We start from the raw sequence: 43,180 nt of genomic DNA, 5'->3' as shown, positions 1-43,180 counted from the left end.
CTGCCGTTGCCGCCGTAGCCGTGCACGAACAGGATCGGCCCGGTGTCCGCCCGCGCGGGCGGGGTGCCGGGGATCAGCACGGCCAGACACGTCAGCAGCGCTGCTGTCAGGGCGGTCCCGGCGCGAGCTACGGCGTCCATGGGCGACCTCCTCGGGGAGTCCGACGAATGCCACCTGATTGTGCGCGACGGAGAAGTTAATGGCAACAATTAAATTGCCTTCTCCGGCGGACGCCGAATGCTTGACCGGGTCGCCGTCTGCCCTCTATGCTCCGGCCGTCTAATGGTTACCCTTAACTATTCCGCGGGGATCGCCGCGAGCGTCTCCGTCGAGGCCGGGGCGGTCAGTCCGGCGACGAGCATGTCGAGCAGATTGCCGAAGAACAGCTTCCCCGTCACCGGCGGCTCGCCGGGAGCCGACTCGTCGAGGAGCTGGGCGCGCAGGCCGAACAGGCTGATGAGCTGGGACCGCAGCATGGCGAGCCGCTCCAGCCGGAGGGGGCGGGGGAGCGGTTCGAGCGTCGCGTGCAGCCATCGCACGACCGCGAGCCCCGCCGGCGCGTCCACGATCCGGAACGGCCGCCGATAGGCGAGCGAGGGATAGCTGAGCCTGGCCACGATGCGCAGGTGGGCCCGGCCCAGCTCGGTGCCGAGGTCCTCGTCCATGGGGGCGGCGAGCGCGTGGACCAGGGCCCGCGGGTCCGCGGTCAGGTCGTCGGCGGCGACGGCGGCGACCAGCGGCGCGCGGCGCGCCTCGACGGCCTCCAGATGCCCGCGCAGGATGGCCTCCACCAGGCCGTCCTTGCCGCCGAAGTGGTAATGCAGCGCCGACTCGTTACGCGCCCCGATGGCCTCGTGCAACTGACGGGTGGTCACGTCGGCGACCCCGTGCCGGGCGAACAGCAGTGCGCCCTGCCGGAGCAGGGCGTCACGGGTACTTGATCTGGACACTTCGCCATACTATCGTCCGACAGATATTAATGAGATCCATTACTCATGGAGGAGATCGAACGCATGGCGGACGCCCTGGAGGCCTGGAGGCGGTTCGTGCGCGCGCTGGACGAGGCGGGGGAGACCGTGGCCGGCCTGGCCGGGCCGGACGCGGGCGTCGACGTCGCGGAAGGCTTCCGCTATGTGCTCCACGTCCTGGCCGACCAGGTCGACCGGGCCGGCACCCGCGACTCCGGCCGCCCGCTGTTCCTGCCGGGCGTCACTCCGGTGCGCAAGCTGTTCTTCGACAACCCCGACACCGAGTACGACATCGCGCTCATCTCCAGCCGGCGCTCGTACCGCATCCGAGGAGACCGCGGCACCGTGCCGTACCTCGCCTTCTGCGTCTACGGCGCGAACACCGGCGACGGCCGGCCGACCCGCGTGACCAACCTCAACGACGAGCGGATCGCCTTCGGCCCCGACGGCTCGTTCGAGATCACGCTCTCCCCGGAGGCGCGGCCGGGCACCTGGATCCCGCTCGCGCCGGGAGCGCACACGGTCATCGCCCGCCAGTACTTCCTCGACCGCGCCCGCGACAGGCCCGCGCGGTTCACGATCGAGGCGCTCGACGATCCGGGGCCGGATCCGGTGTTCGACGACGCCCGCTTCGTCGCCTCCACCCGGTCCGCCGCCGCGTTCGTCACGGCCGCGACGCGCGTGGCACGGCAGCGCGCCGAGCAGGCCGAGGCCACGCCCAACCGGTTCGCCGAACACCGGGGCCACGGCCTGTACGGGACACCCGACGCCGGCTATGTCATCTGCTGGTACTCCCTCGAACCGGACCAGGCCCTGGTCGTCGAGGCCCGGCCGCCGCGATGCCGCTACTGGGGCGTCCATCTCGCCAACCGGTGGGGCCAGTCGCTCGACCATCGCAGCCGCACCACCGCGCTCAACGCCCGCAGCGCCACGCTCGCGCCCGACGGGACCCTGCGCGTCGTCGTCGCCCACGCCGACCCGGGCGAGCCCAACTGGCTCGACACCGCCGGTCACCCGCGCGGCTGGGTGCTGTTCCGATGGCTGCTCACCGACGACGTGGTGATCCCCGAAGCACGGGTGGTCCCGCACCCCGCACGACGCACCGGCCCTGGAGGACCGACATGAGCTCACCCGTCCGGCACGACGACCCGGCGGATCCCCGCGTCACGGCGGCCAAGAACGCCTTCCTCGCCGGCTTCCCCCTGGTGGCCACCGCGCGCATCATGCAGGGCATGGCGCAGCGGCTGGGCGTCAACACCATGTGGGCCTCACGGCGGCTGTCGGGCCCCGGCAGCCGGGCCGTCGTCGCGCCGAACCTGGACACCGTCTACGCGCTCGCCGTCCTGGACCTGCGGGCGGGCCCTCTGACGCTGACCCTCCCCGACATCCGCGACCGCTACCACAGCGTGCAGCTCCTCGACGCCTGGATGGGCGGCTTCGGGCTGCTCGGGACGCGGACCACCGGCGGCCGGGGCGGCTCCTGGGCCATCCTTCCCCCCGGCCACTCCGGCCCGATCCCCGACGGCCTCGAACCGATACCGTGCCCCACCGGTCACGCCTTCCTCCTCTGCCGGATCCGCGCCCTCGACGCCGCCGACGCCGCCGAGGCCGGCGCCCTCGCCGCCCGGATCGAGCTGCGCGCCCTCGCCGGAACTGCCGGAGGCACGACCCTGCCGCCCCCCGCCGGCCGCGCGCACGACACCGGACGCGACGGCATCGGCTTCTTCGACGAGCTCTGCGCCGCGCTGCCTGCCAACCCGCCCGTCACCGCCGAGCAGCGCCGGGCGCTCGACGCCGTGGCGGCCCTCGGCGTCGCCGCCGGCCGGCGCCCCGGCGCCGAACTGGACGAGTCCGGCAGAGCGGTCCTCGCCGCGGCCGTCGCGGCGGGCATGCGCGAGCTGGAGCCACCCGCCATCGCCCCCCGCACCGTCAACGGCTGGACCACCAACCTCGGCCTCGGCACGCAGGACACCCGCGGCGGGCTCCGCGAACGGGCGACGGTCGCCAGATACTTCTGGGGCCCCGTCCCGGCGGAGGAGGCGATCTACCCGCGGACCTCGACCAGCGCGGACGGTCTGCCCCTGGACGGCTCCAAGCGCTACCGCATCCGCTTCCCCGGGGGCGGCCTGCCCCCGGTCGACGCCTTCTGGTCCCTGACCGCGTACGGCCCGGACATGTTCCTCGTCCCCAACGAGTCCGGCCGCTACTCCATCAGCGGCGACGACCCGGGCCTCGTCACCGGCGCGGACGGCTCGCTCGACCTGCGCCTGTGCCACGAACCGCCGGCGGGCTCCGAGAGCAACTGGCTGCCGGTCCCGGCCGGTCGGTTCAACCTGATCCTGCGTCTCTACCTGCCCCGCCGGCCGGTCCTCGACGGCGCGTACGCGTACCCGCCCGTGACCGTGCTCCCGCCCGGTAGGTGAGGCTGATCCTGGCGGGCGGCGGTCGCCGTGCGCGGCGACCGGCGGGAGCGGGACGTCCGCGCCTCCAGTGGCGAGGCCAGGCGTCAGGAAGCCGGAACCGGAACGACCACATGTCAGGCGAATGTCCTGTCGCTGCCCTCGTCCGGTCCCTTCCTGGAGGCGAAGCTGCAGTCAGTCCGCTTTCGGGCCGCCAGAAGCGGACATGAGTCCGCGCCGCGCAGTCGGAAGTAGGAGACCATCATGCGTACGAGAATCATGCGGATCGGGCAGGTAGCCATCGCCGCGGCCGCGACGGCCCTGGCCATGACCGCCCCCGCGCAAGCCCACTCGTTCCGCGTGGGCAACGACTGGGGCTTCGCGGAGATCAACTCCAACCACACGAGGCTGAACGTCTGCCGGGTGCTCGGAAGCTGGCCCGATTCGGACGTCTGGGGCACGGTGCGGTACAGCGGCGGCACTCTCATCCGTTACGACGCGCCCATCAACAGCGGCGTGTATTACCCCCACACCCTGAGGTCCAACCCCACCGACGTCAGGTTCTGCTGGCGGCCTTCGGGGACCAACAACCAGTGCACGGGGTGGCGGGCCGTCTGATCCTCCCGCTGCTCCTCGCAGGCGGAACCCCGCGTCGCCATCCTGGCCGACCTGGTCAGCCACCTCGGGCGAGCTCTTCCGGAACGGCTGCCGTCACGCCTTCTCGGCCGGCGCCGGCCGACGGCGCCTCGCTTCTGGAGGGGGCGGTGTAGGTGAGAGCAGGTTGGAACACCGCGAGGATCTCGCCGATCTGATGGTCCTGTTCGAGAGGGTGCCGCAGCGGCAGGGTGGGGTTGAGCCGGTAGCGGTTGCGGCGGCCTTCCCGGCTGGCGGTGAGGTATCCCGCGGCGGTGAGGTCGGCCAGGATGCGTTGCGCGGCGCGCTCGGTGATCTGGACGCGGGCGGCCACATCGCGGATGCGCACGCCGGGGTCGCGGGCGATGCACAACAGCACGTGGGCGTGGTTGGTCAGGAAGGTCCAGTCCGGCACGTCCACCATTCTACGAGCACGATTTCGTTGTCATGAATCGAAAGTGACGAATCGCGAGTCAGGCGGGGAGAGCGGGTCACCCCTCCCGTGCCATCCGGCCGTCGGTGGCGGCGCCGGAGGCACGGGTGGCGATCAAGCTCCAGACGATCGAGACGGCGATGGCGACGAGGATGACGCCCAGCGTCAGCGGGATCGGCAGTTTGCCGACCGGGGTCTCCGAGAGGATCAGCTTGACGCCGGCGAAGGCCAGCAGCACGGCCAGGCCGTAGTGCAGGTGGACGAACCGGCGGAGCAGCCCGGCCAGGCAGAAGTACAGGCTGCGCAGCCCGAGAATCGCGAACGCGTTGGCGGTCCAGACGATGAAGGTGCTGGTGGTGATCGCCAGGATCGCGGCGACGGAGTCGATCGCGAAGACCAGGTCGGTCGCCTCGACGGCGATGAGCACCACGAGCAGCAGCGTGGCCACCCGCCGGCCACCGGTGCGGACGAAGAAGCGGCCACCGTGGTAGCGGGGGTCGGTGGGGATCACCCGGCGCACCAGGCGCACCACCGGGTTGCGGTCGGGCGGGGTCTGCTCGCCGTGCCGGAAGGCCATCTTGTAACCGGTGTAGACGAGGAACGCCCCGAACACGTACGCGGTCCAGAAGAACGTCTCCAGCAGTTCCACGCCGACGAAGATGAACGCGAGCCGGAAGACCAGCGCTCCGATGACCCCCCAGAACAGCACCTTGTGCTGGAGCGTGGCGGGAACCGCGAAGGCGGTGAAGATCAGCGCGAAGACGAACACGTTGTCGATCGACAGCGCCTTCTCGATCAGGTAGCCGGCGAAGTAGGTGCCCGCCACCTCCCCGCCCTGCCACCACCACAGGATCGCCCCGAACAGCACGCCGGCGGCGATCCAGACGCCGGACCAGACGGCAGCCTCGCGAAAGCCGATGACGTGGTTGTCGCGGTGCAGGAACAGATCGACGGCCAGCATCGCCGCGACCACCAGCATCACCGCGACCCACGCCCACCAGGAGACAGACACAACGGACCCCCTCGACCCGGCCGCCCGCGCGGGCGGCATCGGCTGGTCGACGGTCTCCCCAGGCCGCCTCGGCGGGCGACCGCACCACCGGGTCCCGGATCCACCGGGCCCGTACTGACGGCGATGCGTCGATCGTCGGGTACTCCCCCTCGAACTACGACCCAGTATTCATGACATAAAAGACGTGTGTCAAGTGTCGTGAATCAGGAGGGTTCGGCAGCGGGCTGACGGTCGGTCGTCGCCCGGACGTACTCGTGCCGAGTCAGGCGCCGCGAGTTCTGACGGACGTCTCTACTCGATCACCGGATGGAGGGCCGCTCGATCTGCCGGGCGGCGTGCGCTCCACGGCGACGGCGACCTCCGCCGTCCGCTCGTCCACCGGCTCGTAGCGGGCCACCGCGACCCCGCGTCCCGTGGCGGGATCGAAGCCGACGAGGACGAGCCGTCGCGCGTAAGTCGACGGCGGTCAGGTGCCGCAGCAGCCGATCGGTGACAGGCGGGGGAGAGCCGAGGAAACGGCGGCGCAGCGTCGCGGCGTCCGCCGCGCGGAGCGCCTCCGCCAGGGCCGGGGCGTCGCCGGGCACGATGGGACGCAGGAAGACGGCCCGGCCGTCCTGCAGCGTCACCGTGCGCTCCAGATCCCTCGGGTAACCCGGAGGAAGAGGGCTGTCGGCCATGGGGGCTCCCCGTCTCAGGTCTCGGGCCGGAGCGCGCTCACCTGACCACGATCACATCGCCGAGCTTCAACCAGGAAGCGCTCACGATCCAGTCCATCGCGGAAAGGCTCACCCTGACGCAGCCGTGCGAGGCGGGGTAGGGCGGGACCGAGCCGTAGCCGTGCACCGCGATGCCGCCGTTGAAGTAACGCGGCCGGTACAGCGAACCGAGCGGTCCGTTGTCCCAGCCGTTGACCTGACGCCGGACCCGGAAGGTGCCGCGCGGCGTGACCGCCCGTTTGACGACGCCGCCGACGCTGTAGGTCCTGCCGCTGCCCGTGGAGGTGTTGAACACCCGCTGCACCCGGCCGTCCCGCACGAGCAGGAGCACCTGTCGGCGCAGATCGACCTCGACGACCTTCCCCGATCGGGTGCCCGCGGCCGGCCGGACCCCCGCCGTCAGGGCCGCCCAGGTGGCGGGGCCCACGACGCCGTCACGCGCCAGCCCCGCGGACTTCTGCAGCGCGTACACCGCCTGAGCGGTCAGCGGGCCGAACGAGCCGTCCGCCGTTCCCGTCCAGTAGCCGAGCCCGGTGAGCCGCCGCTGCAAGTCCAGGACCGCGGCGCCTCTGCTGCCGTGTCGCAGGATCGGCTGCCATCCGGCCTGTTGTTCGACGCCGGTCGCCGGCCTCTCGTGCCGGACCGCGGTGGCGGCGGCAGGAGCCGTCAAGCCCGAGCACACGGCCAGCGCCGCCGCTCCCGCGCATGCCCATCGAGTCCACATGTGGCCCTCCCGTGCGTGGCGCCCGGAGCCCGCATGGACATCCGAGGCGATGCGGTCCACGCGGACTCCGCGATCTATAGGAAGCGGATCGGCGAGGTGATGGCCGCTCGAAGCGGGTCGGCCCTGTCTCGTCTGTCCGGGGCGTGCCCATCGTCCCACCTGGCCCTAAGCGCCCCGTAGGGTCCAAAGGCCTTCTCTTCTGCCCCGATGTCGCGGTGGCCGGGTCTCGCGTGGGTTCGCACTCCGGCGGGGGCAGGCGGGCCTCATAGGGTGAGGTCTCTGACGGTGAGCTCCCACGCCCGGCGGATGCGGCTGATCGCTCGCCAGGCGATGCGGGAGTCCGCGACGAAGGCCGCTCGCGCCGTCGCCAGCGCGTCGAAGCCGCCCTCCCACGCCGGCGTCCTGGTGCAACGTTCCAAACGAGCGTCGTCCAGTGACGAGCCGAACATGTCACCCACTGTCTGGCAGAAGTAGACGTAGGCCGCGTAATCCACTCGCAGCCGGGTCACCTCAGGGGGTTCGTCGTCCGCCCGGAGCAGGAGCGCGTCCAGCAAACGGGACGACGAGGTCGCCGGTCCGACGTGGTACAGGATGCTCTGCAGAACCGTGCCTCCGGCCGAGCTCGCGCCGGTCAACGCGTGGGTGAACGCGAGGGCCTTCCGGGAGATCTCCTCGTGGACGATGGCGGCGGATACGTCGGCCAGCCGGACGGGAACGGTGGATGTCTCCTCCTGCGTCCTCATCACGAACCGATCGGCCTCGAGGACGTCCTCCCATGGGGGCTCCGCGGAACGCCCCTGCGAGGTGCCGATCTGCACGACCCGTCGGGCGGCTCTGATCAGATCCCTGGCCACTCCTCCGGACAACACGTGACACAGCCCGACGTACGGCTCGCTCAGTCCGATGACCCGCCGGTACAGGAGCCTGCGGCTTTCCTGGTAGGTGATCCTGCCGACTCGTACGATCTCGTCGAAGGAACTGTCGAAGGCGTCCCGCACAGGGATGCCGCGCCGTTCGAAGGCGTCCAGCGCGTCGTCCGAGACCGACACCAGGAAGTACACGTGCGGGATGCCGAACACGCCTTTGAGCTCGTTGAGGAAGCGTTCGGCCTGTCCCGCCGAGCCGATCTTGTCGAGTTCGTCCACCCCGACGAACACGCGACCGCCGTGCGCGTGCACCAGGGCGGACACCCGCCGGGCGAACCCGCGGAACTCCTCCACCACCTCCGGATGGCTGAGTGGTTGTTCGGCTCGGGTGACGCCCCCTGAAAGCTGACCCTCCGCTGCCGCGGGCAGCCGCAGAGTCCCCGACCAGCCAGTGCTGTGCGACTGCAGGTGACGGACCCGGAACAGGTTCCTCTTCGCGTCCGCCGTCACCGATCGGGCGTGATGTCGCAGGGCCCGGCCGTCGGCGCCGGCCCGCTGGACGCGCCGGCTCACCCCGTACGCGCATCGGACGAGGCAGATCGTGCCGGTCAGCACGGCGACGCCCGCCGTCCAGGGGCTCGGCGCGACGAGCAGGAGGACGGCGACCGCGAGAACAGCCGTGACCACGCGGACGGCCGCTGCGGAGACGACCGGGACGATCGCGTGGGGCACGAGCAGCCAACGCTGCCAGGGGCGTGCCCGCGCGGCCGGGGCGAAGGCGGAGACGACGCGTCTGCAGAACGCGGCGAACAGGTGCAGGACGAAATCGCGGGCGGCGTAGTCGACCGGTGCCGACACCAGGCAACGCACGTCTCCGATCGAGGCCGTCGGCAGCCGCCCGTGCAGCAGGACATCCATGGTCCTGGGCGGCCGCGGCTCGCGGGAAGGCGTCCCGCAATGGTGACGGACGATGGTTGACTTGCCCGATCCGCGTGGACCCGCGATGCCCAAGCTGATGCCCGCCACGTTCATGATCAGGTTCTCCACTTCGAGGGCGGCTCGGGTGGGCACCTCATAGAGGCTGTCGTGGATCTCGCTCAGCCCGGGGCTGCTCGTCACGTTGAACGTCCGGTCGAAGCGGTACGCGCGCAGGGTGTTGATCCTCGTCCGTACCTCGCCCAGGAGTTCGTGGCGAGCGAGCCTCTTCATGAGCGCGTCGCGCGCGTTGTCGGCTTCTTGGGCCAGTTCCGCTTGGAAGAAGCGCCGCCCGAGCCGTGGTCGCCGCAGCCACAGCATGCCGAAGGCGGCGCCGGCGGCGATGAAGGTGGTGCCGGCGGCCCAGAACAGGATCCAGCCCCACGACCACCACCAGCCCGTGGCGAGGCCGGCGACCAGCAGTGCCGCGCCCCCCGCCAGGAGCGCCCCACCGGCCCATCGCACCCCCTCGAACGGATCGAAGCCGGCGTCGTCCGCCGTCGTTCTCCGTGCGACCTCGTAGGCCGCGAACTCCTCCGGCGCGAGGGCGAGCACCTGCCGCGCGTCGGAGACCAGCATGTGACGTACCCGGTTGGCGGAGATGCCGAGCTCGTCCAGCGCGCTGCGGATCTCCTCCTTGGCCAGGACCTCCGTCAGCGCGTGCATGTACATGTCCAGCAGCAGGGTGTCGTCGTGGAGGGGGTGGCGATCGGCGCACATGGGTGTCAGGCGGGTTTCGGTCGGGGGACGTCGATGTCATGAGAATGACCACCGCGATGAACGCGTGCAAGCCTTTGTGCCGCATATCCTCGGCGTTGCCGGTTCGGCGGTCACGGCGGAGAGAGCTCCAGGCGGAGATCGCTGGACGGGGTGATGTGGTTCTGACTGAGGAAGAACGGTCGAACACGGGAAACCCTCCGGCCCGGCTATCTGGTTGTCACGCGGGCTGCCTCGGACGGGCAGGTGGGCCGTCGAAGTCCGCTCTCCCCGGGTCCGAATGATCGATCACCTTGGTCTCCGGCCGGTCACGGCATGCCCTGGGGTCAGCACTGCGGACCCTGCAGCGTCTGCTCCCACCCGGACGTACGAGCCGGCTCGGACGAGCGGTGGGCGACCGTCACATCCGTGATCATGGATCTGGACGAGCGGACCGTCTGGCTCAGCGACGGCAACCCCTGCCTGCACCCGCACCGCCCGCTCACCTTCGACGGCCTCCTCGACAAGCCGTCGCCGCTGCTCGCGCCATAGGTCCATGGAGTCGCTCAGCGGGTCACGGCGGTCTCCCGCTCCACACGCGACAGCTTCTCGGGATTACGCACGTGGTAGGCGCCGGTGACGTAGCCGTTCTCCACGCGCACCGCCACCACCCCGTCGATCTCGCCGTCGACCCGTACGAGCAGCCCGGGCCCGCCATTGATCTGCACCAGCTCGACCGACCTCTCCGCGTCGCGTTCCACTCGCTTGACGGCCTGGAGCGCGGCTCGGGTCTCGGCCGGGGAGGCGATGCCGCGGGGCCGGCGGGCCGCGACGTGCGCCCGCGCCCGGTAGGCGATCTGGCGGACCGCGTTCGGGCTCTTGCCGACGGCTTCGGCGATCTCGTCGTAGTCCAGTTCGAACACCTCGCGCAGCACGAACACCGCCCGCTCGGTCGGCTGAAGCGTCTCCAGCACCAGCAGCATCGCCATCGAGACGCTCTCGGCGAGCTCGACGTCCACCCACCGCAGCCAGCTCTCCTGCAGGACGTCCTCGGCGTCCGCGGCCGAGCCGAGCATCTCGTGGACGACGGTGAACAGCAGGTTGCGATGGGCGACGAACGCCTCGGTGGCGGAGTCCACGCGGCCGGCCCTATCGAGCGGCCCGGCCGGGTCCGCCCTTCCTTCGCGCTCGCTCATGTCCGGCTCCTGCCCGGTCGTTCTCAGCACGGCCACACGCACAAGACGTCGCTCCCCGTCGCTGCGTAACAGCCACGGCAGGTGTCCTACGTCACAGAGCCGCGCTGTTACGGGGATCAGGGCGCCGGCGTCTCGTGATCCGTACGGCACCACGACGAGAAGGGAAGTCTTCCCCATGTCCACGCCCACGACCGGCCGGCGGTCGCGCTCGCCGGGCAGACCCTCGGCAGCACGTACTTCACCACCAGAGAGACCGGCAACCTGCGCAGGATCGGGGAACCGGAGGAGCGCATCACCGCCATGGCCACCTGGCACGACGCCACCTGCTTCACCGACGCCGAACGGGTCGCTCTGGAGCTCGTGGAGGCGGTCCTCACCCCGAACCCGTCCGGTGAGCGCGTCCCCGACGAGCTGTACGCCAGGGCGTCGGCGCACTACGACGACAAGGCGATGTGGTCGCTCATCATGGCGATCGCCCACATCGGCTTCTTCACCCCCGCCGCCCTCATCGCCAAGCCGATCCCCGGCATGCCCCCCGGCCAGAACTACAGCGAGTAAGAGAGGCGCCCGGCATGAGCATCACCACGTTCGCGGTGGCAGGGGCGACCGGGCGGCTGGGCCGCCACGTCGTCGACGTCCTCACGGAACGGGGGCACCAGGTCGTGCCGATGTCCCGCGCCACCGGCGTGGACGTCATCACCGGTCAGGGCCTGGCCGAGGCGCTCACCGGGGTGGACGTCATCATCGGCGCCGACCAGGCCACCGCCGGTTTCCTCGCCGCCAAGAAGGCGCACGAGGAACTGCTGCTGTCCGGCCCGCTCCCCGTCCGCATCCTGCGGGCCGCGCAGTTCCACGAGTTCATCGGCCAGTTGCTGGACTGGCAGGAGGGCGACGTCGCCCACATCCCGGCCCTGCCCACCCAGCTCGTCGCCTGCCGCACCGTGGCCGAGGAACTGGCCGACCTGGCCACCGCCCCCGACGCCCCGGGAACACCGATCCCCGAGATCGCCGGACCCCGCAAGGAGACCATGGCGGAGGCGGCCCGGCTCCTCGGCGCCCGCCGGGGCGTCAAGGTCGTCGGCGTCGACGGGTCCGGCATGCCCGATGCCGGGCTCGCCGCCGACGGCGCCTTCCTGCCCGGCCCGCACGCCGAACTGGCCGGGCCCACCTTCCAGGAGTGGCTCGACATCCAGCCCTGAGCCGACCTCGACCTTGTGACCCGGTCCCGGCTTCCCCGGGACCGGAGGCTCAGCTCGCGGAGCGGTCGCCGGGCGGGCGGCGGCGCAGCGCGGGGTCGGTCAGGGGCGCGGGACTCCAGAGAGCGACAGGGGGATAGACGTCGGTGCCGGGCGGCACGAGCTCGTCGATCCGGTCGAGCACGGTGTCGTCGAGCACCAGCGAGGCGCCCTTCAGCAAGCCCTCCAACTGCTCCATCGTGCGCGGGCCGAGGATGACCGAGGTGACCGCCGGGTGTGACACGACGAAGGCGACGGCCAGCTCCGGCAGGGTGCGGCCGAGCTCGTCCGCCAGTTTCACCAGCTCCTCGACGACCTCCAGCTTGGCCGCGTTGACCGGGATGGACGGGTCGAACCGTTCCGGCGCGCGAGCGGCGCGGCCCTGCGACAGGTCGACCTGTCCCTTGCGGTAACGGCCGGTCAGGAACCCCCAGCCCAGCGGGCTGTAGGTGAGCACGCCCATACCGAGCCGCTGCGCCGTGGGCAGGACGTCGCCCTCGATGCCGCGGGCCAGGATGTTGTACGGCGGCTGCTCGGTGCGGAACCGGTACAGGCCGCGCTGCCGGGCCACATGGTAGGCCTCGACCGTCTCGTGCGCCGGGAAGGCCGAGCTGCCGAAGGCGCGGATCTTGCCCTGCCGTACGAGATCGGTCAGCGCGGAGAGGGTCTCCTCGATGTCGGTCCGGTGGTCGGGGCGGTGGATCTGGTACAGGTCGATCCAGTCGGTGCGCAGCCGCTTGAGACTCGCCTCGACCGCGCGCGTGATCCAGCGCCGCGAGTTGCCGCTCCGGTTGGGCCCTTCCCCCATCGGGAAGTGCACCTTGGTCGACAGCACCACGTCGTCCCGCCGGCCCTGCAGCGCCTTGCCCACGATCTCCTCGGACTCGCCCGCCGAGTACATGTCGGCGGTGTCGATGAAGTTGATCCCCTGGTCGAGGGCGGCGTGGATGATGCGGATGCTGTCATCGTGGTCCGGGTTGCCGGCCGAGCCGAACATCATGGTGCCGAGGCAGTGGGTGCTGACCTCTATGCCGGTGCCGCCGAGGATGCGATATCTCATACGTCGGAACCGTAGAAGCTAGAGCCGACTCTAGGGCAAACTGAGCCGCATGTCGGGATTGAGCATCGGCCAGGTCGCCGAACGCACCGGGCTCAGCGTGCACACCCTCCGGTTCTACGAGCGAGAAGGGCTGCTGGCCCAGCCGGTACGGCGGGGAACCGCGGGACACCGGGTCTACGACGAGGGTGACGTCGACTGGCTGGGCGTGTGCGTCCGGCTGCGGGCCTCCGGCATGCCTTTGACCGACATCCGGCGCTACACCGAGCTTGTCAGGGCGGGCCAGGGCAACGAGGCGGAACGGCTGGAGGTGCTGCGCGGACATCGGGAACGGGTGCTCGCCCAGCTCCACGAACTCGACGAGTCACTCAAGCTGATAACCCACAAGGTGGCCATCTACGAGGGCCGGCTGGGCTTGCGGGACACCGTCCCCGACTGCGTGCCCTGAGGCTCAGACCAGCGCGCCGGCCAGCAGGAAGATCCCGGTTCCGTGGGCGAGGGCGGCTGCGGTCACGCCTGACCGCAGCCGCAGGAAGGCGCAGATCAGCCCCTCGTACAGGGTGAAGGCCAGCAGCGGCCAGCCGATGTCGGTCACGGTCGAGGCCAGGAAGACGTGGCAGGCGGCGAACAGCAGGGCCGACAGCAACCAGGGTCAGCACGGCGGCGGTCAGCACCACCGTACCCACGGCGAACAGCAGCAGGATGCCCGCCTCGTCGGTGAAACGCAGCCAGGGCGCCCCTCCCGCGACGCCGGGCCGCCAGAACCCGAGCGGTGTCATCGCATCCCTGATCAGCACGAAGCCGAGGACGAGGGTCACGATGCGCAGGAGCGGGTCCCGCTCGGCGCGCGCCAGCGCGAAGCACGCGCCGATCAGCAGCAGTCCGGGCAGGATCCGTACGCCGTAGGACAGAAGGTCGGACAGCACGAAGACGTCTCCGTTTCTCAGGGGGTCGTCGGCGAAGGCCCGTGCCCGCGCCAGGGAGAGGGCCGGGTCGGTCACGCCTTTTGGGAGCGGGCGTCGGCCGGCAGCCGCGACGTCGAGGTCTTCATGGTGCTGTCCGTGCCGCAGTTCGACGGCTGGGGCGGCTTGGTGGGAGCCAAGTGGAGGAGTCCTTCCCGGGCGGTGGACGACCCGGCCGGGACCCGCGGGGAGACTCGGCCAGGCATGACTGCGTGGCCGAAGGTCTCGCCCACCGGCCGGTGACCGGTCCCCGCCGCCGGAGAACGCGAGGTTCTCAGCGTGTCGACGTGCGGGCGTCGCGGGACAATGGAGAGGCCATGCCGACCTCCACACCGGGTTCACCCGGCGCCGAGCACCCGACCCCCGCGCAGCTGAGGGCGGCGGCCGAGACGTTCGCCCTGATGGCCAGCCCGGTCCGGCTGCACCTGATGTGGCTGATCACCCACGGTTCCTACGACGTCAGCACGCTGGCCACGCACGTGGGCATCGGCATCGCCACGGTCTCCCAGCACCTGGCCAAGCTCCGCCTGGCCGGCCTCATCACCGCACGCCGGGACGGCCGCCGGACGCTGTACGCGGTGGAGGACCCCCATGTGGTCACCCTGATCCGCCAGATCTTCGATCACATCGCCCCCGACGGGAGCCTGGCGCCCGACCCTCCCCGGTAGCCGCGATCCCGGACTCCGCGGCGGTGGCAGGCGAGGCCCGCCACCGCCGCGGATTGGAGACGACTGTCGGCCGGACTCCGGAACAGTCACTTCCGGCCGAGGATTTTCGCCCCGAACCTCACCGAATGCCCGACCCCGCCGCACGCCCGGCATTTGCCGAAAGCCCCCTTGAAAGTGGTCGAATGCGACTCTTTTGAGCGATTGCAGCGCGGACACTTCATATAGGGGTGGAAGTAGCAGGACCCCAGGTAGACGACGGCCATGACGATGGCGAACCACACCAGTAGTTGCATTCCGCCAGAGTGCACAGAAAGTGATGCTCCCGTCACAGGAATCCCAAGACGGGGTCATCACTTCATGCATCCGAAAGGTGACAGTACGCTCACTTCCGGCCGTACGGATACCGCCGGTTCAGCCGCCGTCGGCTCGCGCCCGCTCCGGCTCGACGTCCTGCTCGCCGGTCACCGTCGAGGGGCGGCTCACCCGTACCGACGGCAAGGCGCTCGGGCTCAAGCCGCTCGCGGTGACCCGGCGCCTGGTCCACGGGACGAAAGAGCCGATCGCCGGCGTGACGACGCGGAAGGACGGCACGTTCACGTTCGAGGACACGCCGCCGGACCTCGGCGAGGTCACCTACTGGGCGGCCAAGGCCCTCCATCACATCATGGTCGAGTGACCTGACGGCCGGTCGGCGCGTCGGCCTTCTGACCGGGTCAGACCCTGGTGTGGCGGGGGCAGCCTCGTCTGGAGCCCCCGCCACACCCTTCGCGGAACAGGCGGGGGAATCAGCTTCCGCAGGGGTCGGCGGCGTTGGGGGTCACGACGCCGTCCTTGACGGTGGAGGTGCCGGTGGCGAGGGTGTAGTCGTTGCCGTTGTTGTTGTCCCAGGTTCCGGCGCCGTTGTTGAACGCGGCCTTGAGGCTGGTGGCGTTGGCGAGGTTGATGGTCTTCTTCTTCCAGCCCGCGCAGGCCGTTTCCATGGGCAGGCCTGGGACGGTGGTCCAGGTGCCGTTGACGCTGTAGTGGATGTTGGCCGTGGCCCAGCCCGTCCTGTAGTAGACGGTGGCTTCCTTGTCACCCGGCTGGGGGGCCGAGCCGGTGTGGACGGCGACCGCGCTCTTGCCGGGCACGGTGACCGTCGCCCTGCCGCCGGAGTCGACCGTCACCGTGCCGCCGCCCGCCACGTTCGGATACGTTCCGGCGGGCAGGCCGGTGGTGAAGGTCCGGGTGATGGAGCCGCCCTCGTTGTTGATGGCGACCCAGCCCTTGTCGCCGCGGCTGAAGGCGATCAGGTTGTTCCCGTTGTCGGTCCAGTTGGCGACGCCGGTGCCCTTGACGGCGTTGTGGAAGCCCACCATGCCGGCGACCTGCCGGTTGAAGCAGGTCCATTGGCCGTTGGAGCAGTTGACGTCGGTGGCGTGGCCGCCGTTTGCCGAGGGCGGCCCGGCCTCGCTGTTGTTCCAGGTGTACGAGGCGTACACCTGGGGAGTGCCGAACGGCCAGGCCAGCATGAAGAGGTTGGCCAGCTTGTACGTGTCGCCGTTCTTGTAGGTGAGCGTGGAGCCGCCCCGCTCGGTGTCGTGGTTGTCGACGAACACCACGGCCTTGTCTCCGGGCACCGACAGGCCCCAGCTCTCGCCGAAGGTCCGGAGGTTCTTGATCTGGCCGGTGAACTGTTCCCGCAGCTTGCGGCCGTACACGAACTCGTCGACGTCGCCGACGCCGGTGTAGTGGCTCGGCTGGACGGCCTCCTGGTCGCCTTGGATGACCTCCTGGTGGATGTAGGGCGATCCGACGAGCCTGGACTTGATCGCCGACAGGTCGCCGGGGTGGATGTGCTTGGCGGCGTCGATGCGGAAGCCGGACACGCCGAGCGACGTCAGCTTGTTCAGGTAGTCCGCGATCTTGCCCCGGACGTACTCGGACCCGGTGTTCAGATCCGACAGGCTCACCAGCTCGCAGTTCTGGACGCGCCAGGCGTCGTTGCGGTAGTCGCCCTGGTTGATCTGGCAGGTGGGCTGGTGGAAGTCCTGGGAGGAGTAGAGCCCCGGGTAGTTGTACTTGCTGAAGCCGTAGCCGCCGTAGCTGGTGGCGCCCTGGCCGGTCATGTGGTTGATGACCGCGTCCACCTGGACCTTCACGCCGGCGCCGTTGCAGGCGTCGACCATGCGCCTGAACGCGGCCTCGTCACCGAACTTGCTGGTCAGCTCGTAGCGGGCGGGCTGGTAGATGTCCCACCAGACCGTGCCGCCCTTGGTCATCGAGTCGTGGGGCGGTGAGACCTGCACCGCGCCGTACCCGGCCGGGCCGAGCACCTCCGTGCACTCCCTGGCCACCGAGTTCCAGTTCCAGCTCCACAGGTTGGCGATGACGCCGACGCCGGAGGCGGCGTGGGCGGGGGCTTGGCCCAGCACGGGCACGGCGATGCTGCTCGCCGCCGCTAATGCGGTGGCGGCGATTGCTTTGTAGAGTTTCATGCGGGGATCTCCAGAAATGTGAGGATGGGGTTCCCGTCAACGGGCTGGGTGGGCCAACACCCGGCCCGTCTTGCTTCGAGGGCTGCTTTGTGGCGGACCGAGGGGCCCGGCGGTGCTCTGGCACGCCCATGGGGGAGAGGCACCATCAGAACCTCCGCGTTCGGGTTTCCTCGGTGTTGCCTGGAAGTTACTCGGCGGCCAAGGGCCTTGCAATAGTTTGCAGACTTTTCAAGAGTGACCCACCACTACGGCGAAGTGTCTGCAAGAGCTTGCAACACATTGCTGGCGGAAGCGCCCGCAGCCCCGGTCCTGGGAGGAGACGGAGAACGGTAAATTGGCTGCCATGACCATGCGCCTCGCCGACATCGCCGCCCAAGCGGGCGTGAGTGAGGCCACCGTGAGCCGGGTGCTCAACGACAAGCCGGGCGTGGCGCCCGGCACCAGGCAAGCCGTCCTCACCGCGCTCGACGTGCTCGGCTACGAGCGCCCGGCCAAGCTCCGGCAGATCCACACCGGCCTGATCGGCCTGATCCTCCCCGAGCTCAGCAATCCGATCTTTCCGGCGTTCGCGCAGGTCATCGAGAGCGCCCTGGTGCTGTCCGGCTACACCGCCGTGCTGTGCACGCAGACGCCGGGCGGCGTCACCGAGGACGACTACACCGCTCTGCTGCTGGAGCGCGGCGTCGCGGGCATCATCTTCGTCAACGGGCTGCACGCCGACTCCCGCTCCAACGCCGCGCGTTACGTGCATCTGACCGAGCTGGGCCTGCCCATGGTGCTGATCAACGGCTACCGCCCCGACATCCAGGCTCACTTCATCTCCAACGACGACGTCGCCGCGCTCGACATGGCCGTCGCCCACCTGGTCTCCCTCGGCCACCGGCGCATCGGCCTGGCGATCGGGCAGGAGCGTTTCGTGCCCACCATGCGTAAGACGGAGGGCTACCGCCGTGCCATGGCCAACTACGCCGGCGTCACCGACGTCTCCGACCTGGTCGTCAACACGCTCTACACCGTGGAGGGCGGCCAGTCCGCGGCCCAGCAACTGCTTGAGCGCGGGTGCACGGCCATCTGCTGCGGCAGCGACATCATGGCGATCGGCGCGATCAGGGGTGCCCGCAACCTGGGCCTGAGCGTGCCGGAGGAAGTGTCGGTGGTCGGCTTCGACGACACGCCGATGACGGCCTACCTCGACCCGCCGCTCACGACGATCCGGCAGCCCGTGCGCGAGATGGCGCTGAACGCGGTGAGCAGCCTGCTCGACGAGATCGGCGGCGTGCCCGCGCCCCGCGGCGAGCTGCTGCACCGCCCCGAGCTGGTCGTCCGCCGCTCGACGGCCCCCATCCGCACGCCCGTCGTCCCCACCTCCTGACTCCCGCGGCAGACCCTCCTCCGGCAGGTGCTCGGATCAGGAGACCTGCTGTCCAGGTGTCGTCGCCCAGAGTGACGACTGGCTGCCTCCTTGCAAAGATAACGAAAAAATGATCGTTCTTTGCAAAGTCTTTCAATCAGGCTTGCAGGCGCGTAACGTCCACCTCACTTCCGAGGACCCCGGCGGGCGAGGTCTCCCGCGGCGTGTCCCCCTTCGGCTTCCTACGAGGAGACAGAGATGCGGCAAGCCCTTTCGGCCGTGACGATGGTCGCGGCGCTCGCGCTCGCGGTCGGCGCGTGCGGCGGCGGCGACAGCACATCCTCCGCCGCGCCGACCGGCTCGGCCCCCGCCGACCCGAGCCAGATCAGCGGCGAGATCACGTGGTGGGACACCGTCCGCCCCGACAGCGAGGGCCCGACATTCCAGAAGCTGATCAAGGAGTTCGAGGCCAAGTACCCCAAGATCAAGATCAAGTACGTCAACGTCCCCTCCGACCAGGCGCAGAACCAGTTCCAGACAGCGGCCCAGGCCGGCACCGGCGCCCCTGACGTGATCCGCTCCGAGGTCGCCTGGACGTCCCAGTTCGCCGAACTCGGCTACCTCCAGCCGCTCGACGGCACCCGCGCCGTCGACGACGAGGCCGACTACCTCCCCGGCCCGCTGAGCAGCACCAAGTACAACGGCAAGACGTGGGCGGTCCCGCAGGTGACCGACACGCTCGCCCTGCTGTACAACAAGCGGCTGCTGAAGGAGGCCGGCCACGACAAGCCGCCCGCGACCGTACCCGAGCTCAAGCAGGCGGCCCTGGACGTCAAGTCCAAGACCGGCGCCAACGGCCTGGCGCTCAACGTGGACGGCTACTTCCTGCTGCCCTTCATCTACGGCGAGGGCGGCGACCTCCTCGACGTGCGGAACAAGCAGGTCGTCGTCAACTCCCCGCAGAACGTCAAGGCCATGGCCACCCTGCAGGACCTCATCACCTCGGGTGCGGCGGCCAAGCCCGCGCTGCAGGACAGCTACGCCAACGCGATGACCGCGCTCAAGGACGGCAAGACCGCGATGATCTACAACGGCCCCTGGTCGCTGTCGGAGGTCTATCAGGGCAAGGAGTTCGCGGACAAGGAGAACCTCGGCATCGCCCCGGTGCCCGCAGGCTCCGCCAAGGCGGGCGCCCCCACCGGCGGCTGGAACCTCGCGATCTACGCCGGATCCAAGAACATCGAGGCGTCGTACGAGTTCCTGCGCTTCATGAGCTCGTCCTCCTCGCTCGCCACCGTCTCCGCCGAACTGGGCCTGCTGCCCGCCCGCACCTCCAGCTTCGAGGACCCGAGGGTGAAGGCCAACACCGACGTGTCGATCTTCAAGCCGATCATGGAGACCGCGGTGCCGCGCCCGTGGATCCCCGAAGGCGGCCAGCTCTTCCAGCCGCTGCTGGAGAGCTACCAGGAACTGGTCGGCGGCGCCACGCCCGAGGAGACGCTGACCAAGGCCGAGGAGAAGTTCCAGACGATCATGAAGGCCTGGAGCTGACCGTGGCCGTTTCGACTGGACGTGCGAGGAGCACGACCAGGGACAGCGCCGACCGCGGCCGCCGCCGGGCCGGCCGCGACCAGGGCCCGCTGCGGCGGGCCCTGTCCCGGCACTGGTACGCCTGGGCGATGGTCGCACCGGTGATGATCGTCGTCACCGTGCTGATCGGCTGGCCGCTGCTGCGCGGCGTCTACCTGTCCCTGACGGATGCCACGGAGGCCAACGTCGGCCGGACGATCGGCGTCAACGTCATCCCGGCCAGCTACGAGTTCGTCGGCCTGGACAACTACGTCGGCATCCTCTCCAGCGGCCTGTTCTGGGAGAAGCTCACCTGGACGGCGATCTGGACGGTGTCCTGCGTCGTCCTGCACTACGGCATCGGCCTGGGCCTGGCCATGCTGCTGCACCGCCGGCTGCGGTTCCGCTCGCTCTACCGGGTGCTGCTGATCCTGCCGTGGGCGATCCCCGGGTTCGTGGCCGCCTTCATCTGGCGCTACCTGTTCAACAGCGACTTCGGCGTGATCAACGCGATGCTCAGGGCGGCCGGGCTCGGCGCGGTCGGCTGGCTGGACGACCCGGTCACGGCCAAGCTCGCGGTGATCGCGGTCAACGTCTGGGTCGGCGTGCCGTTCATGATGGTGGCCCTGCTGGGCGGCCTGCAGTCGATCCCGTCCGAGCTGTACGAGGCCGCCGCGGTCGACGGCGCGACACCCTTCCAGCGCTTCCGTCACATCACGCTGCCCATGCTCCGGTCGGTCTCGGCGACGGTCGTGCTGCTGGGCACCATCTGGACGTTCAACATGTTCCCCGTGATCTTCCTGATAACGCGGGGCGGCCCCGGCAGCGAGACGGAGATCCTCGTCACCTACGCCTTCAGGGAGGCGTTCACCGGGGTGCGCAACTACTCCGGCTCGGCGGCCTGGGGCGTGATCATCCTGGCCCTGCTCGTCGTACTCGCCACCGTTTACCGCCGCGCGCTGCGCAGACAAGGGGAGGTCTGGTGACCGCGAACACCCGCCCGGTCGCGCCGGGCGCCGCCAGGCGCAGCCCGGCCGCGTCGGTGCTGCTGCACGTGACCCTCGTCGCGGCCTGTGCCGTCTCGCTGTTCCCCGTCGTCTGGCTGGTGCTGACGTCGCTGAAGCCCCGCGACGGATGGCTGTCCGCCGAGCTGGAGATCTTCAACCAGCCGTCGCTGACCAACTACGCGCGGGTGCTCGGCGAGACCGAGTTCCTGACGTGGCTGGTGAACTCGGTGCTGGCGGCGGGCCTCACCACCGTCCTCGGCGTCTTCCTCGCCTCGACCACCGGGTACGCGCTCAGCCGCCATGCCTTCCCCGGCCGGCGCGGGATCATGTGGATGCTGCTGATCACCCAGATGTTCCCCGTCGCCATCCTCATCGTCCCGCTGTACAACCTGATGGCCGCGCTCGGACTGCTGAACCAGATCCCCGGGCTGATCATCGCCTACATGACGATCGCGGTGCCGTTCTGCGCCTGGATGATGAAGAGCTACTTCGACTCCATCCCGCGCGAGATCGACCAGGCCGGGCTGATCGACGGGCTCACGCCCTTCGGCGCGTTCTGGCGGGTGGTGCTGCCGCTGGCCCGGCCCAGCCTGGCCGTCACCGCGTTCTACTGCTTCATGACCGCATGGGGCGAGGTCGCGTACGCCACCGTGTTCATGTCCCAGGAGGAGAAGCGCACGCTCGCCGTGGGCCTGCAGCAGTTCGTCGGCCAGCACTGGTCCGACTGGGGACTGCTCACCGCCTCCGCCGTGCTGATCGCGGTGCCCGCCGCGGCGGTCTTCCTCGTCGTCCAGCGCCATCTGGTCGCCGGGCTGACCAGCGGCGCGACGAAGTCGTGAGCCGGCGTCGCACCGGCCTTCCGACTCTGACTGATCGGGGAAACAGATGACCGAACTCGCCGAGGGCGCCGCGCAGCCGGTGGCCGCCACCCGCTGGTGGCGGGACGCGGTGATCTACCAGGTCTACGTGCGCAGCTTCGCCGACGGGAACGCCGACGGCGTCGGCGACCTGCCGGGCGTGCGCCGGCGCCTGCCCTACCTGGCGGAACTGGGCGTGGACGCCGTCTGGCTGACGCCGTTCTACCCCTCGCCGATGGCCGACTTCGGCTACGACGTCGCCGACTACCGCGACGTGGACCCGCTGTTCGGCACGCTCGCCGACGCGCGGGCGATGATCGCCGACGCGCATGCCCTCGGCCTGCGCGTCATCGTCGACGTGGTGCCCAACCACACCTCCGACCGGCACCCATGGTTCGCCCGTGCCCTCAAGGGCGGGCCGGACCGGGAGCGCTACATCTTCCGCGACGGCCGCGGCGCACACGGCGAGCTGCCGCCGAACGACTGGGAATCCATCTTCGGCGGCCCCGCCTGGACCAGAGTGGCCGACGGTCAGTGGTATCTGCACCTGTTCGCCCAGGAGCAGCCCGACCTGAACTGGGAGCACCCCGAGGTGCACGCCGAGTTCGCCGGCGTGCTGCGCTTCTGGCTCGACCTGGGCGTGGACGGGTTCCGGGTGGACGTCGCGCACGGCATGGTCAAGGCGCCGGGGCTGCCCGACGTCGGCCGGACCGGCCAGGTCCGCATGATCGGCGCCGACGTGGTGCCGTACTTCGACCAGGACGGCGTGCACGAGATCCACCGGTCGTGGCGGCGCGTCCTCGACTCGTACCCGGGGGAGCGCATCGGCGTGGCCGAGGCGTGGGCGCCCACGGCCGAACGGCTGGCCCGCTACGTCCGGTCGGACGAGCTGCACCAGGCGTTCAACTTCCACTTCCTCAACACCCCGTGGCAGGCCGGGGCGCTGCGCGAGGTCATCGACGAGTCGCTGGCCACGGCCGGCTCGGTCGGCGCGCCGTCCACCTGGGTGCTGTCCAACCATGACGTCGAGCGGCCCGTCACCCGCTACGGCAGCCTGGCCAGGGCCCGCGCCGCCGCGCTGCTGACGCTCGCCCTGCCCGGCTCCGCGTACGTCTACCAGGGCGAGGAGCTGGGCCTGCCCGAGGTGCTCGACCTGCCGGAAGAGGTCCTGCGGGACCCGCAGCGGCTGCGCGACCCCGACAGCGGCCGCGACGGCTGCCGGGTGCCCATTCCCTGGACCCGCGAGACCGGCTGGAACGACCCGTGGCTCCCGATCCCCGGCACGTGGGCGGAGCTGAGCGTGGAAGCGCAGCGGGACGACCCCGGCTCGACGCTGGAGCTGTACCGGCAGGCGCTGCGGCTGCGCCGCGCACGCCCCGAGCTCGGCGACGGCGCGCTCACCTGGCTCGACTCGCCGTACGGGACGCTCGTCCTCACCCGCGGCGACGGCTTCACCTGCGCGGTGAACCTCAATGACCACGAGGTGGAGCTGCCGGTCTCGGGCGACCTGCTGCTGGCCAGCGCGCCCCTGGCAGGCGGTACGCTCCCGCCCGACTCGGCCGCCTGGTGGGGGCGGCCCCTGTGGTAGGGATGCCCGCGAACGGGATGCCCCGGCTGACCGACATCGCCGCGCTCGCGGGGGTGAGCGAGGCGACGGTCAGCCGGGTGCTGAACGGCCGGCCGGGAGTCTCGAAGCCGACCCGGCACTCCGTGCTGACCGCGCTCGACCTCATCGGTTACGAGAGGCCACCGCGTATCAGGCAACGCAGCCGCGGCCTCGTGGGCGTGGTGACACCCGAGCTGGACAACCCGATCTTCCCCGCCTTCGGCCAGGCGATCGAGAAGGCGCTCACCCAGCACGGCTACACGCCCGTCCTGTGCACGCAGCTGCCCGGCGGCGCGCCCGAGGACGAGTTCACCGAGCTGCTGCTCGAATGCGGGGTCAGCGCCATGATCTTCGTGTCAGGGCTGCACGCGGACACCACCGCGCGGGCCGGCCGCTACATCCGGCTGGTGACGCAGAAGGTGCCGATGGTCCTGCTGAACGGGTACGCCGCGGACGTCGAAGCGCCGTTCCTGTCCACCGACGACCGCCTCGCCGCCCGGCTCGCGGTTCAGCACCTGCACGCCCTCGGGCACGAGCGGATCGGCCTGGCCGTGGGCCAGGCCAGGTTCGTCCCCGTGATCAGGAAGATCGACGGCTACCGGCAGGCCATGGCCGACCTGTGCCCCGGCGAGGACCCCGGCGCGCTGATCGCCCACTCCCTCTTCTCCGTGGAGGGCGGGCAGGCCGCGGCGGCCCAGCTCCTGGATCGCGGCTGCACCGGGATCGTCTGCGCGAGCGACCTCATGGCGATCGGCGCCATCAGGGCGTGCCGAGACAGAGGGCTGGACGTCCCCGGCGCGGTGTCCGTGGTCGGATACGACGACTCGGTGCTCATCCCCTACACCGACCCGCCCCTGACCACGGTGCGCCAGCCGGTACAGGTCATCGCCGCGGCGGCGGTCGACACGCTCCTGGAGCTGGTCGCCGGGGCGCCGTCCCGCCACCAGGAGCTGATCTTCCGGCCGGAACTCATCGTCCGCGCCTCCACCGGCTCGGGCCCGAAGATCATCCGATGACGGAGGGTGGAGGCCCCGCGCGGGCTCAGACGAGCCTGCGGCAACGACGGCGGTACTCCTCGTTGGCGCCGGCGAGATCGTCCAGATCCTCGTCTACCGTGGCCAGCCACTCGCTGAGCACCGCGCTCTGACGATGGCCGAGGTCGCGGTAGATCGCCAGCGCCGCCCGCCAGTGCGCCCGGGCGGCCGGCAGGTCCTCCAGGAGCACGGTGGAGGCCAGCAGGTCGAGTGCCGCCGCCGTGCGCAGCGGGTCGCCGAGCTCCTCGGCGTGGGTCAACTGGGTCTCGGCGTGCCGCCTGGCCGTCTCCCGGTCTCCTCTGCGTAACGCGATCTCGGTGAGGTTGTGCAGGGAGAAGCAGATCTGTTGCACGTCATCGCAAGCGATCGCGTACCCGAGCGCCCGCCGCAGCGCCCCGTCCGCCTCCGGCAGGCTGCCCATCTCGATGAGGGCACAGCCCAGGTTGACGTGTCCCGCCGCGGCGTACTGCGGTACCTGTCCGTACTCGGGCACGGCCAGCGCGATCCGCAGATGCCGCATCCCTTCCTCGGGACGGCCCTGGGTGATGTACAGCCCGCCGAGGTTGGCGTGGGCGGAGCCGACCATGCGGTTACTACCCGCCGCGGTCGCCAGGTCGATCGCCCGCCGGTAGTGCTCGACGGCCTCGGCGTAGCGCCCGGTCTGCTTGCAGACGATGCCCGACGAGTTGCTCATGTACGTCATGCCCTCCAGGTCGCCGCACCGCGTCGCGGACGCGTGGCCGATCCGCAGTGCCGCCGACCACTCCCGCCAGCGTCGCCGGATGATGAAGTACGCCAGCAGGTCGGAGGTGAGCCGCCAGGCGCGGTGATGCCGGCCGTGCCGGGCGGCGAGCTCTACGACACCCACGAAGCTCTCGCGCTCCGCGTCGTGCCAGGCCAGAGCCTCGGCCCGATCGGCGAACCGCAGCCGCTCCACCGGCGGGTGTGTCAGCTGACGCTCGCCCGGAGGCCGGCGCGGCTGCAACAGGGGATAGGCGGCGAAGACCGCGTCGGCGTAGAAGTCGACCAACCTCAGGGCCGCCTCGGCCCGCCCCTCGTCCGGTTCGTCACTGGCCAGCATCCGGATGGCATAGCTGCGCAGCAGATCATGCATCGTGTACCGGCCCGCCCGATGCTCATCGATCATGTGCGCCGTAGACAGCTCCTCCAGGGGACGCCGTGCCCCGGCGAGGGTGACGCCGAGCAGCGCCGCGGCCGCCTCCGGCGCGAAGTCCTGGCCGGGCGCCAGGCTCAACAGCCGGAACAACCGCCGCGCGACGTCCCCGAGCGCGCGATAGGACAGCTCGAACGCGGAGTCGACCGGCCCCTTCAGGCCACCTTGGATGTCGAGCACCTCCAGCGCGTCATCGGTCGCGAGGCGCCTGGTGTACTCCACGATCGTCAGATGAGGACGGCAGATGAGCTGCGCCGCGGCCAGCCGCAGGGCCAGCGGCAGATACGCGCACCGCCGCGCCAGCTCGCGGATGGCCTGCTCGTCGTCGGCCGTCGAGCTCGTGATGACCCCGCGCAGCAGCTCGTCCGCCTCGATCGCCGTGAGCGGATCGAGCCGCAGCAGCCGCGCCCCCTCGTTGGCGATCAGGCCGCGGAGCTGGTTACGGCTGGTCACCAGGACGACGCAGCTCGCCGAACCGGGTAGCAGCGGCCGGATCTGTTCGGCGTCGCGCGCGTTGTCCAGCAGGATCAGCACACGTTGCCGGGAGAGCCGCGAGCGCAGCAGCGCCGCCGCCTCGTCCACCTCGTCGGGGACCGCGTCCACTCCGACAGAGCGCAGGAACCTGTGCAGCACCTCAAGGGGTTCCAAGGGATCACGGCCGGGATCGAAGCCGCGCAGGTTCACGTAGAGCTGCCCGTCGGGAAACCGGTCGCGATGTCCGTGCGCCCAGTGCACCGCCAGCGCGCTCTTGCCCACCCCGGCCGTGCCGACCACCAGCACCGCGGGAGGCGGGTCGGCCGCGCACGCCATCGCGGTCAGCGTTTCCAGCTCCCGGGCCCTTCCCGTGAAGCGGTGGACGTCATAGGGGAGCTGGGCGGGCCGCACCCAGGTCGCCGGAGCGAGGCTCAGGGATTGGTCCGCGGTGAGGATCGCCTGCTCAAGCCGGACGAACGCCTCTCCAGGGTCGAGCCCTTCCTCCTCGGCGAGCAGACCGCGCATCCGCCTGGCGGTCTCCAGCGCCTGAGAGCGAAGCCCCGCACGGTACTGCGCCAGCATCAGCCGGCACACCATCGGCTCACGCAGCGGGTGTGCCTCGACGAGGCCGCTCAGCTTGGGGATCAGCGCGTCGTGATCGCCGAGCGCCAGCCGGGCATCCGCGAGCGACTCCAGAGCGCTCAGCCGCTGCTCATGCAGCCGGTGGCGGGCCGCGTCCGCGTACGCCGCGGTGATGTCCGCCAGCGCCTGCCCTCGCCACAGCGCGGCGGCCGCGTCCAGTTCGCGGGCCGCCTCCTCGTGCGCGCCGCGTTCGAGCAGCCTGCGGCCCGCCTTGACGCGGCCGGCGAAGACGTCGGCGTCCAGCGCACCGTACGCCAGCTCCAGGCGGTAGCCCCCGGGACAGGTGACGATGACGTCGTCCAATCCGCGCTCACGCAGCGCCTTGCGCAGTCCCGAGATCGCCACGTGGACCTGTGTCCGCGCGGACGCCGGCTCCGCGCCGCCCCAGATGGCCTCGATCACCTGATCGGGCGTCACCACCCGGTTGGCGTGCAGCAACAGATACGCGAGGAAAGCCCGGTGCCTGGGCTGGGCGGCGGATACCGGCCCGCTGTCCGTGATGATCTCAACCGGTCCAAGAATGCCGAACAGCACCTGCGGCCCCCCTGATCGCTGATGGCGAGCGTAGGCACACTGCCGAAGTGCCGCAAGCAGGTAATAGCCGCCGACAAGCGGATGGATAGCCCCTCCTGCCTACGCTGTGCCGTAGATCAACGGCGTTCCAGCCGAGTCCTGTCACGGTGATAAGACCCTGTGAGGAGTGCAATGAAAAAGGTGACGAAGACGCTGCAGGTGGCCGCGCTCGGCGCATTGCTGGCGGCCGGCACAGTGGTCGCGTCGGCGGGGGCCGCACACGCGGCCCCCTCCAACTGTTCCGACACGTACACGACGTTCACCTACGAAGTGTTCTGCGGTAAGGGGGACGGGGAGTTCCAGGCCGTGGTCAGGTGCTACAGGATCGGCTCCAGCAACTACACGACCCGGTACGGACAGTGGAGGCGCCCCAACACCGTGAGGTCCGTGGCCAAGTGCACGACCAGCGAAGAGCCGGCGAGCGGCTACTGGCGCTTCCGCTGAGGGCCGATCGCCATCCCCGATCAAGGCATCGTGGGACCGACGGGACACAGGGTGCGGTGCCGGGGCGGCTGCCAGGTCCGGCAGAGTGATCAATCCGCCGTCGGCTCCGCTAGCATCGGTGACATGTCTGGCGCTTCGTGCGCGGCCGTCTGTGCCGCGGTGACAAGGACGCTCCGCTAAGCGGCGGGGCGTTCTTCTCACCATCCGCTGAACGTCCTGTCGCTTCGTGGTCCAACCGGAGCGGCACGTTCGTGCTGCCCGGAACCTCCTCTGGGCAACGGAGCACTCGATGCTTTCAGGCATTCTCCTTTCGCTCCGGGACGGATCGTCCCCGGTGCGTGCGTGGCTGGTGCTGTGCGGCATGGCCACGCTGCAGTTCTTCATCGCGCTTGACATGACCGTGGTCAATGTCGCGCTGCCCTCGATCGGCGCCGACTTCGGCGTCGACGATCACGCGCTGACCTGGGTCGTGGTCGGCTACACCATCACCGGCGGCGGACTGCTGATGCTCGGCGGCCGGCTGGGCGACGTGCTCGGCAGGCGCCGCATCCTCCTGCTCGGCACGACGCTCTTCGGCGCCGCGTCCGTGCTGGCCGGGCTCGCGCCGTCCTTCGCCCTGCTGGTGACAGCCCGGCTGCTGCAGGGCGCCGGTGAAGCGGTCGCGCTTCCGGCATCCATGGCGGTGATCGTGCTCATGTTCCCCGAGGGACCGCGCAGGTCGCGGGCGCTGAGCGTGTGGGCGGCCGTGGCGAGCTGTGGCCTCGTCGTCGGGTTCGTGGCCTCCGGGATCATCACCGAGCTGCTCGGCTGGTGGTGGATCTTCCTGGTGTCCGTACCCTTCATCCTGGTCGTGCTCGCCACGGTGGTCCTCCTCGTGCCGGGCGGACGGGCTGCCGAGCGCGCTCCGCTGGACCTTCCCGGTGCGCTCCTGCTGGTCGCGGCTCCGCTGCTGTTCACCCTCGGGGTCGTCGAGGCAGGAGGGGCGGACGGCACGCTGCCGTGGCTGCCGCCGGTGGCGCTGGCCGGCGCGGTGGTGGCCGGGGCGCTGTTCGTCAGGGTCGAGCGCCGCGCACGGAGACCGCTCGTGCCGCCGCGGTTCTTCCGCAACCGGCCGCGCGTCCTCGCCAACCTCGCCACCGCCCTGCTGAGCGCGGCGCTGTCCACCTCGTTCCTGCTGTTCACCTACTACCTGCAGGATCGGCTGGGCGCCGGCCCGCTCCAGGCCGGCCTGACGATGCTGCCCCTGGCGGTGTCCCTGATCGCGGCCTCGCTGCTGATTCCCCGGCTGTTCGGACGGTGGGGCGCCCGCGTCTGCGTCCTGGCCGGGATCGGCTGCACCATGCTGGCGATGGCCGCCATCGCGCTGGTCTCCCGTCTCGGGGCCACCGGTCCGGCGATGATTCCGGCCATGATGCTCGTCGCCGCCGGGATAGGGTTCGGGATCGTCGGACTGCAGTACGTGGCGGTGACCGGCGTGACCGAAGACGACGCCGGCATCGCCTCCGGCGTCCAGCGAGCCGCCGACCAGCTGGGCGGTGCCACCGGGGTCACCGTGTACGTCGGCATCGGGTTCGCTCCCGCCTTGGACGGCATCGACCCGTTTCTCACCAGTAGCCTTCTGGCCCTCGCCGGGCTCGCCGCGGCCGGGTTCGTCGCCTGGCGCATCGCCACGCCGCACCCGCACGGCCTTCGGCGGGACTGGGGAAGCCCCTAGGCCGTCCCCCGGGGCGCCAGGAGTCCGGCACGGCGACGCTTGGAGCCACGCGACCTAGGAGGGGACATGCCAGTGAACAGTCCGCTCGACCTGGGCCGGCTCCAGACGGAGCTGGAACAGGCCGAGCAGCCATGGAGCATGGCGTACACGTCCATGACGGGGCTCACCGAAGAGAGCAGGGTCCTGCGCCTCGGGGTTCCGCCGACCCCGGGCGTGAGCGTCGCCGAGCTCGACGACGACCTCGACGAGCGGACCGCGGCGGCCCCACGCGGCCGGCGCGGAGTCGGTGGGGGCCCCGGCCGCCACCGACCTGCGCGACCACGGCGGTGCCGACTACACCACACCGGTCAAGGACCAGGGGGACTGCGGGTCGTGCGCCGCCTTCGCGGTGATCTCGACGATGGAGCACGTCGTCCGCTTCACCAACCGGACGCCGGGCCTCACAGTGGACCTCTCCGAGGCCCACCTGTTCTACTGCCACGGCGGCCAGGATGGAGCGAGTCGCGCGGCGGGCTGGTGGCCGGCGCAGGCCCTGCCCTACTGCCGCGACGCGGGGGTCGCGTTCGAGGACTGCTTCCCTTACGTGGCCGGGGACCAGGACTGCTCCCGGCTGAACGCCGACTGGCCCAACCGCATGGCGAAGGTCGCGCGGTTCCAGGACATCAGCGGCGACGCCGCGGCCATGAAGGAGCACATCGCCGCGTACGGCGCCGTCTCCGCGTGCCTGGACGTCTACCAGGACTTCTTCAAGATCGCCTACGGCCAGTGCCGCATCGAGACCTACCAGACCTGCTCCGTCTCCGGGGTGACGCTGCGCAGCTGGCTGCCCGACCAGCGGATCCTGGGCCTGTGGAGCAACGAGGCCGACGGCAACGTGTGGGCCTACGGCAGCGCCCGCGGCTGGTTCAAGCTCGACGGCGCCGACGCGACCACCGGCGAGGCGATGCTGCTCGAACTGGCGGCCTCCAAGGCGCTCGGCACGCCCGTCGGCCTGTACGAGGACGGCGGAACCGTCCAGCAGATCTACGCGTGGTAGGGGGAGAGATGACGACGAAGGAGCACGACGAGATCATCGTTTCCCGGCCGGTGCTCATCCCGCCGTCCGTGCGGCCGGTGGCCGCCGATGGCCAGGGCTCCGCCAAGCCGGCCGGTGACGAGATGGTCGCCCGGTTCGCGCAGTTACCGGACGGCGAGATGCGGCCGACGCTGACCGTCTCCCCGGAAGCGCCCGAGGAGACCGTCGCGGAGAATGGCGGAGCCGGTGGGTGGATCTCCGGCGCCACCGTCACCGCCACCTGGTCGATCGCCCAGACCCGCAACGCCTGGATCCTGGTGCAGGGCGTCTGGAAGAAGATCTACAACGGCGGCGACGGGGCGTTCACGGCGCTGCTGACGCTCGCCACGCAGGCCAGGCAGACCGGGTCCCCGATCACCTATCAGGAGGAGCCGGACGGCCTGGTCCACGAGATCTACCTGTGGTGACGGCGTTTCCGGAAACGGCGCGGACTTTCGGCAGGCACGGTGCCGCACTGGCTCGGGTGAGAATCATGGGGAGGAACCGCCCCACCTCGAACGCCTCCGACGCGCCTGAATCCCATCGACGCGTGTCTCAGGTCCGGGTACGTGCGCGTATTCCGGCCGCCTGGCTGACCGTGGTGCGTGCCTCTTCTCCGCGGCCCAGGCGGTCGAGGATCTCGGCGAGCGTGTCCAGCATGATCACGAGGTTGGGTTCGTGCGTGGCGGGTTCGTCGCGGGCGAGCCGCTCCAGGATCCCGGTGGCCCGTTGCGCAGGTTCCAGAGCCTCGGCCGGGCTGGACCACTGCAGGTTGGACGCCAGGAGGTGCAGGGTCGCGGCGAGGGCGAGCTGGTCCGCGCCGGGGTCGTCCCGGGCGAGGAGGTCGTAGAGGTGGGCGGCCTCTCCCGCCGCGGCGGCAGCCTCTTCGTGGCGTCCGACACGTCCCAGCCTGTGTGCGTGGCGTTTCAGCGCGAGCGCGAGATGACCTCGGTGCTCGGCGGAACCGCCGCGGGCCAGCCGGCGGCGGATCTGGACGGCCTCGTCGCCGGCGGTCAGGGACTCCCACGGTTCGTCCTTGATCCACAGTGCTTCGGCCAGCGTCTTGAGCGTGACGGCCAAACCTTGGTCGCGCTCCTGGGCGTCGCCGTGGGAACGCCGCCGGTAGGCCGCCGCTATCTCGTTCAGCATGGCGACGTTCTCGTCCCGCGACTCGCGCTCGTAGGCGCCGGCGGGCTGCTCGTCCGGCGACTGGCCCACGCTGCCCGTGGTCATCGCCGTCAGCCCTCCGTGAATGGCGTACTCCAGCTCGGCGGCGGTGCCCTCCCGCAGGAGTTCCCGGGCGATCGCGCCGATCACGTCCAGGGTCTCGTCCCATCGCCCCAGCATCGCGAGAACGGCGCCGTGGGCGGCCAGCATGCCGAGCAGATCGGTCGCGTCGTCCCAGTGCCCGAGGAAGTCGATGGCGTCGCGCTGCCCGGCCAGGACGAGGTCCCATCGTTCCAGCCGGCGCAGCAGGAGGTCGAGTGAGAGGAAGGTGTGATAGAGCGCCACCCCGTCGGCGGTGGGGTTGGCCCGCGCCTCGTGGCGGAGCACCCGCGCGGCCGTTTCCAGGCCGGTCTCCACGTCGTCCTCGGTCCCTTGCACCCACACCAGGCCGAGCGCCCCGGCGAACGTGTCCTGCCAGGCGTCGCGGCCGTCCGAATCCTTCCGCCGGTCGAGGCGGCGACGGATCCGTACGGCCTCGTCGAGCACGGCGACGGCCGGTTCGGCGCGGCCCAGCCGCAGCAGCACCGCGGTCTGGAAGGCCAGCATTCCGTAGAGGCTGTCCTCGTGGGCGGGCTCGGCGGGGTTGTCGCGGGCAAGCCGGCGCAGGATCTCCATGGCCTCGTGGGCGAGCGCCGCGGCCTGCTCCGGTTCCGAGGCCACCAGGTTGCCCGCGAGGGCCATCAGCGCCGCCGCGACGTCGTCCGAGTAGTCCTTGCCCAGGTTCTCCTGGTCGCGCGCCAGCCGGCGGACCAGGTCGACGCCCTCGCGCGCGAGGGCCAGCGACTCCTCCGGCGCTCCCAGGTACGGCCCGCAGAGTGCGGCCACACAGATCACGGCGGCCAGGCGTTCCTGGTGTTCGGCGGGATCGTCGCGGGCGAGCCGGCGGAAGATCTCGACGGCCTCGCGGAACGCCGCCAGCGCCTCGTCCGGGCGGGCCAGGGCGGGCCGCAGCGCGTCACCGCCGGCGGAGAAGTAGGCCACCGCCGCCAGGTCGTCCGGCTGAGGTATGGCGCCCCCGAGTGCCAGGTCCATGGCGAGGTAGAACGCCGCCGCGGCGAGCTTGGGCTCGAACGTCCGGGGATCGGCGGCGGCCAGCGGCCGGTACAGCCGGGTGGCCTCGGTCAGCGCGGCGGCCGCCTTCTCCTCCTGGTGGGCCTGGTAGAGCCACCGGCCCAGGACGTCGTACAGCTCCGCGCGGGCGGCAGGATCGGTGAGCGTCGGCAGCCGGTGCCCGGCGAGGCGCTCGGTGAGGTCGGCCGCCGCGACGGCGAGGTCGCCGGCCGCGTCGTCCGGGTCCTCGGGGAGGAGACGCTCCAGCGTTTCCAGCGTGGGGATCAGATGGGGCCAGCGTTCGCAGGCCGCGGTGAGGAACATGATCGTCCGCGCGGCGTACGGCGGCAGCGTCCCGTCGCCGGACGGTGAGGCGAGCAGCGTCTCGGGGGCGGTGGCCGCCCACGCCTCCGGCTGGTGCTCGGGCAGGTCGTGGCCGGGCAGGCACAGGGCCAGGAAGTCCTCGGCGAGCCGGTCGGGGTAGAGGGGTTCCAGCACCGTACGGGGATCGGCGGGCGGGTAGCAGAAGGTGTGGTCGGTGAGCACCCGGTCGGTGTCATCGCCGACGCCGACGGCGTCCAGCACCGCCATGGCGTCCCGGAAGCCCAGGGGACCGGTGAGCACGGCGGTGAACACGGCCCGTCGCATCCGGATCGGGTCGGTGCCGAACGTCGTGCGCGCGCCCGTCAGGGGGTCGGCGGTGCCGTGCAGCGTGTGCCAGTGATGGCTCTCGCGCCCCAGCAGGTAGGCGGTCAGCGCCAGCATGCTCTCGCCGGGCGCGGGCCGGGGCGTGTCGCGGACGTGGCGGTCGACGGCGACCAGCGCGGCCATGTGCACCGCCAGGGTGAGGCCGAACTCCTCACGTTCCAGCCAGTCCGGCACGCCGATCGCCGATGCCCGCGTCAGTCCGTAGCAGCGGGCGAAGCAGTCGCGGGCGGCCCTGAACATGTCGCGGCGGGCGTCCCTCGTGCTCGGCAGGGGGCCCAAGGACCGGGCAGTGCAGGCCTCGGGTGGCCAGCCGGCCTGGGTGAGGGCATGGCGCAGGGCGGGCCAGATGTGCTCGTTGCGGGCGAGGAGCAGCACTCGTACCGGTACGTCCTGGTCGAGGATCTTGTTGCTGAACAGCCACGTCAGGTGGGCCAGGGGCCAGCGGTCGGCGTAGTCGACCAGCATGAGGATCCCGCGGGCGGTCCCGAGGCGCAGGTCGTGGCTGGTCTGGTCCTCGGCGTTGACCACCTGGGCCGGCGCGTGCTCGGCGACGATCACCTTCCATCCGTCGCCGGCCGCCGCCGCGGCGAGGTGGGCGGCGAGGCGGGTCTTACCCTGGCCGCCGGGGGCGTGCAGCCAGCGGACCGCGTGGCTGTCACCGCTGTCGCGCCACGTGGTCAGCTCCTCGACTTCACCGTCGCGGCCGGTGAAGTCCACCACGGCGTGGCGGGCGTTGAGGAGCTGGCTCGGCTGGGCCGGGAGCCCGAGAGCGTCCAGCGCGACTCTCAGCTGCGCCCGTCCGCTCGTCTCCTTGAGCAGGTACAGAGGTCTGCCGTCGCCGAAGACGTGCAGATCCGCGCCGATCACCCCGTAGGCGAAGCCGCTCTCGACCCGTACCTCCTGGTGGACGGTACGCCCCAGCTGGCCGAACCTGCCGTCCATGCCGGTCACATGGGGCTGTCGGCGCCGCGGTCCGGCTGCGCGGGGGAGGCGTAGTAGTTGATGTCGCCGTCCATCACGGAGAACTGCCGGGAGTTGTCGCGGGCGATGTTGTACTGGTGCTGCACCCGCTGCGCGTCGGGCAGAGCCTCACGTACGCGCGCGACGAGCTCTCGCAGCTCGGCCTCGACCTCGGGGTGCTCCTCCAGCAACTGGGCCAGCGCCATCTCCCAGACCGGCACCAGCTTCTGCCGCGCCTGACCGGGATCACCGGCCCGCTCCACCAGGACGACGTTGCCGTCGAGCTGGGCTTCGACGGCCGCCTGACGCTCGGGCCCCTGGCGGCTGAACAGCAGGGCCACACCGCTGCGGGTCGCCTGCCAGGCATCGGTGGCCATGGCTCCCACCAGAGCCGCCCCACCGCTGGCGGCCAACGCCACCAGGGATTCGGTCAGCATCGGCTCCTCCCTTCCTCGCGTATATCCGTTGCACGCCAATCCACCGAAAGTCAGATCAATACTGACGGCGCACGGCCGGACACGCCTCACGAACGACGAAGATTCCGCGATCGTCATAATTCCCCTACCGGCCTTCGTCTGAGGCGATCAAGGTGCCACTCTGGAGCCATGTCGAATGCGGCGAGAGGGCAGAAGCGAGCGCCGGGTACGTGAGTATGGCGGGCGGTGCGGAACACCGCGATCGTGGTGCTGGTGGTCTCGATGCTGGGGTTGCGCGCGCAACTGCGAAGCCGGCCCGCCGCCGACGACGCGTCCATCTCGGGGACACCGGAGCCCGCCCACGCCCGTGGCCCGCGACCTCGTACGATCCTGCTGATCGCGGCCGTGCCGGCCGTCGTGGTGACCACCCTGATCGTCCTGGCCGTCGTATCAGAGAGGCCGGTCCGTTACGAGGCCGAGGACGGTAATTACCACAATGCCAGGCGCCTTTACAATATCGACGGCGCGTCTTCTATGGGCTATTTGAACCACCCGGACAGCTGGGTCGAAATCAAGGTTTACGCGCCCAGGGCCGACACCTATACGGTGAACGTGCGGTACAGCGCCGCCGATGGCAACGCGCGTCAGTATCTGACGGTGAATGGCTCGCGCAAGGTCGTCCTGCATTACCCGGGTAGTCCCACCTGGACGTCCTGGTCGGACGCGCCGGTCAAGCTGAAGCTGGACCACGAATGGAACACACTGCGATTCCAGCACGACGACGGACCGTTCGCGGCCGAACTGGACTACGTCGAGATCTCCTGATGTGGCCGGTTCGGCGCGTTCCGAGAGGTCGTGCGGTGCTTCCGCCGCCGCCGGCGCGGATCCCTTGATCACGGTCCCACCTGACGGGGCCGTGATCAGGGAAGCGCGCTGACGGTCAGGCGCAGGTGTAACCGGACGGCAGGGCGGTGTCGCCGTTGGGCCTGCTCGCTTGGAAGCCGAAGCTGGTGGTGCCGGCTCCCGGCGCGAGCGTGCCGTTGTGGCTGACACTTCTGACCGTGACGGTCTGGCCGCTGGTGGTGACGGTGCCGTTCCACGAGCCGGTCAGGGTGTGCCCGGCCGGCAGGGTGAAGGTGACCGTCCAGCCGGTGATCGTCGAGGTGCTGGTGTTGGTGATGGTCAGCGGCTGGATCACATACCCGTTCCCCCACTGGGACTGCACGGTCGGGGTGGCCGAGCAGGCACCGGTCGTGCCTCCCTGAGTGGTGATCTGGACGGTGTTGGAGACCGGTGAGACGTTGCCGGCGGCATCGCGCGCCCGGACCTGGTAGCGGTAGGTGGTGCCCGCGGTCAGGCCCGTGTCGGTGAATGAGGTCGTGGCCGAGGTGCCGGCCTGGGCGAACGTGCCGCCCGACGCGCCGGGAGCGCGCAGGATCTCATAGCCGGTCACACCGGTGTCGTCGGTGGAAGCCGTCCAGCTCAGGCTGGTGCCGGTCGTGGTGGTGCCCGAGGCGGTGAGCCCGGCGGGGGCGGTCGGCGGCGTGGTGTCGCCTCCGGTGGCGGCCGTGGTGAAGGTGACCGTCGCGGAGTTGCCCGACAGGTTGCCCGCGCCGTCGCGCGCCCGTACGTACACCTGGTACTGGGTGCTGGCGCTCAGCCCGGTCAGGGTGATCGAGGTGGTGGTGGACTGGCCGAGCTGCGGGTCGGTGGCGCCCTGCTCCCGGTAGACGTTGTAGCCGGCCAGGCCGGAGCCGCCCTGGTCGGTGGACGCGGTCCAGGTCAGCGTGGCGCTGGTGGCGGTCACGTTGGACGCGACCGGGGCGCCTGGCGTGGTCGGCGGCGTGGTGTCGGTCTGGCTGGTGGTCAAGCCGAAGAACTCGACGGCGTAGCGGGCCATGCCGCTCTGCGGAAGAGCGTGCCCGGCGCCCTGGATGCTGTACGACTCCACCTGCACGATGCCGGACGGATCGGCGTACCGGCTGCGGTTCCAGTTTGCCTGAGGGGTGTCGGTGCTGGTCGGGGTCTGGCTCAGCCCGAACACGTTGGTCCACTGCTCGATCGACTCCCGCAGCAGCGAGTAGGGCACGAGGGTGTCGCTGGTGCCGTGCCACAGCTGCATGCGCGGGCGGGGGCCGGAATATCCCGGGTACGCCTGGCGGACCGCGTCACCCCACTGCTGGGGGGTTCGGTCCATGCTCCCGCCGGTGCACCTGCTGCTTCCCGGCGGGTAGTCGGAGGCGCCGGCGAAGCAGTTGAAGGGCACACCCATGAAGGAGGCCCCTGCCTTGAACACGTCCGGGTAGACGGCCAGCATGTGCTGGGTCATCATGCCGCCGGACGAGCTTCCCGTGGCGTAGACCCGGTTCGGGTCTCCCTGGTGGGTCCGCTCGACATAGTCGATCATCGAGAGGATCGAGACCGGGTCGCTGCCGCCGCCGCGCCGCTTGGCCGCGTCCGACCAGGTGTCGAAGCAGTTGCCGAACCCCGCCGACTGGGTGGCGGTCGGGTAGATGACGACGAAGCCGTATCGATCCGCCAGCGAGGCGAACTCACTGCCCTGGTAGAAGCCGGGACCGGACCCGCCGCAGCCGTGCATCGCCACCACGATCGCCGGCGAGGCCGGGCGCGAGTCCGGCACATAGACGTGCATCCGCATGTTGCCCGGGTTGCTGCCGAAACTGGTCACCTCCATCAGGGTGGCGGCGACGGCCGGCGATCCGAGTACCACGGTCATGACGGCAAAGAGCGCCGCGGCGCAGGCACCAGCCAGCACCGTGGTCAAGCGTCTCATTCGCGCTCCTCCTCTCCATGTCCGCGGCGCGCCGCGGATCGGTCCGCCGCGTAATGACGTCGGTTCGCTGGAAAATAGAAGGGCCACGATCCACCGTCAATGCACGCCCGCTGGGCGTCCCCGCCGGTTCACCTGGCGCAGAGCCGTTTCCCATGCTTATCAAGTAACTTGCTATCAATGACCTTGATAACGGGGTGAGAAACTTACATCGGAGCCCGTACTGACAGGGGCGCGATATCGTCTCCTGGTGACCGATCCGGGTGTCCCCGCGGACGCGCCGCCGCCCCGTGTGAGCTACCTCGTGTTCCGGCTGGAACGCCGCATCCGCGCCTGCCTGGACGATGCGCTCGCCCGGCACGGCATGACGACCACCGGATACATGGCGCTCAGCGAGCTGCGCCTGCGCGACGCCCCGTCCTCGGCCGACCTGGCCCGCATCGCCTTCGTCACCCCGCAGGCGATGAACCTGGTCATCCGCGATCTCGAACAACGCGGCCTGATCCGCCGCGACCCGCATCCCGACGGCGGCCGCGCTCTGCGCACCCGCCTCACCCCGAAAGGCCTGAGCACCCTCCGGCGATGCGACCGCTCCCTCGACAGCATCGAAGCCGTCATGCTCGCCGAGATCGACGGCCCGGACCGCACGACACTCGCGGAAACGCTCACCCTGTGCGCCCGAGCCCTCCACTCGGACACGCGGCCGTGACCTCAGTCCTTCGCTCGCAGCCACCTGAACGCAAGGGCGTCCTGGACCAGCACAGGGAGGATCTTCACCTGGGAAGACGGCTCAGAGCTGCCGCAGCCATACAAATCAACATCCGGCGTGCCGAGCGATATCAACCGAGGATTTTTCAGAATCGTGGGTCGTGGGTTCAAGTCATGTGCCGCCGTCTGCCGCGCTGTACCGCGTACACGCGAGCAACCACCTATTCTTGAACCATCGGCGTTATGCGTCATTGGTCCTGTTCGGGGCATGTGGCTCTCGGAGGCACGATGCAAGGTGCTCCGTGCTGAAGCCCTAGCTGCACGGCGGATCGCACACGCACGAGCAGCCATCGAGCAGTACCCAGCCGACGGTGTTCGTGCCGTGGAACGCAGCGGTGGGCCAGCTGTTGGACCAGCGTCTCCGCGACGACGTCTAGGGTGGGCTCCGCGTCGCAGATCCGGAGGCGCGGCTCCGCAGGGACTGCTGTTCGTGGCCAGCGCCCGGGCGCCGTCGCACGGTCCAACAGCACAGCCATGCAGTCCGCCTCGCAAGGTTCAACACTTTGCGTCGGAACTTCGGCAGGTGGACCGTCGCCCATGCCATTCCCATCAAGCGGCACGAGAACCCAAGATTCGTTCCCTCACCTCGGGCCTGGCGGGCCTCATGAAACAAAAATCGTCAAACAGTACTCTGTATCATCTGTGGTCGGCTCTGTTTCTCACTATAACCTGACAGATATTGACGGCCTTCCCATCGTGCTGGAGCCTCAGTGGAACCGGGCAGTGGCAGCCCGACAGGCGAGGGACGGCTGCTCACCGGTCATGAGGTTCGCCAACCGCACGGAGAACCAGCCATGACGGTGTACGTAGCAATTCTGAAGGGGCGTCAACCCTATCTTCAGGCACTGGCAGAAGCGAGCGATCAAGTTAAAAGCATCATCCGGCCCCTTATTGAAGTGTTCCCCCGACGAGGGGACACGGAAGTCAAGCGCCTCATCACGCGCCTGGCAGGGCAGATAAAGGCGCAAACGTTGGCTGACGTCGACATGTGCTTCGACACCCAGCCGCTGGCCTCCTACTTCGGCCCGTCAGGGCGCAGCGAAGCTCTGCGGCGTCTCACAGACGAGCTAGGCGTACATGCTTTCCGCCCGGTCGTTCACCTCGGCGACACGGGGGAAGATCTCGAGGAATTACGCGAAGTCATCGCTGACCAGCAGATGGGGCTCTGCCTGAGAATCCCCCTCTCGTTCGCCCACAACCTCGACTATCCTCGCGATTTGTTCGACCTTCTCGGCTTGGTCGGTGAGTCACCCGAACGGACCGACGTGATTCTCGAGTGCGGCCACTGCGAGGCACCGGCAGAGACCCATCGTCAACTTACGCAGCCAATGCGACGTCTGCTTGAGTATGAGTGGCACACCCTCACGATTGCTGCTGGATCGTTCCCATCTCCGAAAGACTTCAAGCCTCCGCCGGAACCTTGCATTACTCGGTTGCCGAGGGCGGAGTCGGAACTCTGGTGCAGAGTGAGCACCGCATGGCGCACCGTGGACTATGGCGACTATGGCATCGATCATGCCTCAGCTCCGCCTGCGGATGGGGAGCAGCCTGCTCCTAATCTGCGCTACGCCAGTGGCCAACAGTGGTGCCTGTACTACTGGCCGAAGGATTCGCGCGGCAGGCACAGCACTTTTTATCCGCTCTGCCGGGCATTGATGAGGTCTCCCGAGTGGCCGCGTTCCGGCCCTGCGTTCTCATGGGGTGATGAACAAATCGCCGCGGCCGCTCAGGAGGAACGCGGCCCTGGTGGCGGCGCTCAGTGGAAGGCGTTCGCCTTATCCCACTATCTGGCCCTCGTGACGAGCACGTTGCAGCAGGATGCCAGAGAAGAGGACGGCTACGTGTCGATGCCGTAGCGGGCGTGGATCGCTTCCATCCAGCTCACAGCTTGGGCGGCCAATTGAGTGACCTCTGCGTAGATACGCCGCTCCTGGGCGGCGCGCTCGGGGGCCGGCGCCGTCTCATACGCTTCAGCAGCAAGCTTGCCGAGCTGCGCCATCATGGCCACGACTCGGCCCCGGCCCAGCTCGTAGAGGTCAGCTCCGGCTGGATGGGCGCGAAGTCGCTCGCGCTCGTGCAGGACGTCGTCGAAGGCGCTGCTCAGCCTCAGCTGGGTGGCGTGGGCCTGCACCGCTTCGACGATGAACTCGGCGACCTGTCGCGGATACGCGGTATCGGCGATCTCGAAGTACAGGCTGTACTGTTCCCCATCGCCTGCGGTCACGGCCCAAGGACCGCGTTCGTCCTTATCGGGGTTCGACTGGCTGGGGACGACGGTCCACGAGGCTAAATCGACGGTGCTGATCTGCTCGGGTGTGGGCATCGGTGCCTGCATCGCTGTCTTCCTTTGAGTTCGGGTGTTGGAAGGTGGCGTGGTCGGGCGTCGAGGGTGGTGTCCCATCGTGGAGGTACACCCTGTCTGATCGCCATGGATTGCCGGTCGTTGTGACGTACACGTAAGGCGGCCGGTCAATGATCGCCGCTCCGGCTGATCGGCTGGTGTGTTGCCGGATCAGGTGCCTCGCCGCGGCGAGGACAAGGGGTCTCTCCATGGCTACCAGGATCGACGCCGAGACGCGGCCGACGCCCGGGGCGCAGGAGCAGGTGGTAGGCGAATTCGAGGCGGTCTGGTGACGGCGGGTGTGGTCCGCGCCTGCCGGAACGGGCTCGCGCAGTCAACTATTCAGGATGGGCCGGTATGCAGGCGGCAGCAGAGGCACCACGCCAATCGCGTGGGCCCCGCAGCGGATGACCTCGACCGGGCCTCGCCGCCCTCTGTCTTTGACTCGGCGCTCCGGGTAAGCATCGGCACGGCGAACCGCAGCTGCCTGTCGTGTGCGATCAAGCCCAGTACGGCCTGCTGCTGGTTCCGGCCGTACGCGAAGTGGGCCGCGCCGTTGACAAACGTTGCCATGCTGTCTCGGTGTGGACGGTCAGGAATTTCTCCAGGTGGGCGGCCAGCCTGATCCAGGCTGGCGGCCATGAAATCTGGCTCTGGCACAAAGATCGTGATGTGGTTACGTTGAGTAAGCTATGCGAGCAAGATTCGCTTGCGTAGCAGGTCCAGGTTGGCCCTGCCGAACATTTGGCGCTTGAGGGCTTTAAAAGTTACGTGGAATCTGGCCGTGGAGGTGATCATGTCTCCTCGGTCCTGACCACGGAACTGGGGAGATGGCTTGAGCGGCACGGTGGTGCTGGAGGAGAAGTGGCCGGTGCTGGGCCGGCATGCGCGGGCGGCCGAGTGGCTGCGGATCTGGGCGGATCTGGGAAGGGCGCCGCGGACGATCGATGCCTACGCGCGCGGGTTGGCCGAGTACCTGGAGGTGTGCGAGCGCGAGGGCGTCGACCCGGTGACGGCCAGCCGGGCGCACATCGGCGTGTTTGTGCGGGCGTTGACCGAGCGCCGCAGCCGTCGGGGGGCGAACGTCGTCGCGCTCGATTCGGGCTCCGGCTTGTCGAACGCCACCATCCAGCAGCGGATCGTGCCGGTCAGGCTGTTCTACGACCACCTCATGGAGGAGGGCCTGCGGGATTCCAACCCGGTCGGCAGGGGACGTTACACGCCGGGCCGGCGCTGGGGCGGGCATCAGCGTGGTCTGGTGCCCCGGTTGACGAAGCTGCCGTGGATCCCCACCGAGCAGCAGTGGAGGAACGTCCTGGCGGTTGCGGCCGACGAACCGATCCGCAACCGCGTCATGCTCGCCCTGGCGTACGACGCTGCGTTGCGGCGCGAAGAGCTGTGCTTGCTGCGCACCGACGACCTCGACCCTGCGCACCGCACCCTGCGGATCAGGGCGGAGACCACGAAGAACCGGCTGGAACATGTGGTGCCGTACTCGGTGGCGACCGGTGTGCTGCTGTCGAGGTATCTGGCGCACCGGATGAGGATCAGCAGGGCGCGCGGGCCGTTGTTCCTGTCGGAATCGCGGCGCAATCACGCCCAGCCGTTGAGTTTGTGGACCTGGTCGAAGGTTGTCCGCCGCATCGCGCTGGCCGCCGAGGTTCCGCAGTTCTCCACGCACACCCCCCGGCATCTATGCCTGACGGACCTGGCCCGGATGGGCTGGGAGTTGCACGCGATCGCGACCTTTGCCGGGCATCGCCATACCGACTCCACACTGCAGTACATCCACCTGTCCGGCCGCGACCTGGCCGACAAGCTCAGCCGCGGCATGGAGCACATCCATGCATGGCGCATCGCGATGCTCACCGGCATCGACACCCCCGCAGCGGCCACGACGACGGGAACATCGCGGTGACCGCCGCGCTGCCCGAGCCCGCCGAGGCTCCCCCGCCCCGCTGGTGCTCACCCCTTGCCGGCCACCGTTTCGACACAACGGTTGAGGTTCGCGCCGACGAGATGCGGGGCATCGCCGAACTCGGTGTCCGCAACCTGCGGCGTCTGCAGTATCACGACCGGTCTGCGCCCGGCTGGGCGGCGATCGGACGTCTGCAGCGTCCGCTGGAAGTCGTTAACGCCGGGCTGGACGGCCCGGTTACGCAGCATCGGCGACGCGCCATGCTGGATGTCGTCGCGCTCCTGCTGCTGCGCTGCGCCGAGGAGGGCCGGACCTTCTGGGGCCGGACCGAGGACGAATGGGTCCACCTGCTCGGCCGCGGAACCTGTCAAACCCAGTGAGACATCAGGCTACTTGCGCACTTTGTGGTGAGGTGTCAATCTCGGCGGCCACGGGTGGCTGGTTGATCCACACCTTGGTCGGTAGTGCCGGCGGGTAGGGTCGCC

Annotated in this window: 40 protein-coding genes; 25 read left to right on the top strand and 15 right to left on the bottom strand. The window is 69.9% G+C overall.

From position 1 onward, the window contains the following. Positions 1 to 296: 296 nt before the first annotated feature. Positions 297 to 950, bottom strand: a complete 654-nt coding sequence (locus tag KME79_RS39215; RefSeq protein ID WP_219550861.1) for a TetR/AcrR family transcriptional regulator — start codon at positions 948 to 950, stop codon at positions 297 to 299. A gap of 45 nt (positions 951 to 995) precedes the next feature. On the opposite strand from KME79_RS39215, the gene KME79_RS39210 reads away from it, so the two are divergent. From KME79_RS39210 to KME79_RS39200, 3 genes are all read left to right on the top strand, one after another. Then, positions 996 to 2,093, top strand: a complete 1,098-nt coding sequence (locus KME79_RS39210; protein WP_219550859.1) for a DUF1214 domain-containing protein — start codon at positions 996 to 998, stop codon at positions 2,091 to 2,093. Further along, on the top strand, positions 2,090 to 3,391 hold the full coding sequence (locus tag KME79_RS39205; RefSeq protein ID WP_219550857.1) for a DUF1254 domain-containing protein: 1,302 nt from the start codon (positions 2,090 to 2,092) through the stop codon (positions 3,389 to 3,391). Before KME79_RS39210 ends, KME79_RS39205 begins: the two co-directional genes overlap by 4 nt. A gap of 240 nt (positions 3,392 to 3,631) precedes the next feature. Beyond that, positions 3,632 to 3,985 carry a hypothetical protein gene (locus KME79_RS39200; RefSeq protein WP_219550855.1) on the top strand — a complete coding sequence of 118 codons (354 nt, stop codon included), beginning with the start codon at positions 3,632 to 3,634 and terminating at the stop codon, positions 3,983 to 3,985. A 55-nt stretch (positions 3,986 to 4,040) separates the two neighbouring features. Here KME79_RS39200 and KME79_RS39195 read toward each other — a convergent pair whose 3' ends face one another. From KME79_RS39195 to KME79_RS39175, 5 genes are all read right to left on the bottom strand, one after another. Continuing rightward, entirely contained in the window at positions 4,041 to 4,415 is a 375-nt protein-coding gene (locus KME79_RS39195; RefSeq protein WP_372452524.1) for a helix-turn-helix transcriptional regulator, read from the bottom strand. A 76-nt stretch (positions 4,416 to 4,491) separates the two neighbouring features. Continuing rightward, positions 4,492 to 5,445 (bottom strand): TerC family protein, encoded by a 954-nt coding sequence (locus KME79_RS39190; RefSeq protein WP_308249215.1) that lies wholly within the window; start codon positions 5,443 to 5,445, stop codon positions 4,492 to 4,494. A gap of 299 nt (positions 5,446 to 5,744) precedes the next feature. Beyond that, entirely contained in the window at positions 5,745 to 6,122 is a 378-nt protein-coding gene (locus KME79_RS39185) for a hypothetical protein (RefSeq protein ID WP_219550851.1), read from the bottom strand. Between the two features lie 37 nt (positions 6,123 to 6,159). Continuing rightward, positions 6,160 to 6,885 (bottom strand): L,D-transpeptidase family protein, encoded by a 726-nt coding sequence (locus KME79_RS39180; RefSeq protein ID WP_219550849.1) that lies wholly within the window; start codon positions 6,883 to 6,885, stop codon positions 6,160 to 6,162. A 263-nt stretch (positions 6,886 to 7,148) separates the two neighbouring features. Further along, positions 7,149 to 9,446, bottom strand: a complete 2,298-nt coding sequence (locus KME79_RS39175) for a DUF4381 domain-containing protein (RefSeq protein ID WP_219550847.1) — start codon at positions 9,444 to 9,446, stop codon at positions 7,149 to 7,151. A gap of 405 nt (positions 9,447 to 9,851) precedes the next feature. On the opposite strand from KME79_RS39175, the gene KME79_RS46715 reads away from it, so the two are divergent. Continuing rightward, entirely contained in the window at positions 9,852 to 9,974 is a 123-nt protein-coding gene (locus tag KME79_RS46715; protein WP_281429630.1) for a hypothetical protein, read from the top strand. Between the two features lie 14 nt (positions 9,975 to 9,988). Here KME79_RS46715 and KME79_RS39170 read toward each other — a convergent pair whose 3' ends face one another. Beyond that, complete coding sequence (locus KME79_RS39170; RefSeq protein ID WP_219550845.1) at positions 9,989 to 10,618, bottom strand: sigma factor-like helix-turn-helix DNA-binding protein; 630 nt, start codon at positions 10,616 to 10,618, stop codon at positions 9,989 to 9,991. 300 nt (positions 10,619 to 10,918) lie between these two features. On the opposite strand from KME79_RS39170, the gene KME79_RS39165 reads away from it, so the two are divergent. Both KME79_RS39165 and KME79_RS39160 read left to right on the top strand, forming a co-directional pair. Beyond that, positions 10,919 to 11,176 (top strand): carboxymuconolactone decarboxylase family protein, encoded by a 258-nt coding sequence (locus tag KME79_RS39165; protein ID WP_219550843.1) that lies wholly within the window; start codon positions 10,919 to 10,921, stop codon positions 11,174 to 11,176. 14 nt (positions 11,177 to 11,190) lie between these two features. Further along, entirely contained in the window at positions 11,191 to 11,817 is a 627-nt protein-coding gene (locus KME79_RS39160) for an SDR family oxidoreductase (RefSeq protein WP_219550841.1), read from the top strand. Between the two features lie 49 nt (positions 11,818 to 11,866). On the opposite strand, the gene KME79_RS39155 is transcribed toward KME79_RS39160, so the two are convergent. Beyond that, positions 11,867 to 12,913, bottom strand: coding sequence for an aldo/keto reductase (locus tag KME79_RS39155; protein WP_219550839.1), 1,047 nt, complete (start codon positions 12,911 to 12,913; stop codon positions 11,867 to 11,869). A gap of 49 nt (positions 12,914 to 12,962) precedes the next feature. Between KME79_RS39155 and KME79_RS39150 the strand changes: the two genes are divergently transcribed. Beyond that, complete coding sequence (locus KME79_RS39150; RefSeq protein WP_219550837.1) at positions 12,963 to 13,358, top strand: MerR family transcriptional regulator; 396 nt, start codon at positions 12,963 to 12,965, stop codon at positions 13,356 to 13,358. Positions 13,359 to 13,361: 3 nt separating this feature from the next. Here the strand turns inward: KME79_RS39150 and KME79_RS39145 are convergent, their stop codons facing one another. Then, the gene (locus KME79_RS39145; protein WP_219550835.1) at positions 13,362 to 13,505 is read right to left on the bottom strand and encodes a hypothetical protein; all 144 of its coding nucleotides are present in this window, start codon (positions 13,503 to 13,505) and stop codon (positions 13,362 to 13,364) included. Between KME79_RS39145 and KME79_RS39140 the strand changes: the two genes are divergently transcribed. The 3 genes from KME79_RS39140 (at position 13,495) to KME79_RS39130 (ending at position 15,216) form a co-directional block, all read left to right on the top strand. Beyond that, on the top strand, positions 13,495 to 14,115 hold the full coding sequence (locus KME79_RS39140; RefSeq protein ID WP_219550833.1) for a hypothetical protein: 621 nt from the start codon (positions 13,495 to 13,497) through the stop codon (positions 14,113 to 14,115). The genes KME79_RS39145 and KME79_RS39140 overlap by 11 nt on opposite strands. Positions 14,116 to 14,189: 74 nt before the next feature. After that, entirely contained in the window at positions 14,190 to 14,540 is a 351-nt protein-coding gene (locus KME79_RS39135; RefSeq protein WP_148033006.1) for an ArsR/SmtB family transcription factor, read from the top strand. Positions 14,541 to 14,910: 370 nt separating this feature from the next. Further along, the gene (locus tag KME79_RS39130) at positions 14,911 to 15,216 is read left to right on the top strand and encodes a hypothetical protein (RefSeq protein ID WP_219550831.1); all 306 of its coding nucleotides are present in this window, start codon (positions 14,911 to 14,913) and stop codon (positions 15,214 to 15,216) included. A 109-nt stretch (positions 15,217 to 15,325) separates the two neighbouring features. Here KME79_RS39130 and KME79_RS39125 read toward each other — a convergent pair whose 3' ends face one another. After that, positions 15,326 to 17,017 carry a carbohydrate binding domain-containing protein gene (locus KME79_RS39125; protein WP_219550829.1) on the bottom strand — a complete coding sequence of 564 codons (1,692 nt, stop codon included), beginning with the start codon at positions 17,015 to 17,017 and terminating at the stop codon, positions 15,326 to 15,328. Between the two features lie 343 nt (positions 17,018 to 17,360). Here KME79_RS39125 and KME79_RS39120 point away from each other — a divergent pair, with 343 nt between their 5' ends. From KME79_RS39120 to KME79_RS39095, 6 genes are all read left to right on the top strand, one after another. Then, positions 17,361 to 18,389, top strand: coding sequence for a LacI family DNA-binding transcriptional regulator (locus KME79_RS39120; protein ID WP_148033004.1), 1,029 nt, complete (start codon positions 17,361 to 17,363; stop codon positions 18,387 to 18,389). A gap of 237 nt (positions 18,390 to 18,626) precedes the next feature. After that, positions 18,627 to 19,919: an extracellular solute-binding protein gene (locus tag KME79_RS39115; RefSeq protein WP_246641173.1), complete on the top strand. Its 1,293-nt coding sequence runs from the start codon at positions 18,627 to 18,629 to the stop codon at positions 19,917 to 19,919. A 2-nt stretch (positions 19,920 to 19,921) separates the two neighbouring features. Further along, complete coding sequence (locus tag KME79_RS39110) at positions 19,922 to 20,923, top strand: carbohydrate ABC transporter permease (protein WP_219550827.1); 1,002 nt, start codon at positions 19,922 to 19,924, stop codon at positions 20,921 to 20,923. Continuing rightward, positions 20,920 to 21,783, top strand: coding sequence for a sugar ABC transporter permease (locus tag KME79_RS39105; RefSeq protein WP_261808710.1), 864 nt, complete (start codon positions 20,920 to 20,922; stop codon positions 21,781 to 21,783). The genes KME79_RS39110 and KME79_RS39105 overlap by 4 nt, the downstream gene beginning before the upstream one ends. A gap of 46 nt (positions 21,784 to 21,829) precedes the next feature. Next, positions 21,830 to 23,389 (top strand): glycoside hydrolase family 13 protein, encoded by a 1,560-nt coding sequence (locus KME79_RS39100; protein ID WP_219550825.1) that lies wholly within the window; start codon positions 21,830 to 21,832, stop codon positions 23,387 to 23,389. Positions 23,390 to 23,391: 2 nt separating this feature from the next. Beyond that, positions 23,392 to 24,423 (top strand): LacI family DNA-binding transcriptional regulator, encoded by a 1,032-nt coding sequence (locus KME79_RS39095; protein ID WP_219550823.1) that lies wholly within the window; start codon positions 23,392 to 23,394, stop codon positions 24,421 to 24,423. Positions 24,424 to 24,448: 25 nt separating this feature from the next. Here the strand turns inward: KME79_RS39095 and KME79_RS39090 are convergent, their stop codons facing one another. Then, positions 24,449 to 27,265, bottom strand: a complete 2,817-nt coding sequence (locus KME79_RS39090; protein WP_308249214.1) for an AfsR/SARP family transcriptional regulator — start codon at positions 27,263 to 27,265, stop codon at positions 24,449 to 24,451. A gap of 180 nt (positions 27,266 to 27,445) precedes the next feature. Between KME79_RS39090 and KME79_RS39085 the strand changes: the two genes are divergently transcribed. From KME79_RS39085 to KME79_RS39070, 4 genes are all read left to right on the top strand, one after another. Next, a complete protein-coding gene (locus KME79_RS39085; RefSeq protein ID WP_219550819.1) occupies positions 27,446 to 27,748 on the top strand; it encodes a hypothetical protein in 303 nt (100 codons plus the stop codon). Positions 27,749 to 28,082: 334 nt separating this feature from the next. Continuing rightward, a complete protein-coding gene (locus KME79_RS39080) occupies positions 28,083 to 29,462 on the top strand; it encodes an MFS transporter (protein ID WP_308249213.1) in 1,380 nt (459 codons plus the stop codon). Between the two features lie 286 nt (positions 29,463 to 29,748). Further along, entirely contained in the window at positions 29,749 to 30,498 is a 750-nt protein-coding gene (locus KME79_RS39075; protein WP_219550817.1) for a C1 family peptidase, read from the top strand. An 8-nt stretch (positions 30,499 to 30,506) separates the two neighbouring features. Then, positions 30,507 to 30,944 (top strand): hypothetical protein, encoded by a 438-nt coding sequence (locus tag KME79_RS39070; RefSeq protein ID WP_219550815.1) that lies wholly within the window; start codon positions 30,507 to 30,509, stop codon positions 30,942 to 30,944. 127 nt (positions 30,945 to 31,071) lie between these two features. Here the strand turns inward: KME79_RS39070 and KME79_RS39065 are convergent, their stop codons facing one another. Together KME79_RS39065 and KME79_RS39060 are read right to left on the bottom strand one after the other, a co-directional pair. Continuing rightward, on the bottom strand, positions 31,072 to 34,443 hold the full coding sequence (locus KME79_RS39065) for a hypothetical protein (RefSeq protein ID WP_219550814.1): 3,372 nt from the start codon (positions 34,441 to 34,443) through the stop codon (positions 31,072 to 31,074). A 5-nt stretch (positions 34,444 to 34,448) separates the two neighbouring features. Next, positions 34,449 to 34,898 (bottom strand): hypothetical protein, encoded by a 450-nt coding sequence (locus KME79_RS39060; RefSeq protein WP_219550812.1) that lies wholly within the window; start codon positions 34,896 to 34,898, stop codon positions 34,449 to 34,451. Between the two features lie 225 nt (positions 34,899 to 35,123). On the opposite strand from KME79_RS39060, the gene KME79_RS39055 reads away from it, so the two are divergent. Continuing rightward, positions 35,124 to 35,702, top strand: a complete 579-nt coding sequence (locus tag KME79_RS39055) for a carbohydrate-binding protein (protein WP_219550810.1) — start codon at positions 35,124 to 35,126, stop codon at positions 35,700 to 35,702. 115 nt (positions 35,703 to 35,817) lie between these two features. On the opposite strand, the gene KME79_RS39050 is transcribed toward KME79_RS39055, so the two are convergent. Beyond that, the gene (locus KME79_RS39050; protein WP_219550808.1) at positions 35,818 to 37,671 is read right to left on the bottom strand and encodes an extracellular catalytic domain type 1 short-chain-length polyhydroxyalkanoate depolymerase; all 1,854 of its coding nucleotides are present in this window, start codon (positions 37,669 to 37,671) and stop codon (positions 35,818 to 35,820) included. A gap of 247 nt (positions 37,672 to 37,918) precedes the next feature. Between KME79_RS39050 and KME79_RS39045 the strand changes: the two genes are divergently transcribed. Both KME79_RS39045 and KME79_RS39040 read left to right on the top strand, forming a co-directional pair. Further along, positions 37,919 to 38,377, top strand: coding sequence for a MarR family winged helix-turn-helix transcriptional regulator (locus KME79_RS39045; RefSeq protein WP_308249212.1), 459 nt, complete (start codon positions 37,919 to 37,921; stop codon positions 38,375 to 38,377). Positions 38,378 to 39,230: 853 nt separating this feature from the next. Then, positions 39,231 to 40,292 (top strand): beta family protein, encoded by a 1,062-nt coding sequence (locus KME79_RS39040; protein WP_219550806.1) that lies wholly within the window; start codon positions 39,231 to 39,233, stop codon positions 40,290 to 40,292. On the opposite strand, the gene KME79_RS39035 is transcribed toward KME79_RS39040, so the two are convergent. Then, positions 40,274 to 40,771, bottom strand: a complete 498-nt coding sequence (locus KME79_RS39035; RefSeq protein ID WP_219550804.1) for a hypothetical protein — start codon at positions 40,769 to 40,771, stop codon at positions 40,274 to 40,276. The two genes, KME79_RS39040 and KME79_RS39035, sit on opposite strands and share 19 nt — an antisense overlap. An 841-nt stretch (positions 40,772 to 41,612) precedes the next feature. On the opposite strand from KME79_RS39035, the gene KME79_RS39030 reads away from it, so the two are divergent. Then, positions 41,613 to 42,695, top strand: a complete 1,083-nt coding sequence (locus KME79_RS39030; protein WP_219550802.1) for a tyrosine-type recombinase/integrase — start codon at positions 41,613 to 41,615, stop codon at positions 42,693 to 42,695. After that, positions 42,692 to 43,075 (top strand): hypothetical protein, encoded by a 384-nt coding sequence (locus KME79_RS39025; protein ID WP_219550800.1) that lies wholly within the window; start codon positions 42,692 to 42,694, stop codon positions 43,073 to 43,075. The genes KME79_RS39030 and KME79_RS39025 overlap by 4 nt, the downstream gene beginning before the upstream one ends. The last annotated feature ends 105 nt before the right edge of the window (positions 43,076 to 43,180 follow it).

The sequence above is a fragment of the Nonomuraea harbinensis genome (assembly GCF_019396385.1).
In the GTDB taxonomy this organism is placed as follows: domain Bacteria; phylum Actinomycetota; class Actinomycetes; order Streptosporangiales; family Streptosporangiaceae; genus Nonomuraea; species Nonomuraea ferruginea.
The sequence above is the reverse complement of the archived record's forward strand: the minus strand, read 5'-3'. Positions and strand labels throughout refer to the sequence as shown.

Coding starts and splice junctions, on each gene's coding strand:
- KME79_RS39070 (WP_219550815.1), top strand. CDS start 30,507: ATGACGACGAAGGAGCACGACGAGATCATCGTTTCCCGGCCGGTGCTC.
- KME79_RS39115 (WP_246641173.1), top strand. CDS start 18,627: ATGCGGCAAGCCCTTTCGGCCGTGACGATGGTCGCGGCGCTCGCGCTC.
- KME79_RS39160 (WP_219550841.1), top strand. CDS start 11,191: ATGAGCATCACCACGTTCGCGGTGGCAGGGGCGACCGGGCGGCTGGGC.
- KME79_RS39120 (WP_148033004.1), top strand. CDS start 17,361: ATGACCATGCGCCTCGCCGACATCGCCGCCCAAGCGGGCGTGAGTGAG.
- KME79_RS39035 (WP_219550804.1), bottom strand. CDS start 40,771: ATGCAGGCACCGATGCCCACACCCGAGCAGATCAGCACCGTCGATTTA.
- KME79_RS39135 (WP_148033006.1), top strand. CDS start 14,190: ATGCCGACCTCCACACCGGGTTCACCCGGCGCCGAGCACCCGACCCCC.
- KME79_RS39125 (WP_219550829.1), bottom strand. CDS start 17,017: ATGAAACTCTACAAAGCAATCGCCGCCACCGCATTAGCGGCGGCGAGC.
- KME79_RS39210 (WP_219550859.1), top strand. CDS start 996: ATGGAGGAGATCGAACGCATGGCGGACGCCCTGGAGGCCTGGAGGCGG.
- KME79_RS39155 (WP_219550839.1), bottom strand. CDS start 12,913: ATGAGATATCGCATCCTCGGCGGCACCGGCATAGAGGTCAGCACCCAC.
- KME79_RS39180 (WP_219550849.1), bottom strand. CDS start 6,885: ATGTGGACTCGATGGGCATGCGCGGGAGCGGCGGCGCTGGCCGTGTGC.
- KME79_RS39065 (WP_219550814.1), bottom strand. CDS start 34,443: ATGGACGGCAGGTTCGGCCAGCTGGGGCGTACCGTCCACCAGGAGGTA.
- KME79_RS39140 (WP_219550833.1), top strand. CDS start 13,495: ATGTCGGTCACGGTCGAGGCCAGGAAGACGTGGCAGGCGGCGAACAGC.
- KME79_RS39050 (WP_219550808.1), bottom strand. CDS start 37,671: ATGAGACGCTTGACCACGGTGCTGGCTGGTGCCTGCGCCGCGGCGCTC.
- KME79_RS39175 (WP_219550847.1), bottom strand. CDS start 9,446: ATGTGCGCCGATCGCCACCCCCTCCACGACGACACCCTGCTGCTGGAC.
- KME79_RS39095 (WP_219550823.1), top strand. CDS start 23,392: ATGCCCGCGAACGGGATGCCCCGGCTGACCGACATCGCCGCGCTCGCG.
- KME79_RS39170 (WP_219550845.1), bottom strand. CDS start 10,618: ATGAGCGAGCGCGAAGGAAGGGCGGACCCGGCCGGGCCGCTCGATAGG.
- KME79_RS39060 (WP_219550812.1), bottom strand. CDS start 34,898: ATGCTGACCGAATCCCTGGTGGCGTTGGCCGCCAGCGGTGGGGCGGCT.
- KME79_RS39040 (WP_219550806.1), top strand. CDS start 39,231: ATGACGGTGTACGTAGCAATTCTGAAGGGGCGTCAACCCTATCTTCAG.
- KME79_RS39205 (WP_219550857.1), top strand. CDS start 2,090: ATGAGCTCACCCGTCCGGCACGACGACCCGGCGGATCCCCGCGTCACG.
- KME79_RS39100 (WP_219550825.1), top strand. CDS start 21,830: ATGACCGAACTCGCCGAGGGCGCCGCGCAGCCGGTGGCCGCCACCCGC.
- KME79_RS39165 (WP_219550843.1), top strand. CDS start 10,919: ATGGCCACCTGGCACGACGCCACCTGCTTCACCGACGCCGAACGGGTC.
- KME79_RS39150 (WP_219550837.1), top strand. CDS start 12,963: ATGTCGGGATTGAGCATCGGCCAGGTCGCCGAACGCACCGGGCTCAGC.
- KME79_RS39185 (WP_219550851.1), bottom strand. CDS start 6,122: ATGGCCGACAGCCCTCTTCCTCCGGGTTACCCGAGGGATCTGGAGCGC.
- KME79_RS39200 (WP_219550855.1), top strand. CDS start 3,632: ATGCGTACGAGAATCATGCGGATCGGGCAGGTAGCCATCGCCGCGGCC.